At 60.6% G+C, this 56,039-nt stretch carries 54 protein-coding genes and 1 riboswitch (1 of these 55 running past the window's edge); of the genes, 32 read left to right on the top strand and 22 right to left on the bottom strand.

What is annotated here, in order from left to right:
- From ACPYOP_RS22335 to ACPYOP_RS22325, 3 genes are all read right to left on the bottom strand, one after another.
- Positions 1-395, bottom strand: the 5' portion of a protein-coding gene (locus ACPYOP_RS22335; RefSeq protein WP_149636427.1) for a methylenetetrahydrofolate reductase C-terminal domain-containing protein. 184 nt of this gene lie to the left of the window's left edge; 395 of the gene's 579 nt are visible here — the first part of the coding sequence; the start codon lies at positions 393-395; its stop codon lies off the left edge, out of view.
- Entirely contained in the window at positions 388-690 is a 303-nt protein-coding gene (locus ACPYOP_RS22330; RefSeq protein ID WP_481412475.1) for a virulence factor, read from the bottom strand. The genes ACPYOP_RS22335 and ACPYOP_RS22330 overlap by 8 nt, the downstream gene beginning before the upstream one ends.
- Before the next feature lie 234 nt (positions 691-924).
- Positions 925-1,563: a DUF1638 domain-containing protein gene (locus tag ACPYOP_RS22325; protein ID WP_481412474.1), complete on the bottom strand. Its 639-nt coding sequence runs from the start codon at positions 1,561-1,563 to the stop codon at positions 925-927.
- Positions 1,564-1,578: 15 nt separating this feature from the next.
- Here ACPYOP_RS22325 and ACPYOP_RS22320 point away from each other — a divergent pair, with 15 nt between their 5' ends.
- A complete protein-coding gene (locus ACPYOP_RS22320) occupies positions 1,579-1,740 on the top strand; it encodes an entericidin domain-containing protein (protein WP_015340221.1) in 162 nt (53 codons plus the stop codon).
- A 64-nt stretch (positions 1,741-1,804) separates the two neighbouring features.
- On the opposite strand, the gene ACPYOP_RS22315 is transcribed toward ACPYOP_RS22320, so the two are convergent.
- Entirely contained in the window at positions 1,805-2,506 is a 702-nt protein-coding gene (locus ACPYOP_RS22315) for a corrinoid protein (protein ID WP_481412473.1), read from the bottom strand.
- A gap of 261 nt (positions 2,507-2,767) precedes the next feature.
- Between ACPYOP_RS22315 and ACPYOP_RS22310 the strand changes: the two genes are divergently transcribed.
- From ACPYOP_RS22310 to glf, 6 genes are all read left to right on the top strand, one after another.
- Positions 2,768-4,348, top strand: a complete 1,581-nt coding sequence (locus ACPYOP_RS22310; protein ID WP_481412472.1) for a trimethylamine methyltransferase family protein — start codon at positions 2,768-2,770, stop codon at positions 4,346-4,348.
- A 101-nt stretch (positions 4,349-4,449) separates the two neighbouring features.
- Positions 4,450-5,142 (top strand): ferredoxin, encoded by a 693-nt coding sequence (locus tag ACPYOP_RS22305; RefSeq protein WP_481412471.1) that lies wholly within the window; start codon positions 4,450-4,452, stop codon positions 5,140-5,142.
- 66 nt (positions 5,143-5,208) lie between these two features.
- On the top strand, positions 5,209-5,955 hold the full coding sequence (locus tag ACPYOP_RS22300) for a phosphodiester glycosidase family protein (protein ID WP_481412470.1): 747 nt from the start codon (positions 5,209-5,211) through the stop codon (positions 5,953-5,955).
- Between the two features lie 131 nt (positions 5,956-6,086).
- Positions 6,087-7,019: a CgeB family protein gene (locus tag ACPYOP_RS22295; RefSeq protein ID WP_481412469.1), complete on the top strand. Its 933-nt coding sequence runs from the start codon at positions 6,087-6,089 to the stop codon at positions 7,017-7,019.
- A gap of 80 nt (positions 7,020-7,099) precedes the next feature.
- On the top strand, positions 7,100-8,074 hold the full coding sequence (locus ACPYOP_RS22290; protein ID WP_481412468.1) for a hypothetical protein: 975 nt from the start codon (positions 7,100-7,102) through the stop codon (positions 8,072-8,074).
- Positions 8,075-8,110: 36 nt separating this feature from the next.
- Positions 8,111-9,286, top strand: coding sequence for a UDP-galactopyranose mutase (glf, locus tag ACPYOP_RS22285; protein ID WP_481412467.1), 1,176 nt, complete (start codon positions 8,111-8,113; stop codon positions 9,284-9,286).
- Between the two features lie 122 nt (positions 9,287-9,408).
- Here the strand turns inward: glf and bmt are convergent, their stop codons facing one another.
- From bmt to ACPYOP_RS22260, 5 genes are all read right to left on the bottom strand, one after another.
- Positions 9,409-10,422 carry a betaine--homocysteine S-methyltransferase gene (gene bmt, locus ACPYOP_RS22280; RefSeq protein ID WP_481412466.1) on the bottom strand — a complete coding sequence of 338 codons (1,014 nt, stop codon included), beginning with the start codon at positions 10,420-10,422 and terminating at the stop codon, positions 9,409-9,411.
- Positions 10,423-10,580: 158 nt separating this feature from the next.
- On the bottom strand, positions 10,581-11,633 hold the full coding sequence (locus ACPYOP_RS22275; protein WP_481412465.1) for a quaternary amine ABC transporter ATP-binding protein: 1,053 nt from the start codon (positions 11,631-11,633) through the stop codon (positions 10,581-10,583).
- Entirely contained in the window at positions 11,626-12,537 is a 912-nt protein-coding gene (locus tag ACPYOP_RS22270; RefSeq protein ID WP_481412464.1) for an ABC transporter permease, read from the bottom strand. The genes ACPYOP_RS22275 and ACPYOP_RS22270 overlap by 8 nt, the downstream gene beginning before the upstream one ends.
- 248 nt (positions 12,538-12,785) lie before the next feature.
- Positions 12,786-13,784 carry a glycine betaine ABC transporter substrate-binding protein gene (locus ACPYOP_RS22265; protein WP_481412463.1) on the bottom strand — a complete coding sequence of 333 codons (999 nt, stop codon included), beginning with the start codon at positions 13,782-13,784 and terminating at the stop codon, positions 12,786-12,788.
- A 794-nt stretch (positions 13,785-14,578) separates the two neighbouring features.
- Positions 14,579-14,722 (bottom strand): hypothetical protein, encoded by a 144-nt coding sequence (locus ACPYOP_RS22260; protein ID WP_481412462.1) that lies wholly within the window; start codon positions 14,720-14,722, stop codon positions 14,579-14,581.
- 235 nt (positions 14,723-14,957) lie between these two features.
- On the opposite strand from ACPYOP_RS22260, the gene ACPYOP_RS22255 reads away from it, so the two are divergent.
- Complete coding sequence (locus tag ACPYOP_RS22255) at positions 14,958-16,412, top strand: cobyric acid synthase (protein ID WP_481412461.1); 1,455 nt, start codon at positions 14,958-14,960, stop codon at positions 16,410-16,412.
- 21 nt (positions 16,413-16,433) lie between these two features.
- On the opposite strand, the gene ACPYOP_RS22250 is transcribed toward ACPYOP_RS22255, so the two are convergent.
- Positions 16,434-18,230 carry a chloride channel protein gene (locus tag ACPYOP_RS22250; RefSeq protein WP_481412460.1) on the bottom strand — a complete coding sequence of 599 codons (1,797 nt, stop codon included), beginning with the start codon at positions 18,228-18,230 and terminating at the stop codon, positions 16,434-16,436.
- Positions 18,231-18,409: 179 nt separating this feature from the next.
- Positions 18,410-18,809: riboswitch (cobalamin riboswitch) on the top strand.
- 141 nt (positions 18,810-18,950) lie between these two features.
- Here ACPYOP_RS22250 and cobU point away from each other — a divergent pair.
- The 5 genes from cobU to cobO all read left to right on the top strand — a co-directional run bounded on the left by cobU (position 18,951) and on the right by cobO (position 25,984).
- Entirely contained in the window at positions 18,951-19,475 is a 525-nt protein-coding gene (gene cobU, locus ACPYOP_RS22245) for a bifunctional adenosylcobinamide kinase/adenosylcobinamide-phosphate guanylyltransferase (protein WP_481412459.1), read from the top strand.
- A gap of 5 nt (positions 19,476-19,480) precedes the next feature.
- Positions 19,481-20,530, top strand: coding sequence for a cobalamin biosynthesis protein CobW (gene cobW, locus ACPYOP_RS22240; RefSeq protein ID WP_481412458.1), 1,050 nt, complete (start codon positions 19,481-19,483; stop codon positions 20,528-20,530).
- A 236-nt stretch (positions 20,531-20,766) separates the two neighbouring features.
- Positions 20,767-24,747 (top strand): cobaltochelatase subunit CobN, encoded by a 3,981-nt coding sequence (cobN, locus tag ACPYOP_RS22235; RefSeq protein ID WP_481412457.1) that lies wholly within the window; start codon positions 20,767-20,769, stop codon positions 24,745-24,747.
- Positions 24,744-25,343 carry a dimethylsulfonioproprionate lyase family protein gene (locus ACPYOP_RS22230; protein ID WP_481412456.1) on the top strand — a complete coding sequence of 200 codons (600 nt, stop codon included), beginning with the start codon at positions 24,744-24,746 and terminating at the stop codon, positions 25,341-25,343. The genes cobN and ACPYOP_RS22230 overlap by 4 nt, the downstream gene beginning before the upstream one ends.
- On the top strand, positions 25,340-25,984 hold the full coding sequence (cobO, locus tag ACPYOP_RS22225; protein ID WP_481412455.1) for a cob(I)yrinic acid a,c-diamide adenosyltransferase: 645 nt from the start codon (positions 25,340-25,342) through the stop codon (positions 25,982-25,984). Before ACPYOP_RS22230 ends, cobO begins: the two co-directional genes overlap by 4 nt.
- Here the strand turns inward: cobO and ACPYOP_RS22220 are convergent, their stop codons facing one another.
- The 3 genes from ACPYOP_RS22220 to ACPYOP_RS22210 all read right to left on the bottom strand — a co-directional run bounded on the left by ACPYOP_RS22220 (position 25,985) and on the right by ACPYOP_RS22210 (position 28,035).
- Positions 25,985-26,788, bottom strand: a complete 804-nt coding sequence (locus tag ACPYOP_RS22220; protein ID WP_481412454.1) for a helix-turn-helix domain-containing protein — start codon at positions 26,786-26,788, stop codon at positions 25,985-25,987.
- A complete protein-coding gene (locus ACPYOP_RS22215; protein ID WP_183870620.1) occupies positions 26,785-27,150 on the bottom strand; it encodes a nuclear transport factor 2 family protein in 366 nt (121 codons plus the stop codon). The genes ACPYOP_RS22220 and ACPYOP_RS22215 overlap by 4 nt, the downstream gene beginning before the upstream one ends.
- A gap of 99 nt (positions 27,151-27,249) precedes the next feature.
- Positions 27,250-28,035 carry a TSUP family transporter gene (locus ACPYOP_RS22210; protein ID WP_481412453.1) on the bottom strand — a complete coding sequence of 262 codons (786 nt, stop codon included), beginning with the start codon at positions 28,033-28,035 and terminating at the stop codon, positions 27,250-27,252.
- Positions 28,036-28,197: 162 nt separating this feature from the next.
- Between ACPYOP_RS22210 and ACPYOP_RS22205 the strand changes: the two genes are divergently transcribed.
- From ACPYOP_RS22205 to ACPYOP_RS22140, 14 genes are all read left to right on the top strand, one after another.
- Complete coding sequence (locus ACPYOP_RS22205) at positions 28,198-28,602, top strand: cobalamin biosynthesis protein (RefSeq protein ID WP_481412452.1); 405 nt, start codon at positions 28,198-28,200, stop codon at positions 28,600-28,602.
- A gap of 160 nt (positions 28,603-28,762) precedes the next feature.
- Entirely contained in the window at positions 28,763-29,722 is a 960-nt protein-coding gene (locus tag ACPYOP_RS22200; protein WP_481412451.1) for a nucleoside hydrolase, read from the top strand.
- 289 nt (positions 29,723-30,011) lie between these two features.
- Positions 30,012-30,860, top strand: a complete 849-nt coding sequence (gene cobA, locus ACPYOP_RS22195) for a uroporphyrinogen-III C-methyltransferase (RefSeq protein WP_481412450.1) — start codon at positions 30,012-30,014, stop codon at positions 30,858-30,860.
- Positions 30,857-32,164, top strand: a complete 1,308-nt coding sequence (locus ACPYOP_RS22190) for a cobyrinic acid a,c-diamide synthase CobB (protein WP_481412449.1) — start codon at positions 30,857-30,859, stop codon at positions 32,162-32,164. Before cobA ends, ACPYOP_RS22190 begins: the two co-directional genes overlap by 4 nt.
- Positions 32,161-33,180: a threonine-phosphate decarboxylase CobD gene (cobD, locus tag ACPYOP_RS22185; protein WP_481412448.1), complete on the top strand. Its 1,020-nt coding sequence runs from the start codon at positions 32,161-32,163 to the stop codon at positions 33,178-33,180. Before ACPYOP_RS22190 ends, cobD begins: the two co-directional genes overlap by 4 nt.
- 90 nt (positions 33,181-33,270) lie before the next feature.
- Positions 33,271-34,251 (top strand): adenosylcobinamide-phosphate synthase CbiB, encoded by a 981-nt coding sequence (gene cbiB, locus ACPYOP_RS22180; RefSeq protein ID WP_481412447.1) that lies wholly within the window; start codon positions 33,271-33,273, stop codon positions 34,249-34,251.
- Positions 34,252-34,370: 119 nt separating this feature from the next.
- Complete coding sequence (locus ACPYOP_RS22175) at positions 34,371-34,799, top strand: L,D-transpeptidase (protein ID WP_481412446.1); 429 nt, start codon at positions 34,371-34,373, stop codon at positions 34,797-34,799.
- Positions 34,800-35,016: 217 nt separating this feature from the next.
- Positions 35,017-35,295 (top strand): acyl carrier protein, encoded by a 279-nt coding sequence (locus ACPYOP_RS22170; protein ID WP_481412445.1) that lies wholly within the window; start codon positions 35,017-35,019, stop codon positions 35,293-35,295.
- A 122-nt stretch (positions 35,296-35,417) separates the two neighbouring features.
- The gene (locus ACPYOP_RS22165; RefSeq protein ID WP_481412444.1) at positions 35,418-35,891 is read left to right on the top strand and encodes a 3-hydroxyacyl-ACP dehydratase FabZ family protein; all 474 of its coding nucleotides are present in this window, start codon (positions 35,418-35,420) and stop codon (positions 35,889-35,891) included.
- A 46-nt stretch (positions 35,892-35,937) separates the two neighbouring features.
- Entirely contained in the window at positions 35,938-37,140 is a 1,203-nt protein-coding gene (locus ACPYOP_RS22160) for a beta-ketoacyl-ACP synthase (RefSeq protein WP_481412443.1), read from the top strand.
- A gap of 10 nt (positions 37,141-37,150) precedes the next feature.
- Positions 37,151-38,431: a beta-ketoacyl-ACP synthase gene (locus ACPYOP_RS22155; RefSeq protein WP_481412442.1), complete on the top strand. Its 1,281-nt coding sequence runs from the start codon at positions 37,151-37,153 to the stop codon at positions 38,429-38,431.
- Positions 38,432-38,485: 54 nt separating this feature from the next.
- The gene (locus ACPYOP_RS22150) at positions 38,486-39,514 is read left to right on the top strand and encodes a zinc-binding dehydrogenase (RefSeq protein WP_481412441.1); all 1,029 of its coding nucleotides are present in this window, start codon (positions 38,486-38,488) and stop codon (positions 39,512-39,514) included.
- Positions 39,515-39,519: 5 nt separating this feature from the next.
- A complete protein-coding gene (locus ACPYOP_RS22145; protein WP_481412440.1) occupies positions 39,520-40,452 on the top strand; it encodes a lipid A biosynthesis lauroyl acyltransferase in 933 nt (310 codons plus the stop codon).
- Positions 40,453-40,826: 374 nt separating this feature from the next.
- Positions 40,827-41,549, top strand: a complete 723-nt coding sequence (locus ACPYOP_RS22140; RefSeq protein WP_481412439.1) for a PAS domain-containing protein — start codon at positions 40,827-40,829, stop codon at positions 41,547-41,549.
- Positions 41,550-41,557: 8 nt separating this feature from the next.
- Here the strand turns inward: ACPYOP_RS22140 and ACPYOP_RS22135 are convergent, their stop codons facing one another.
- The 3 genes from ACPYOP_RS22135 to znuA form a co-directional block, all read right to left on the bottom strand.
- Positions 41,558-41,740 carry a hypothetical protein gene (locus ACPYOP_RS22135; RefSeq protein ID WP_481412438.1) on the bottom strand — a complete coding sequence of 61 codons (183 nt, stop codon included), beginning with the start codon at positions 41,738-41,740 and terminating at the stop codon, positions 41,558-41,560.
- Positions 41,737-42,942, bottom strand: a complete 1,206-nt coding sequence (locus ACPYOP_RS22130; protein ID WP_481412437.1) for a GTP-binding protein — start codon at positions 42,940-42,942, stop codon at positions 41,737-41,739. Before ACPYOP_RS22130 ends, ACPYOP_RS22135 begins: the two co-directional genes overlap by 4 nt.
- 92 nt (positions 42,943-43,034) lie before the next feature.
- Positions 43,035-44,003: a zinc ABC transporter substrate-binding protein ZnuA gene (gene znuA / locus ACPYOP_RS22125; protein WP_481412436.1), complete on the bottom strand. Its 969-nt coding sequence runs from the start codon at positions 44,001-44,003 to the stop codon at positions 43,035-43,037.
- Between the two features lie 100 nt (positions 44,004-44,103).
- Here znuA and ACPYOP_RS22120 point away from each other — a divergent pair, with 100 nt between their 5' ends.
- Genes ACPYOP_RS22120 through ACPYOP_RS22110 form a run of 3 tightly spaced genes read left to right on the top strand, consistent with a single transcriptional unit; the run spans position 44,104 to position 46,221 of the window.
- A complete protein-coding gene (locus ACPYOP_RS22120; protein ID WP_481412435.1) occupies positions 44,104-45,006 on the top strand; it encodes an ATP-binding cassette domain-containing protein in 903 nt (300 codons plus the stop codon).
- Positions 44,999-45,826: a zinc ABC transporter permease subunit ZnuB gene (gene znuB, locus ACPYOP_RS22115; protein WP_481412434.1), complete on the top strand. Its 828-nt coding sequence runs from the start codon at positions 44,999-45,001 to the stop codon at positions 45,824-45,826. The genes ACPYOP_RS22120 and znuB overlap by 8 nt, the downstream gene beginning before the upstream one ends.
- Positions 45,823-46,221 (top strand): Fur family transcriptional regulator, encoded by a 399-nt coding sequence (locus ACPYOP_RS22110; RefSeq protein WP_037149480.1) that lies wholly within the window; start codon positions 45,823-45,825, stop codon positions 46,219-46,221. Before znuB ends, ACPYOP_RS22110 begins: the two co-directional genes overlap by 4 nt.
- Positions 46,222-46,270: 49 nt before the next feature.
- Here ACPYOP_RS22110 and ACPYOP_RS22105 read toward each other — a convergent pair whose 3' ends face one another.
- Together ACPYOP_RS22105 and ACPYOP_RS22100 are read right to left on the bottom strand one after the other, a co-directional pair.
- Positions 46,271-46,801: a gamma carbonic anhydrase family protein gene (locus ACPYOP_RS22105; RefSeq protein ID WP_481412433.1), complete on the bottom strand. Its 531-nt coding sequence runs from the start codon at positions 46,799-46,801 to the stop codon at positions 46,271-46,273.
- Between the two features lie 16 nt (positions 46,802-46,817).
- Complete coding sequence (locus tag ACPYOP_RS22100; protein WP_481412432.1) at positions 46,818-47,513, bottom strand: fumarylacetoacetate hydrolase family protein; 696 nt, start codon at positions 47,511-47,513, stop codon at positions 46,818-46,820.
- Between the two features lie 138 nt (positions 47,514-47,651).
- Here ACPYOP_RS22100 and dusA point away from each other — a divergent pair, with 138 nt between their 5' ends.
- Complete coding sequence (dusA, locus tag ACPYOP_RS22095; RefSeq protein WP_481412431.1) at positions 47,652-48,665, top strand: tRNA dihydrouridine(20/20a) synthase DusA; 1,014 nt, start codon at positions 47,652-47,654, stop codon at positions 48,663-48,665.
- Between the two features lie 380 nt (positions 48,666-49,045).
- On the opposite strand, the gene ACPYOP_RS22090 is transcribed toward dusA, so the two are convergent.
- From ACPYOP_RS22090 to uvrB, 4 genes are all read right to left on the bottom strand, one after another.
- On the bottom strand, positions 49,046-49,258 hold the full coding sequence (locus tag ACPYOP_RS22090) for a cold-shock protein (protein WP_004109325.1): 213 nt from the start codon (positions 49,256-49,258) through the stop codon (positions 49,046-49,048).
- 380 nt (positions 49,259-49,638) lie between these two features.
- Entirely contained in the window at positions 49,639-50,697 is a 1,059-nt protein-coding gene (locus ACPYOP_RS22085) for an adenylate/guanylate cyclase domain-containing protein (RefSeq protein ID WP_481412486.1), read from the bottom strand.
- Positions 50,698-50,860: 163 nt separating this feature from the next.
- Positions 50,861-51,319: an SRPBCC family protein gene (locus tag ACPYOP_RS22080; protein ID WP_481412430.1), complete on the bottom strand. Its 459-nt coding sequence runs from the start codon at positions 51,317-51,319 to the stop codon at positions 50,861-50,863.
- A gap of 187 nt (positions 51,320-51,506) precedes the next feature.
- Positions 51,507-54,371, bottom strand: a complete 2,865-nt coding sequence (uvrB, locus tag ACPYOP_RS22075) for an excinuclease ABC subunit UvrB (protein WP_481412429.1) — start codon at positions 54,369-54,371, stop codon at positions 51,507-51,509.
- A 284-nt stretch (positions 54,372-54,655) separates the two neighbouring features.
- On the opposite strand from uvrB, the gene ACPYOP_RS22070 reads away from it, so the two are divergent.
- Positions 54,656-55,906, top strand: coding sequence for an MFS transporter (locus tag ACPYOP_RS22070; RefSeq protein ID WP_481412428.1), 1,251 nt, complete (start codon positions 54,656-54,658; stop codon positions 55,904-55,906).
- The last annotated feature ends 133 nt before the right edge of the window (positions 55,907-56,039 follow it).

Genomic DNA, 56,039 nt, shown 5'->3' with positions numbered 1-56,039 from the left:
TCGCAATTGCCGTTGGCGCGGACGCCGCCGCAGGGGCCATTGCGCAGTTGCTTGGGACAGTTCATCGGACAGGACATGCCCGTCGACGACAGAGCGCACTGGCCGCACATGCGGCAATCGAACAGGAAGCCCTTCACATTGCGTTCGATGAAGGTGATCGGGCGCTCCACGCGGTCATAGCCGAATGCTTTCCACAGCGGGTGAAGCAGGAGGAAGGCGTCGGCGAAGCGACGATAGAACCATTCGAAGAAGCGCGAGTGACGGACGGCCCATAAGCGGACGGTATATTTGCGCCGGGCGCGGCGGTTGGGAGAGACGCCCGATGGCGTATAGGCGCCGCTCGCAGCCTTTGCTCCCGCTGCGGCATTGCCGGGCTTCTGAACGGCATCAGCCATTGTCTCGGCCTCCGGCCTTCACCAGCGCCACCAGCCGTTCGCGATCATAGGCAGCTTCGAGCTCGCTCGCCGCCTTATCCGCCTCGGCTTCGAGATCATCGGATACCGGCGTGGGATCCGCCTTGCGCCATTCGGCGAGATAGTCGTCGGTTTCGGCGGCGCCGGTGCGCATGGCGCACATGTCGATTGCTTCGGTAAAGCGCAGCGAAAGCTCACGTTTTGCCGTCTGCCTGCCCTTCTTGATAATCACCTGGGCTGGAATGTCCCGCCAGTAGACGACAATGCGATCTGCCATGCACAAATCTCCTCTTCACATAAGAATGCACGCCGGATGACCATCGGACTGCGCTCGCCACGACGCGGCACATGCCGAAAAGCGACGCCGCATGGAAAGCTTGTCCGCGAGCGTCCCCAACGGGCATTTTCCTTTGAAATTACCGGGTTCGAACTGTGATTGAATGTGCCTCACTCGTCCAGCATGTCGGTGACGGCAAAGAAGCAGCCAACAGGAAACGACAGAGCGTCGCAATCAGACGACCGACAATTCTCGGGCGAGGTCACCATAACCGGTGAAGCGATATTCATAGTCCAGGCCGAGATAGGCAGCCGCTTCCTTCGCCTTCGCCTGCAGCACGGGATCTTCCTCCTGTGAGAGGTAGACCACCTTGCGGTAGTTGCCGAAATACATGTCGCGCAGCTCAGGATGACGATCCAAGCCCAGTGGGACGATGACGAAGGATTCGAACTGACGAGCTAGGAAGTCGGTCAGGAAAAACGACGTGATATCATCGTCGCGCGCCGCGAAAGCCTCATTGCCCGTAAAGAAGGAGTAACAGTGCGGGCCGGACAGGCGCTCTATTCCTTCGCGCTCGCAAATCCTGTCGATATCCCCCCCGGTGCCGCAATCGGCATAGCCGATGAAGATCTTGTCGAACCCGCGCGAGCGAGCATCCACGATCGCCTGTTCCAGCGCCGGTGCGATCTTCTGCGGATAGGAATGGTAGATTGCGGGAAGACAGTGCAGGTCGATGTGGTCGAGCCCGTTTATTCTGACGATCGCCAGTATTTCGCGCGCGATTGCGCCGCACGCGATCACATGAACTTTTTGAGTTGCTGCGCGTTTATCGGGCGGAGGGTTTTTCTCCGAATCTTGCCGATCAACATCCATTCAAAGGGGCTCCTGATGATGACCGTATCGACAACAAGCAAAATTGCCGCTGCCTTCGCCGTGCTTATGGTGCTTGCTTCGTGCTCCAACACCATTCGTGGCATGGGCAGGGATACGGCAAACGCCGTCAATGCGACGGAAGATGCCGGTCATACCGTCAAGAAGGCTGCTCAGTAACTCATTTGGGATGCCCATGGGCCGGCGACAACCTTTTCGTCGCCGGCTTGGAGAAATAAAGCGGTCAGGCGCCGGCAGCCAGGCTGTTATGCTTGCGCTTCATGAATTCCTTGGCGGTTTCGACCGCCACGGCGGCGTCGCGGCAATAGGCGTCGGCACCAACGGCCTTGCCGAATTCCTCGTTCAGCGGCGCACCGCCGACCAGCACGACATAGTCGTCGCGCAGGCCCTTTTCCTTCAGCGTGTCGATAACGACCTTCATGTAGGGCATGGTGGTCGTCAGCAGCGCCGACATGCCGAGAATGTCAGGCTGTTCGCGCTCGATGGCGTCAAGATAGTTTTCGACGGGGTTGTTGATGCCGAGGTCGATGACATCGAAACCAGCGCCTTCCATCATCATGCCGACGAGGTTCTTGCCGATGTCGTGGATGTCGCCCTTGACCGTACCGATCACCATCTTGCCGAGCTTGGGTGCGCCGGTCTGCGCCAGCAGCGGACGCAGGATCGACATGCCGGCCTTCATGGCGTTGGCGGACAGCAGAACCTCCGGAACGAAGAGAATGCCATCGCGGAAGTCAATGCCGACGATGCGCATGCCTTCGACAAGCGCCTGCGTCAGGACGTCGTAAGGCGTCCAGCCGCGGTCGAGAAGGATCTGTGTCGCTTCCTCGATCTCTTCCTTCAAGCCATCATACAGGTCATCATGCATCTGCTGCACGAGTTCTTCATCAGAAAGTTCAGCGAGAATGATTTCGTCGTCAGACATGCGCTCCATCCCATTTTCGTGCAATGCATCAGAGGCTTGTATAAAACAGTGTCGTTATTACCGATAGACCCGAAGTCTGCCAAAACTCTTTTCGAATGCGACGTCGCGCGGATCAATCGCGACGAATGGAGAACAGTCGATATTGCCGCATCGATGTCTGTCCTATGCTAATTGCTGGCGCATTAAGGAACGTCCGCTTGGCGGAATCGGGTAGCATAGAGTTATGACAGACGCATTCATGCGCAGGAGTGAGGAAACATCATGGACGATATGACTGAACAATCGGCTGCAGGCGGCGAAGGCGGCGGGCGGCGTTCGCGTGGCGAAGGCAGGGGTGCCGCGGCAAGGCGCGCCTCGCGCAGCGGCGGCGGACCGGCCCCTTCGCTTCCCAATATCGTCCGGAAGATCGGCGTCTACGAGGTGCTCGATGAAGAGGGGCTTCAGCTCATCGAGCGCAATGCGGACAAGATTCTTGAGGAAATCGGCATTGAGTTTCGTGACGATGCGGAGGCTTTGGCGCTCTGGAAGGAAGCCGGCGCCGACGTGCGCGGCCAACGCGTGCATTTCCCGAAAGGGCTTTGCCGCGAGCTTCTGAAGACGGCGCCGAAGGAATTCACCTGGCATGCGCGCAACAGCGCCCGCAACGCCCACGTGGGCGGCAAGGCGACGATCTTCGCGCCGGTCTACGGTCCGCCCTTCGTGCGCGATCTTGAGGGCAACCGCCGTTATGCGACGATCGAGGATTTCCGCAATTTCGTGAAGCTTGCCTATATGGCGCCATCGATACATTCGTCCGGCGGCACGGTTTGCGAGCCGGTCGATGTCCCGGTCAACAAACGTCATCTCGATATGATCTACAGCCATATCAAATATTCCGACAAGCCGTTCATGGGCTCGGTCACGGCGCCGGAGCGTGCCGAAGACACCATCGCGATGGCGAAGATCGTCTTCGGCGACGATTTTGTCGAGAATAATTGCGTGACGCTGAACCTCATCAATGCCAACTCGCCGATGGTGTTCGACGAGACCATGCTCGGCGCCTTGAAGGTCTATGCGCGGCACAATCAGGCCTCTGTCGTTTCGCCCTTCATTCTCTCGGGCGCGATGAGCCCGGTGACGGTGGCGGGCACGCTGACTCAGATCCTCGCCGAAGTGCTGGCCGGCGCTTCCTTCACGCAGCTCATCCGCAAGGGTTCGCCGGTTCTTTTCGGAACCTTCGCCGCATCCATTTCGATGCAGTCAGGTGCACCGACCTTCGGCACGCCGGAGCCGTCGCTCGTCTCCTATGGCGCGGCACAGCTTGCCCGCCGTCTCGGTCTGCCGTTCCGTACCGGCGGTTCGCTCTGCGCTTCGAAGGTGCCGGATGCGCAGGCTGCGCATGAATCCGCCAACACCTTGAACATGACGCTGCTGGCAGGCACGAATTTCGTGCTGCATGCGGCCGGCTGGCTGGAGGGCGGTCTCGTCTCCTCCTACGAGAAGTTCATGATCGACCAGGACCAGCTCGGCATGATGCAGAAGATGGCCGAGGGCGTGGATCTTTCGGAGAATGGTCAGGCGCTCGATGCCATCCGCGAAGTCGGACCGGGAAGCCATTATCTCGGCTGCGGCCACACACAGGCCAACTTCCAGTCCGCCTTCTATCGCTCGGCGCTGGCCGACAACAACTCCTTCGAGCAGTGGGAAATCGAAGGCCAGAAGCGCGTCGAGGAACGTGCCAATGCGCTTTGCCGCTCCTGGCTCGATCACTATGAAGCGCCGCCGCTCGATCCGGCAATCGACGAAGCCTTGCTCGCTTATATCCAGACGCGCAAGGACTCCATGCCGGACGCTTTCACCTGAAGAGAGCCCGAGGCCGCCAGGGAGCAAGGCGGTGCGACGCGCGTTGCCGACCTGATCCAGAAGGAAGTCTGGCGGCCGCACTATCAATACAAGGGGCCACGATGAGCCGTGGCCCTGCCATCTTCGAACAGCTCCGTGCGGCGCTCGACGTCCACGGAGTTTTCGTTCGCGGCAGCCTGTCCTTCAGCGGCGGCGAGGGGCCGTTGCTGACGGATGGCGCGCCTGCGCGCAGCATCGTCCTGTTGGGCAATATCGGCGGCTCGATCTGGCCGGCATTTTCGGCTTGGCGAGATATGCCCGACAACAGGACACGCACGGATCCTCTCGAGGATTGGTCGAAAGAGATCATCCGGCCGATCGCAAACACATTAGGGGCAACGGCCTATTTCCCTTCGGATCCGCCCTGGCAGCCGTTCCAGCGATGGGCCATGCAGGCCGAGGGATTGCAGGCATCGCCGCTCGGCATATTGATCCATGCGGAATACGGCCTATGGCATGGATATCGCGGTGCCTTGGGCTTCGCCGATGATGTGAAGGAGGCCGAGACGCCAGCATGTTCACCGCATCCATGCGATCTATGCGTGGAGAAACCCTGTCTTACCGCCTGTCCCGCCGAAGCCGTGACAGCGGTGGGTTTCGATGTTCAGACCTGTCGCTCCCATTTGCATAGGCCGAAGGGGCAGGCCGGCTGCATGACCGGCGGCTGTCTTGCCCGCAATGCCTGTCCGGTCGGCGCCGACTATCGCTATCCCGCCGAGCAGCTTGCCTTCCATATGGCGGCGCTCCAGCTTTAATCCTGCGCGTTACTTGTTTCGCCGCATTGCGATGTGTTCTGAACTCTGTGCTATTCATGCGGAGCCATGCGCTTGATTCGATTGATTGTTATCCTTGCTGTTCTTGCCTGTGCTGCCACGGCATCCGCCGGCGAAGCCTGCCGTAAGGTCCGGCATCTCGGCGATGGCTACACGGTCTGCACCTTCGATCCCGCCCGCTACGATATCCAGATTTTCCAGAATGACCGCGGCAGCAAGCCTTACGGCTCGTTCCGGGCGCTTGAGATGGATCTGCGACAGGATCGCATTTACGTGCGCTTCGCCATGAACGGCGGCATGTATCTCGATGACCAATCTCCCGTCGGTCTTTTCATCGAGAACGGACGAGAGGTAAAGGCGATCAACACCAACAAGGGCTGGGGCAATTTTCATCTATTGCCGAACGGGATCTTCTATGTCGGTTTTGGCAAAGCCGGCATCATGGAAAGCAAGGCCTTTGCCGCTTCCGGCACCAAGCCATTCTACGCGACCCAGTCCGGCCCGATGCTGGTCATCGACGGCAGGCTTCATCCGTCGTTTCTGGCCGACAGCACCAGTCTCAAGATCCGAAACGGTGTCGGGGTCACTGTCGATGGGCTCGTCGTGTTCGCGATTTCCGATGGTCCGGTGCGCTTCCACGATTTTGCGACGTTGTTCCGCGACGATCTGAAATGTCCGAACGCACTGTTTCTCGACGGCAGCATTTCCAGCCTCGACATTCCGGAATGGCAAAGGCGCGACAGCCTGTTTCCGCTCGGCCCGATCATTGCGGTGACGCAAATGCTGCCGGGCTAGGCAGCTTCCATATACAGGCAGAATCGCCGTCCCGAAGCTCTCTACCGGCTCTCGGCCTCGCAAGGTTTGAGCAAGCCCCATCGCGCAGTTTTCAAGCGAGGGGTTCCAGCGAGTCTTTGAGAAGGATCAACATGCACGCGCAAGCGGAGAAACAGACTGTCGCATCGCATGGCGCGGAACTTGCCCTGCCAGCTTTTCCTTTCGGTTGGGAGCATCACAAGGATCGGCACTGCATTTGGATCGTCAGCCCGGAGGGCTATATTCACAGCCGTGCTTTCGAGGATGTTGCCCTCGGTCTTCACTATGCCTTTGCCGAACTTGGCGGCAGCGCGCCTCTGGTCACCGATCCGCGAGACTGGAACGGACGGGTGCCGATCGTCTACGGCGCAAATTTGCTGCCGTCGATCGCGGCGCAATGGCTGCCACCGGAAAGCATCATCGTGAACATGGAGCAGATCTCGGCTGAAAGCAGTTGGATCAATCGTCGGTATCTCGGCCTGCTCAAGAAATTTGCCGTGCTCGATTATAGCGAGCGCAATCGCCGGGGACTAGCCAAGCTGGGCGTTCCCGCCGAAATTCTTGATGTGGGATACAACAGGCATCTGACGCGTGTGCCCCAAGCGCCGGTGAAGGATATCGACGTTCTCTTTTATGGCTCGGTCAACGAGCGTCGCAAGAATGTGCTGGTGGCGTTGCAAGCAAGCGGGCTGAACCTGGTTCACCTATTCGGTACATACGGCGCCGAGCGCGATGCCTTCATAGGGCGTTCGAAAATCGTCCTCAACATGCATCATTTCGACGCCGCGATCTTCGAGATTTGCCGCGTTTCCTTCCTGCTTGCCAATGGCGCCTGCGTGGTCAGCGAAGGCAATATCCATGACCCGGAAGTGGCCGCTTTTGCCGAAGGCATGGCGTTTTGCGATTACGATCGGCTTGTCGAAACCTGCATCGAACTCGTGCGCGACGACGAGAGGCGGTCGGCAATCGCAAGCCGTGGCTTCGGCCTTATGGGCGAGCGCCAGCAAGCGGCCATCCTTTCCGCCTTGATGGCGAGAGGCGGCTAGTTTTTCAAAGCATTTTGGTAGCGAACCGGGTGCCGGCGGCGGCTGGATCGGCAAACGACATGTGAAGGCGGATTGCGACTATGACTGGAAATGAAACGATCTATATCCTCTGCCCACCCAATCATATGACGGGCGGCCCGGAAGCCCTTCACCAGCTTTGTGCGCGGCTGACCAAAATCGGGCGCAGCGCCAGAATGGTCTATACCAATGGCTCCGATCACTCCCTGATGCCGTCCCCTGCGGGGGAAACCACGATGGTGTTTCGGGAATACGAGAATGCCGTCCATCCGCAATATCGGGCCTATGCGACCGAAAGCTCGGACTACATCATCGACAACGAAAACGCGATCGTTGTGTTTCCTGAGATATGGCCGCACCTGATTCCACTCTTCAAGAGGGCGGCGAAGGCCTATTGGTGGCTGAGTTTCGATTACGGCATGCGGCATCTGATGCCGTTGGGCGGGGTGCCGTTCCTTTTGGACAACAACTGCAAGATGCTGTCGCAATCCTCCTATGCCACAGCACAGCTCAGCATTTTGGGCTTCAGTGACGTCTTACGCATCTCGGATTTCACCACGCTGGCAAACAACGTGGCACCGCAGCCGATTCAGCAACGGCGCGATCTGGTTCTGTTCAACAACAAGGCCGAGGCTTTCGGGCGCCAACTGGCGACCATGTCTCCGCAATATGAATTCAAGATCCTGAGCAACATGTCGCCGGCGGAAGTCCATCAAAACATGGCGCAAGCCAAGGTCTATGTCGACTTCGGCCCGCATGCCGGCAAGGACCGTATGCCGCGCGAAGCCGCGCTGCTCGGATGCTGCGTAATCACCGGCCGGAACGGCTCGGCCAACAATTTCGAGGATTTGCCCATCCCTGCCAAATACAAGTTCGGCAATCATCCCCAGCGAATGCACGAGATTTCAAGGGCGATCGATGACGTGATCCAGAATTTCTCGGAGAGGTTCGAGGATTTCGGCGTGTATCGGCGCTCTATTGCCATCGAAGAAACAAAGTTCGAATTGGAGGTCTTCAGTGTATTCGGGCAGGTCTGATCGAAGGTCGGCGGCAAGAGGATTGGCCTCGCGATCATGATCAATTTCGCCGATGTAGACTTGTTGATCGTCGGTGCGGGCTTCTATGGCGCCACGATCGCGGAGCGGGTGGCCAACGAGCTGCAGAAGAACGTGCTTCTGATCGACCGCCGGAACCATATTGGCGGCAATGCCTATAGCGAGTTCGACGGCGAGACCGGCATCGAGGTTCATCGCTACGGCGCGCATCTCTTTCACACGCCGAACGAACTGGTCTGGAATTATCTGAACCGGTTCACCGCATTCACCGACTACAAGCATCGTGTCTATTCGACCTATCGCGATCAGGTCTATTCGATGCCGATCAACCTTGGCACGATCTCGCAATTCTTCAACCGGCGCCTTTCTCCCGATCAGGCAAGAGCGCTGATTGCCGATCAGGCCGCGGAAATGGCCGGGCGCCATCCGGCTAACCTGGAAGAGAAGGCGATTTCGCTGATCGGCCGGCCATTGTATGAGGCTTTCATCCGCGGCTACACCGCGAAGCAGTGGCAGACGGACCCGCGCGACCTGCCCGAACATATTATTACGCGCCTGCCGGTGCGCTATACGTTCGACAACCGCTACTTCAACGACAGATATGAAGGTCTGCCTGTTGACGGCTACACGGCGATCTTCGAAAGGATGCTGAAGCATCCGAAGATCCAGATTGCCCTGGGCGTCGATTTCTTCTCGCTGAAATCAACGCTGCCGACCGGTCTCCCGATCGTCTATACCGGCCCCATCGACCGTTATTTCGATTATTCCGAGGGCGAGCTGGGCTGGCGCACCATCGACTTCGAGAAAGAGACCCTGAATACCGGCGACTTCCAGGGGATGGCGGTCATGAATTATGCCGATGAAGCAATCCCCTACACGCGTATCCTCGAGTTTCGTCATTTCAATCCCGAGCGAAGCTACCAGACCGAAAAGACGGTCGTTGTGCGGGAATATTCACGATCGGCGAAGCGCGTGGACGAGCCCTATTATCCAATCGACACGCGGCAGGACAAGGACGTCTTCCTGCGGTATCGCGAACGGGCCGAGACGGAGATGAATGTCCATTTCGGCGGGCGGCTTGGCACCTACCGATACCTCGATATGCATCAGGCTATCGGCGCAGCCTTGAAGGCCTTTGATAGCCGGATCGTTCCGCATTTCACCGAGGGGCGCGCTATCGGCGGTGAAAAATAGGCGATCGCCAGGTACGCATGGATATTAGGCACGCATCAGTTGGGCGAGCCGAGTAAGTTTCATGGCGAAAATGTCGGATTGCAGAGGAAGGAAGGCCCGTTGCCGGGCTTTCCTCAGATTGCTCAAGAGCGCCTGCGGCGTTCGCGAGCCGGCGCCGCGCCGCTTTCGCTGGCAGTCTTGTTGCGCAGGGGGCCGATCTTTTCGATGATCGTTTCCAATGTCGGGCGAGGGCCGGGGACGTAGCTGTCCAGCGCCTGCCGCATGGCGGCGAGATGGCCGCAAGAGGTGCCGCAGCAGCCGCCGATGATCTTGGCGCCGGCATCGCGGGCCAGGCGCGCATAATCGGCCATCAGCGGCGGCGTGCCTGAATAATGGATTTCGGCGCCGCGATATTCCGGGATGCCGCAATTGCCCTTGACGATAACGATCGCGGCGGAATCCGCTTCGGTCATGTCGAGAAGGCTCGACAGGATATCCGAGGCGCCGACGCCGCAATTCGCGCCGACGGCCAGCGGGCCTTCGCCGATATCTGTCGCGACAGCGTGAATGTCCTTCGGATGCAGGCCCATCATGGTCTTGCCGGCCGTGTCGAACGAGCCGGTATAGGTGTAGGGCAGGCCGACCTTGGCGGCAGCCTCGGCTGCGGCGCGGATTTCCTCGGGCGACGACATGGTTTCGATCCAGGCGACATCGGCGCCTCCGGCCTGCAGGCCTTCGATCTGCTCGACGAAAGCTGCGACGGCGTCCTCATAGGTCAACGCGCCGAGCGGCATCAGCAATTCTCCCGTCGGGCCGACCGAACCGGCGACGATGACCTTGCGGTCGGCCTTGTCAGCAACGGAACGGGCAATTTCGGCGGCCGTCTTGTTGAGGCTGTGCACGCGATCCTGGGCATGGTGCAGCTTCAGCCGATGACGGGTGCCGCCGAAGGTGTTGGTCAGGATGATGTCGGCGCCGGCATCGACGAAATCCTGATGTAGTTTCGTGATCCGCTCCGGATGCTGTTCGTTCCAGAGTTCGGGCGCTTCGCCGGCCTCGAGGCCCATGGCGAAAAGATTGGTGCCCGTCGCGCCATCGGCAAGCAGCACGCCCTTTTCAGCAAGAAGATTGGTCAAGGGATTGATGGCGACGGTCATGGTTTGTCCTCGGATGCGTCGAATACCTGGATGTCAAATGCAGATATAAACATTTCTTTATGTGAACACAATAACCAGATCGCCTGCTTGTCTCGATGTGGCGACCGGACAAGAAAAAAGCGCCCTGGAAAGGGCGCTCTCGTTGCCGTGCTCTGCGTTTAGGCCGCAGCCATCTCGGCCGTCTCATGGGTCGTGGGCGTGACCATGGCGGCGATGATGCTTTGTAGGTCTATGATGCCGATAGGTTTTCCGCCGGCGTCGGTGACGAGCGCTCCGGTCTGGCCTGCTTCGGTTATCTGCTTGGCGGCGAGCTCCAGCGTCATGTCGCCCGGCACGCGTGCGGTGACGGGCTCGCCCGCAAGCGGCTTCATGATCGTCTGGGTCTGGATGACGCGACCGCGGTTCACCTCCTTGACGAAAGCGGTGATGTAGTCGTCCGCCGGCTGCAGCACGATCTGCTGGCCGGTTCCCTGCTGCACGACCTTGCCGTCGCGCAGGATCGCGATCTTGTCGCCGAGGCGCAACGCCTCGTCGAGATCGTGGGTGATGAAGACGACGGTCTTCTTCAGCTCCTTCTGCAGGTCGAGCAGGACGGTCTGCATATCCACACGGATCAACGGATCGAGCGCCGAATAGGCTTCGTCCATCAGCAGGATATCGGCATCGTTGGTCAGCGCCCGGGCAAGCCCGACACGCTGCTGCATGCCGCCGGAAAGCTGGTTCGGATAGTGCCTCTCGAAGCCCCTGAGACCGACACGCTCGATCCAATATTGGCCCTTCTTCTCGCTTTCGGAACGCGGCACGCCCTGGATATCCAGGCCGTAGATCGTGTTCTCGATCACCGTGCGGTGCGGCAGCAGAGCGAATTTCTGGAACACCATCGCCGTCTTGTGGCGGCGGAATTCGCGCAGGGCGTTTTCGTTCATCTTGCAGACGTCGACGCCGTCATAGAGTACTTCGCCGGCGGTCGGCTCGATCAACCGGTTGATATGGCGGATCAACGTCGACTTGCCCGAGCCGGAGAGGCCCATGACGACGGTGATGGCGCCGGCCGGCATGTCGATGCTGATATCCTGCAGACCGAGCACGTGACCATGCGTCTCGTTGAGCTCGGCCTTGCCCAGGCCGTTCTTGACCTGGTCCACATAGTCGCGCCCGCGAGGGCCGAAGATCTTGTAGAGGCTTTTTATCTGGATCGCGTGACTAACCATGAATGACCTCCGAGTGCTTCTGGAGCCGTCTGCCATAGGCCTGGCTCGTCCGGTCGAAAATAATGGCGATGGCAACCAGGGCGAAGCCGTTGAGGAAGCCGACGGTGAAGAACTGGTTGTTGATTGCCTGCAGCGTGTTCTTGCCAAGCCCGCCGACGCCGACCATGGAGGCGACGACGACCATGGCGAGAGACATCATGATGGTCTGGTTGATGCCGGCCATGATGGTGGGCAGCGCGAGCGGGATCTGCACGTTGAACAGCTTCTGGCGGTGCGACGAGCCGAAGGCGTCGGCGGCTTCCAGAACTTCCTTGTCCACAAGGCGGATGCCGAGATTGGTCAGGCGGATCATCGGCGGGACGGCATAGATGACGACGGCGATAAGACCCGGAACCTTACCGATGCCGAAGATGACGACGACCGGGATGAGATAGACGAAGCTCGGCATCGTCTGCATCACGTCGAGGGTCGGGTTGATGATCGACTGCAGCCGGTCGGAGCGTGCCATCAAAATGCCGATCGGCAGGCCGATGATGATGGCGATGAGCGTACAGACCGTCACCATGGCAAGCGTGATCATCGTGTCGGTCCAAAGGCCGAAGACGCCTATGAGGACCATAGAGATCGCCGTTCCGGCGACAATCTTCAGATTGCGGCTGGCGGCATAGACGACGAGCATCATGACGACGAGCACGACGAACCAGGGCGTATTGGTGAAAGCCCATTCCAGGTAATTCAGAAACCATTGCAGAGGCTGCACGACGGCATCGATAAGATTGCCGTAGGCGCGCACGGATGCGCGAAACCCGTCATCGATATTCTTGCGCGCCAGACGTATGAGCGATTCATCTATTGCCGGAAAGTTGCAGAGCACATTCGGCAGGATCGTACACTGGATAGCCATGTATTTCCCCTTCTTGGTCCGGTTCTGTCCTGGTCCGGCGTGTGGCTTTCACGCGCGGATGGTATTGCAGCGCTGCGACCGGTTCTTCAGGCTGCCTTTCAATTCTTACTACATCCGCCTTCGCTGATCTGCACTCGTTGCGACCTTGCGGCGCGTCATCCCGTCAGCGATGAGCGCGGTTATTGTCGATTCCGGCGAATGAGAAATCGGCGGTGGGCGCTGGCCAGCCGCCGATTTCACGACAGGGATTAGAGCGAAGCCTTCACTTTGGTCGCGACATCAGCGGAAACCCATTTGGTCCACATGTCCGGGTAGGTCTTGAGGAAGTACTTGGCGCCATCCTCGTTGGTACCCTGGTTGTCGGTCATCCAGGCGAGAACCTTGCCGACGGTGGCGTTATCCCACTTGCGGGTCTTCATGTAGTCCATGGCGATGCCGGCCTTCTCGGCAAAGGCCTTGGTCACGACGGTATAGACGTCCGAAACAGGATAGGAGTTCACCTTCGGGTTGGCGCAATCCTGCTGCGACGTGCAGGCGTCCCAATCCTTCTTGTCGTGCGGCACGTTGAAGCTCAGGCGAACCATGTCGTACTTGCCGAGGATGGCTGTCGGAGCCCAGTAGTAGCCGAGCCAGCCGGTCTTCTTTTCGAAGGCATTGGCGATCGAGCCGTCGAGGCCCGCCGCTGAACCGGTGTCAACCAGCGTGAAGTTGAGTTTGTCGGCACCGAGAGCCTTGTAAAGATTGGCGGTCGAGATCTGGCAGTTCCAGCCAGCCGGGCAGTTGTATACTGCCCCCTTGGACGAATCTTCCGGGGCAGGGAACAATTCCGGATGCTTCAGCGCGTCCTGAACCGTCTTGATATCCGGATGGGCGTCGGCAAGGAATTTCGGAATCCACCAGCCTTCGACGCCGCCATCGCTCAAGAGCGGCGCTGCCTCGATCAGACGGCCTTCGGATACGGCCTTGTCGAGTGCTGTACGCACGGCGTTGACCCAAAGCTCGGGCGCGACATCAGGCTGACCTTTTTCGTTCATGGAAGTAAAGGTCGGCTGCGTGTCGCCGGTCACCAGAGTGACGTTGCAGCCGTAACCATTTTGCAGAATGAGCTTGTCGACCTGGGCGGCGACGCCGGCGGATGCCCAGTTCATTTCAGCGATGGATACGCTGCCACAGTCTGCGGCCTGCGCCGAGCTAGCCAAAGCATAGGCGCCGAATGCCAGGATGGCGGAAGCGAGAAGCTTCTTCATTTGATATTGTCTCCCAATTTTTCGTTACGTTGTGGAAATCGACTCCAAACGCTTTCGATTTCTGTCGATCCCCTGTCAGCGTGGTCCAACCACAACCGTTCATACGCCGCTGACGACGCGAGCACGGCCCCCTTGCTGCTGTCGTGCATCTGTCTTTTTGCGACCGCGCAACTCTGTGGCGGCCGGATGTTTCTTGCATCGACAGCAGGCAGCGTAAGGATTTGAATGAATAAATCAACAGCCTGCCGGCCATTCGCAGTTATCGCACCTCTTGGAGAAGCTGATATAAGCGTCTGAAATAGCCTGTTTTCTGCTATTCATGGCTGCAAAACAGGCAATGGGAGGCTTCGATGATGAGCTTCCATAGGCACGGAGTTAAATGCGGCTCAAATATCGCGTCCCTGAAAGACGTTTTGTGTTCAATCTGCGTCCTTTGCGATTTCTCAACGCAAAGGGAAAAAATTTCGAAAAATTTTCAGATTCACTCTAATTTAAGTACTTAATAACCCTCCGGTAACGATGTCTGTTTATCAATCGAGACGTGGCGGGGGACACCGCTGCTTCTTCGGATCAGGTATTGCGTCCCGGAGAAAGCGAACCTTGCGGTGTATGTGCAGGGAAGCCGGCGTTTTTTGGCAAGCCGCGTTGATCTTCGGATCGCGCGGTTTTCGCGTTTCAGGCGTGCCGTTTTGAGGCGCGCCGGCACTGCAATTTCACATTTCAAGTCAAAATTAAAGCCGCCGATGCGGTCGCATGGCGGCTTGATGCGCGCAGGCTTGCGGCTTGACCGGATATCAGCCGACGTTATAGGTGCGGATGAAGCCGACGGTGCCGAAGCGAGTGTCGAGCTGCTGCAGGCGGTTTTCCGGGCGGTTGGCCGGAAGCTTGCCATTCCAGGCGATCTGGATGGAATTCTGTCTGTTGAAGATGAAGAGCATTGGGGTATCCTCCGAGCCGGATCGGCCCATTTCGTTGTTTGTTTTCGCGATGGAGATAATCCTCTCCAGCGTAACTCACAACGGATGAAGTCGTCATCAAATGTCGCAAACAGAGCATATTTTAAAGTGATGCATTTTTGTATCTGGACGGTTGCTTTCAACCGTTGGAGATAGCGGCGAAATCAAGGCGAAACTCCGCGTCTTCAGTGGCTGCGGCATATCGAGGTGGTGGGGAATGACGAAGGCGATCATGCTGCAGGGAACCGGTTCCGATGTCGGAAAAACGGTATTGGTCGCGGGGCTATGCCGGCTGTTCGCCAACAGAGGCGTGAGGGTCCGTCCGTTCAAGCCGCAGAACATGTCCAACAATGCTGCCGTTGCCGAGGATGGCGGCGAGATCGGCCGCGCTCAATGGCTGCAGTCGCTGGCGGCGCGCGTGCCGTCATCCGTGCATATGAATCCGGTTCTGCTGAAGCCGCAATCGGAGACGGGTAGCCAGATCATCGTGCAGGGCAAGGTCTGGGGCCATGCCAAGGGACGGGACTATCAGGCACTGAAGCCGCAGCTGCTTGGCGCGGTGCTTGAAAGCTTTGCTGCGATGCGTGCCGGAACCGATCTCGTCATCGTCGAGGGGGCCGGTTCTCCCGCCGAAATCAATCTACGCCGGGGCGATATCGCCAATATGGGCTTTGCGACGCGTGCCAACGTTCCCGTCGTGCTGGTCGGTGACATAGACCGCGGCGGCGTGATCGCATCGCTCGTCGGCACCTACCATATTCTGCCGGAAGAAGACCGCCGGATGATCCGTGGCTACATCATCAATAAGTTTCGCGGCGATGTCTCGCTGTTCGGAGAAGGCATCGAGGCGATCGGCGGCTTCACTAGATGGCAATGCCATGGCGTGGTGCCGTGGCTCAAAGCGGCGGCGCGCCTGCCGGCCGAGGATTCCGTCGTATTGGAGCGGTTGGCACGCGGCTCGTCCGGCGCGCTGAAGGTCGCCGTGCCCGTGCTGTCGCGCATCGCCAATTTCGACGATCTCGATCCATTGCGGGCCGAGCCTGACGTCGATCTCGTCTTTGTCAGGGCGGGCGAGCATTTGCCAGCCGATGCGGGCCTTGTGGTGCTGCCTGGCTCCAAGTCCACGATCGGTGACCTGCTCGATTTGCGCGAGCAGGGCTGGGACCGCGATATTGCCGCGCATGTGCGCCGCGGCGGCCGCGTCATCGGCATTTGCGGCGGCTACCAGATGCTCGGTCATACCGTCTACGATCCGCTCGGAATCGAGGGATCGGTCACCGAGACGCCCGGGCTGGGCCTGCTTGAAATCGAGACGGAAATGGCGCCGGAAAAGACGGTGCGCAACAGCATGGCCGTCTCGAAGGAATATGACGTGCCACTGTCGGGCTATGAAATCCATCTCGGCGTGACGCGCGGCGCCGACTGCGAGCGGCCCTCGACTGTCATCGACGGCCGGCCCGATGGGGCGATATCGCCTGATGGCCGCGTCATGGGCACATATCTGCACGGTCTCTTCGGCAGCGACGCCTATCGGGCAAAGTTGCTCGCAAGCTTCGGCCTCGCCGGCGAGCGCATGGACTACCGCGCCGGTGTCGATGCGGCGCTGGACGACATCGCCGGGGAATTGGAGGGCGTGCTCGATCCAGCCTGGCTCGATAGCCTGGTTCGGTAAAAACCTGAGGTGGCGACCCGCTTAGAGTTCGCCGGAGACCTCGCGCCTGCGGCGGTCGAGTTCCTCGCTGTAGCGCCGTAGCGTATAGCTTTCCGTCAGCAGGCCGATCACCTTGCGTTCGATCAGATCGTTGACGACGACGAGCGCTTCACTCTTGGTCTGGTCGAACATGGCGGCCGCTTGCTTGGCGTTCATCTGCGGCTGCAGGAACTCGTTGCGCAGCTGGATGAAATCGGAAAGTCCGTGTTCCTCGTCGTCCTTCTCGACTGGGCTCGCATAGACGTCGGGGACCAGAACCATTCCCGAATATTTGTCATTCTTGTCGAGCAGGATGACCCGCTGCGCCGAGCCGATCGGAAAGCTCTTGCGGAACTCCTCGATGCTCATGTCGATGCTTCCCGTGTGCACGTCGGGGCGCATCATGCGGGCCACCGTGAGATTGCGGATCCAGCCAACGTCGTGGGCGCTGCGGATGCTCTCGCCGCGCAGGTGGAAGCGCCATGTGGCGAAGGAGTAGCCGAAGCTGGTGCGGACCACGAGCGACGACGTGATGACGGCAGCCAGCACCAGGGCGGTGATCGGGAAGTCGCCGGTGATCTCCAGCGCCAGGAACGTCATCGTCAGCGGGCCGCCGATGATCGCGACGGCCAGCGAACTCATGCCCACCACGGCGTAGACGGCCGGCGTCAGCGTGTTGTGATCGAAATAGGGGGCGCAATAGGCGAAGATTTTGCCGAGAAGCGCACCCATGAACAGGGATGCGAAGAAGAGGCCGCCTCTGAAGCCGGAGCCGATAGAGACCGCTGAGGCCAGCGATTTGAGGAGGAACAGCCCGACCAAGGCCCTGAGCGTCACGTCCGTCGATAGGTTGAGATGCAGCGCGCCATGCCCCGCCGACAGAACCTGCGGGGAGATCAGCGCCAGTATGCCGACAACAAGACCTCCGAGCGCCGGGCGGAAGGGCGGCGCGATGGAGCTCTTGCGCGCCAGCTCCTCGGTCCAGGCGACGCCCTGCATGATCAGGATGCCGACGCCGGCGCAGCAGGCGCCGAGCAGAAGCGCCGGCAGATAATCGGCTGGGGCGATTGATCCAATATGGCCGATATCGATGGCGAAGTCATCGCCGGCGAGCAATCTTGCGATCATCGTCGATATCAGGGCCGAAACGACGACGGGCGTCAGTGTCAGGATGGAATAGGTGCCGATAATCAGCTCGAAGGCGTAGAAGGCGCCGGTGAGCGGCGCATTGAAGGCGGCGGCAATCGCGCCGGCGGCGCCACAGCCGACGAGCATGCGCAGATCCGCGCGCCGCATTTGCATCTTGTAACCGAATTTTGAGGCGATGCCGGCGGCAAGCTGGGTGTAACCGGCCTCGAGCCCGACGGAGGCACCGAATCCATTCGAGATCAGGTTCTGCACGGCGACGAGGATGCTGTCCGTCAGCGACATGCGGCCGCCGTGCAGCGCATTGGCTTCGATCGGGTCGACCATCGGCTTCTTGCGCGTGCGCGACAATATGTAGAGCAGGATGCCGAGGATGATGCCTCCGGCGATCGGCGCGATAAACAACACTGATTTGTCGGGAATCGCCATTGCCGCCGAGCTCAAGCGCTCATAGTCGGTTATGCCGTAGATGAGGCTGTGAAGCTTACGCGAGATGAAGCTCATCGCCGTTACGGCGCAGCCGGAGGCTATTCCCGCCAGTGCGCCGGCGAAAACAAGTCCCAATTCGCCACGGCGCAGCAATGCTCTGAACCGACCGAGATCGAACAGGGCGGAGAAGACGCCGAGGCGTCGCGCTTGGAATTTCTGCAACATTGGAAACGAACGAATGGTTTACTCGGATGTGAGGGCTTACCCTCTATAAACTTCTAACATCAAAGAAATGCGGCAAAAAAGCCGCTGATTTGCTGGGAATATTGGGCGATTTCGCAATCGGGACGCTCAGCGTCGCATCCCATGCCCTTGATTGACTTGAACTCAGTGAAAGCCTAATCATTGCCGGCATAACGAATGGTTCCCGAGCGGCGATCTGTCGCATGGGATGAAAAGGGAATGTGAAGGGACGGACCCAATCCGGGCGTTCTCATCACAGCCGACCCCGCGACTGTAGAGCGGTCAGGGTCTTTCGTTCGGTTTGAAGCCCATTCCGTCGATGGTTCGCATGGGGCGAACGGGGCGGGGCAGGAACAAGTCGAAAAAGCCACTGGCGTGGCATCATGATCAACCCGGGCTGGACGCCTCTTAAGTCTACGAATCGTCCGCCTTTTCATGATGAATTGCCGGGAAGGCGAGGAAGACCCGCTGGCGCACGATCGGGGGCGACCGATTTCGGTCCGCCCCCGTCGCGGCGCCTTATCCGCGAGCCAGGAGACCTGCCATGCGTGCCGGGCACAGAGCCTGTTCTGGAACGTCAGTTCCGCTGCCAGCACGGAGGTTGTTATGGCGCAAGACGAGTTTTCGGCGTGTAGGCGCCTCTTTTCCGGTAACGGCTTCATGCCGCCGGCCCTCGCTGTTGCGCGGGAGCGGGAATAACGCATGTCGTCTTCTGCTTCCCGAGCTGTTTTCGTCCTCGGCGGCGCCCGCTCCGGCAAATCCAGTTTCGCCGAATCCCTGATTTCCAACACCGGTCTCGAACGTCACTATGTGGCGACAGGTCAGGCGTGGGACGATGAGATGCGCGAGAGGATCGCTCAGCACCGTGCCGGCCGCGGCGATCTATGGCAGACGCATGAGGAGCCGATCGATCTCGTCAAGCGGCTCGCCGCGATCGACGCCGAAGGGCGCGCCGTGCTTATCGACTGCCTCACGCTCTGGCTGACCAATTTGATGATGGCGGAGCGGGACATAGCGGCGGAGTTTGCCGCCCTGACTGCATTTCTGCCGACTGCACGATCGCGGCTCGTTCTCGTCTCCAACGAGGTCGGGCTTGGAATCGTGCCGGAAAATCGCATGGCGCGCGAATTTCGCGACCATGCCGGCCGCCTGCACCAGATGGTCGCGGCGGCGAGTGCCGAAGTTTATTTTATCGCAGCGGGATTGCCGCTGAAAATGAAGGGTTGATCCATATGAACCAGGAAAAGATTCCAGCCACCGTCATCACCGGCTTCCTGGGAGCCGGCAAGACGACGATGATCCGCAACCTCCTGCAGAATGCCGGCGGCAAGAAGATCGCGCTGATCATCAATGAATTCGGCGATCTCGGCGTCGATGGCGATGTGCTCAAGGGCTGCGGCGCGGAGAATTGCACCGAAGACGACATCATCGAGCTGACCAATGGCTGCATCTGCTGCACGGTCGCCGATGACTTCATCCCCACCATGACGAAACTGCTGGAGCGCGACGCGCGCCCGGATCACATCGTCATCGAGACCTCGGGCCTCGCGCTGCCGCAGCCGCTGGTCGCCGCCTTCAACTGGCCTGACATCCGTACCCACGTCACCGTTGACGGCGTCATCACCGTAGTCGATAGTGCCGCCGTCGCCGCCGGCCGTTTCGCCGACGACCACGACGCCGTCGAGGCTGCCCGTGTCGAGGATGATTCGCTCGACCACGAGAGCCCGATCGAAGAATTATTCGAGGATCAGCTGACCTGCGCCGATCTGATCGTGCTCAACAAGACCGATCTGATCGACGTCGACGGTCTCGGCCGTGTCCGCGCCGAGGTTGCCTCCCGCACCGTCCGCAAGCCGACGATCATCGAAGCGAAGAATGGCGATGTACCCGCCGCCATCCTGCTCGGCCTCGGCATCGGCACCGAAGACGACATCGTCAACCGCAAATCCCATCACGAACTCGAGCATGAAGACGGCACGCCGCACGATCACGATGAGTTCGACAGCTTCGTCGTCGAACTCGGCCCGATTGCCGATCCAGCCGCCTTTATCGATGCGCTGAAGGGCGTGATCGCAGAACATGACGTGCTGCGCCTCAAAGGCTTCGTCGATGTCCCCGGCAAGCCCATGCGTCTGCAAGTTCAGGCTGTCGGCAGCCGCATCGACACCTATTTCGATCGCGCCTGGACACCGGGCGAAGCGCGCGCAACCCGGCTCGTGGTGATCGGCCTGCATGAGATGGACGAGACGATCGTGCGCAAGGCGATTGAAGCGTTGGTCTGATCGATGCTGCGTCTTTGCCGTGCGATACCCCCCTCTGTCCCTCGCGGGACATCTCCCCCACAAGGGGGGAGATTGGAAACTCGTGGCTGCCACATCGTAAAACAACCGATGTTGGGAGTTGCTGGGGCTTTGGGAGGTAAGTTCAGCGAAGCATGGCTCCGAATGATCTCCCCCCTTGTGGGGGAGATGTCACAACGTGACAGAGGGGGGTATGCCGCCGCATACTCTAAGGTCTAATGCATCTCCTTCTAGCTCAAAAGGGAACGATCAGCGACGGCGAAGAGGCGATCGATCTCGGGCAATCGCCCGGCGATATCGTCTTTCTGTCGGCCGCCGATACCGAGCTTGCGGCCATTGCCGCAGCCAACGGTGAGGGTGGTCGGTCCCTTCGGCTTGCAAGCCTGATGAGCCTCAAGCATCCGATGTCCGTCGATACCTATGTCGACAGGACAGCCCGGCATGCGAAGCTCATCATCGTGCGGGCGCTGGGTGGAGCGAGCTACTTCCACTATGCGCTGGAAGCATTGCATGCCTGCGCGGCGCGTCAGGGGGCCTTGATTGCGGTACTGCCGGGGGATTCGAAGCCCGATCCGGGACTGACGCCTTTTTCCAACGTCGCGCTCGATGATCTCAATGCGCTCTGGTCCTATCTGATCGAGGGCGGGGAGACGAATTCCAGCGCATTTCTCGCCTATGCCGAGGCGATGCTATCAGGCGCCGATAAGCCAATGCCTGCCGTGCCCTTGATGAAAGCGGGTATCTGGTGGCCGGGCCGGGGTGTGATCGGGGTCGAGGAATGGTGGAGGGTTTCCAATTCGGAGATGGCGACCCCTGCAGGATTCGAACCTCCGACAGTCGCGCTTTCCTTCTATCGCGCCCTCGTACAGAGCGGCGAAACCAAACCCGTCGAAGCCATGATAGAGGCTCTCATCGCCGAGGGCATGCGACCGCTGCCGGTATTCGCCTATAGTCTCAAGGATACCGTGTCGGTCGGTATCCTCGAAAGTGTCTTTACCGAGTTGAAGCCGGGCGTCGTCATCAACTCCACAGGCTTTGCTGTTTCGGCACCGGGCGCCGATCGTCAGCCGACGGTTCTTGAGACCGGCGAGGCCGTCGTTCTTCAGGCCATATTTTCAGCTTCGTCGAGGGGAGCCTGGGAGGCATCCTCACAGGGGCTTTCGGCGCGTGATCTCGGCATGAACGTGGCTCTGCCCGAAGTCGATGGGCGTGTTCTTGCCCGCGCGGTGTCCTTCAAGGCTGCGGCCCGCTATGACGAACGGGTCGAGGCCAACATCGTTGCCAGCGAGCCGCTCGAGGATCGCATGCGCTATACGGCGCGGCTCGCCGCCAATTGGGCGCGGCTGCGCAATGCATCGCCCCGCGACCGCCGCGTCGCGCTGGTCATGGCGAATTATCCCAATCGGGATGGGCGCCTGGGCAATGGCGTTGGGCTCGATACGCCCGCCGGCACGATCGAGGTGCTGAAGGCAATGCGGGCGGCTGGCTATCGTGTTGCCGATCTGCCCGCCGACGGTGATGCGCTGATGGGGCATCTGGCGGAAGGCCCGACGAATTCGGGTCATGACGGCCGCGTGGTTCGTGAGAGGCTTTCCTTCAGCGATTACAGGCATTTCTTCTCGTCGCTTCCCAAACAGATTCAGGATGGGATTACAGCGCGTTGGGGCGGGCCGGAGGCAGACCCTTACGCACTCGATGACGGTTTTGCCTTGCCGTTCGCCCGTTTCGGCGAGGTGCTTGTCGGCATCCAGCCGGCGCGCGGCTACAATATCGATCCGAAGGAGAGCTACCACTCTCCCGATCTCGTGCCGCCGCACGGCTATCTCGCCTTCTACGCCTTCCTGCGCTGCTCCTTCGATGCGCATGCGGTCATCCACATGGGCAAGCACGGCAATCTCGAATGGCTGCCGGGCAAGGCGCTAGTCTTGTCGGAAACCTGTTACCCGGAAGCGATCCTCGGCCCGCTGCCGAACCTCTATCCTTTCATCGTCAATGATCCCGGCGAAGGCACACAGGCCAAACGGCGGACAAGCGCCGTCATCATCGATCACCTGACGCCGCCGCTGACGCGCGCCGAAAGCTATGGCCCACTGAAAGACCTTGAGGCGCTGGTCGACGAATATTACGAGGCATCGGGCGGCGATCCGCGTCGCATCCGTCTGCTGAGCAAGCAGATCCTCGATCTCGTCGCCGATATCGGGCTGGATCAGGATGCCGGCATTGCCAAGGGCGAGGGCGAAGACGAGGCACTGCGCAAACTCGACGCCTATCTCTGTGATCTCAAGGAAATGCAGATCCGTGATGGACTCCACATCTTCGGCGTTTCGCCCTCCGGACGGCTGCTGACGGATTTGACGGTGGCGCTGGCACGGGTGCCGCGCGGCTTGGGTGAGGGCGGCGATCAGAGTTTGCAGCGGGCGATTGCGCGGGATGCGTTCGTGGGCGTGGAGGGTGCAGTACCCCCCTCTGTCGCTTTCGCGACATCTCCCCCACAAGGGGGGAGATTGGCGGCCCGTGGCGCGCCCTCCCATCAAACCAAGATCGAATCCGTTGGCACTATCGATGAAGAGGCAGGAAAGCCAAGCGGCATACTCCCACCAATCTCCCCCCCTGTGGGGGAGATGTCAGCGAAGCTGACAGAGGGGGGTATTTCTCAGAGCAAACCATTCGATCCGCTGGACTGCGATATGGCCGCCAACTGGACCGGCCTACGCCCTTCTATCCTCCAAGACATGTCCGACGTCTCCTGGCGCACCCAGGGCGATACCGTCGAGCGCATCGAACTACTGGCCGCGAAACTCGTGGATGGCGAAATAGCCTGCCCCGAGAACTGGCCGAACACCCGCATGGTCCTTGGCGAGATCGTCTCGCAGCTCCGGCCGTCCATCCTCGCTTGTGGCGATGCCGAGATCGCGGCCTTGCTCAAAGGTCTGGACGGTCGCTTCGTTCCGCCCGGCCCCTCCGGCGCGCCGACGCGGGGCCGGCCGGATGTTCTGCCGACGGGGCGGAATTTCTACTCTGTCGACAGTCGTGCTGTGCCGACGCCGGCGGCTTACGAGCTTGGCAGCAAATCGGCTGAGTTGCTGATCCGCCGCTACGTGCAGGATCATGGCGAATGGCCCGTTTCCTTCGGCCTGACGGCCTGGGGCACGTCGAACATGCGCACGGGCGGCGACGACATCGCACAGGCGCTGGCGTTGATTGGCGTCAAGCCCGTCTGGGACATGACCTCGCGCCGCGTCACTGGCTATGAGATCATTCCGCCGGCCATGCTCCGGCGGCCGCGTGTCGATGTCACGTTGCGCATCTCCGGCTTTTTCCGCGACGCCTTTCCCGAGCAGATCGCCTTGTTCGACAAGGCAATACGAGCGGTCGGAATGCTCGACGAAGATGCGTCCGACAATCCGATTGCGGCGCGCATGCGCGGCGAAATCGCGCGGCTGGAAGTAGCTGGCCTCGATACGGCCTCCGCTAGCCGCAGAGCCGGCTATCGCGTCTTTGGCTCCAAGCCCGGGGCCTATGGCGCGGGTCTGCAGGCGCTCATCGATGAGAAGGGCTGGGAACGGCGCGCCGATCTGGCCGAGGCCTATCTCGTCTGGGGCAGCTATGCCTATGGCGCCGGCGAGGAAGGAAGAGCCGAGCGCGGCGTCTTCGAGGAGCGGTTGCGTTCGATCCAGGCAGTCGTGCAAAACCAGGACAATCGCGAGCACGATCTGCTCGACAGCGACGATTATTATCAGTTCGAGGGCGGGATGGCGGCGGCGGCCGAGCAGCTTGGCGGCGCGCGCCCCTCGATCTATCACAACGACCATTCGAGGCCGGAAAAGCCAGTCATCCGTTCGCTCGAAGAAGAGATCGGACGGGTCGTACGCGGGCGCGTCGTCAATCCCAAATGGATCGAGGGCATCATGCGCCACGGCTATAAGGGCGCCTTCGAGATCGCGGCAACGGTGGACTATCTGTTCGCCTTTGCGGCGACGACGAGTGCCGTCCGCAATCATCATTTCGAGGCCGTCTACCAGGCCTTCGTCGTCGATCAGCGCGTGCGCGATTTCATGGCGGAGAAAAACCCGGCCGCACTTCGGGACCTGCGGGAGCGTCTGTTGGAGGCAATCGATCGCAAGCTTTGGACGCCGAAAAGCAATTCGGCGCGCTTCGATCTGGAAAGCCTTGAGACGGACAATGAGGCGGTGGCATGAGTGCTGTCGATGAGCTTCTGGTCGCTTTTCGAGATTACCTGCTGTCGCGCAGCGACCCGACGCTAAGGCATTTTATCCAAGGCTTTGATTGGCCGGCTGAAGAGCGGACGCTCGCACCGCACGATTTGCCTGTCGTCACCTATCTTCACGAATTTGACGGGCCGGTCGACGGGGCGCAAGGCGCTCTTTTCGATAAGCTTTCGAATGCGGCGGATATTCTGCATTGGGCACAGACCTACAGCATCACCGATTTTGGCGCGGATTTCCTGCAGCGATATGGCTGGGTCGAGCTTTTCGGCACGCGAGGGCATTTCGCAAGCGACGAGATGGCCGGCGGTTTTCTGCTGCTTGGCCCCGGGGTGCATTATCCGGATCACCACCACGAAGCTGAGGAGATCTATATTCCTCTGACCGACGGCTCTTTATGGAGCAAGGATGCACAGCCGTTCCTGCCGCGCTGGTCCGGTGAGATCATTCATCACCCCTCGAACATCCGCCATGCCATGCGCACGGAAGATCAGCCGCTTCTCGCGCTCTACCTTTGGCGCGGCGGGCCGCTGGCACAAAAATCGATCATATCAGGGAGAATGCAATGAGCGACGAATTGGCCGAAACCGGCGCGGATGCCCCGAAGAACGACGATACCCGTCACGCCGACAAGATGGCCAAGAAGAAGGCCGCGCGCGACAAGATCATGGCGAGCAAGACCGACGAGAAGGGCCTGATCATCGTCCATACCGGCAAGGGCAAGGGCAAATCCTCTTCCGCCTTCGGCATGATCTTCCGCCACATCGCCCACGGGAAGCCGAGCGCCGTCGTTCAGTTCATCAAGGGCGCCATGTGGACGGGCGAGCGCGACCTGATCGAAAAGCATTTCTCCGACATCTGCCAGTTTCACACGATGGGCGAAGGCTTCACCTGGGAGACGCAGGACCGCGCACGCGACGTAGCGGCGGCGTCTGCTGCCTGGGAGAAAGCCAAGGAGCTGATCCGCGACGAGCGGAATTCCATGGTGCTGCTGGATGAGATCAATATCGCGCTGCGCTACGACTATCTCGACATCAACGAAGTGCTAGAATTCCTCAGGAACGAGAAGCCTTACATGACCCATGTCGTCTTGACGGGCCGCAACGCCAAGGAAGAGCTGATCGAGATCGCCGATCTCGTCACCGAGATGGAATTGATCAAGCATCCGTTCCGTTCGGGCATCAAGGGACAGCCGGGCGTCGAGTTCTGATCATTGGCCGGGCAGCATTGCCTTCAGCGCTTCCGCCGTCTGCGGGTTTGCCGGGAAGAAAGATTCGATCGCGAGTTCCGACAAGGTGACATCGACGGGCGTTCCGAAGACAGTCGTGGTGGACAGAAATGAGAGATGTCCCGCCTCGGTGACAAGCTCGAGCGGCACGGCAATGCCAGCGAAATCCCTCTCCGCAGCCGCCGATTTCGGCGCAGTCGGTGCGGGATAGGCTGACAGTTCTTTCAGCAGTTTGACCAGCACAGGATCGCCCGTTGCCGAGACTTGCTGACGCAGACGCTCCAACAGATGCGCCCGCCATTCGGAGAGATTGGCGATCCGGGGTGCGAGACCGTGGGGATGCAGGCTCAATCGCAGGACGTTGATCGGTCCCTTGGTCAGCGCGATATCGGTCACACCGGCAAGCAGCGGTGCGACGGCGGCATTGGCTGCAACCAGCGTCCAGTGCCGGTCGACCGCCAGGGCCGGGAAGGGCTCGTGGCCTCTCAGCAGCATGTCGATCGCGCGCCGTGCGGGGGCAAGTGCCGGGTCGTCCAGCTTGCGTTCGGGAAACACCGGGGCAAATCCGGCCGCCAGAAGCATGGGGTTGCGTTCGCGTAAGGGCACGTCGAGCCGTTCGGCGAGATGCATCAGCATCTCGCGGCTTGGAAGTGCCCGTCCGCTCTCGATGAAGCTCAGATGCCGTTGCGATATATCGGCTTCAAGGGCGAATTCGAGCTGGCTCAGGCGGCGGCGTTGCCGCCATTCGCGCAGATGGTCGCCGAGAGAGCGGGCCGGGTTCATCATGCGGCAGCCGGCAGCTGATCGATGAAGCCGTGAACGGACTTCAGGCGTTCACCTTCGAGGATGGCGAAATCCGTGCCCTTGACGAGCGGCTCGGCGTCGGCCGGACCGAAGCCCCAGGAGAAGCGGAGATTGTCGCCGTGGCGCTCGCCCTCGGTGATGAGCGTGAAACGGAAGCCGGGGAAGCGCTCATGGGCGGCCGTGACCAGCGCGTGGATCTGCTCGCGATTATCCGCGCGCATCATGGGATCGACGTAGCTGCAGTCTTCCGTCCAAGCCTCGGCGATGAGCGCACGGCGACGTTCGGTGTCTGCCTCGTTCCAGATGGCGATATAGCGGTCAGCAATGATGTTTGCGTCAGTCATCGGTCAACTCCTTTGGATCGCCTGAACCGTTCAGGCAGGGCGATCATCGGCGCGCACCGAAGCACTATCAATTACCTCGGAGGTAATCAAAAGCTCGTTTTACAGCCCGAGCCAGATCCTGACGGGATGGGTGGGATCCGCCAGCAGCTTGACCGCAAAGGCGATGCAGACGGCGACCAGCAGCGGCTTGATCAGTTTGGCGCCGATGCGCATCGCAAGCCGTGAGCCGATCTGGGCGCCGAGGAACTGGCCGAGCCCCATCGTCAGTCCGACTTTCCAAAGAATGGCGCCGGAGAAGATGAAGACGATCAGGCTGCCGAGATTCGAGCCGAAATTGAGCAGCTTCGTATGCGCCGTCGCCTTTAGAAGGCCGAAGCCGGCGAGCGTCACGAAGGCGAGCATCAGGAACGAGCCCGTGCCGGGACCGAATGCGCCATCATAAAAGCCGATGAGGGGTACGAGCGTCACGCCGAAGAGCCCTGCGGTCATGCGGCGATGCTTTTCGACATCGCCGAGATTGGGCTTGATGGCGAAATAGAGCGCGATGGCGATCAGCAGGAAGGGCAGGGCGATGCGCAGGACCTGGCTCGGCATGACGGTTGCCAGCAACGCGCCGAGCATGCCTCCGATGACAGCCATTGCGGCCATCGGAAGCTGCTCGCGAAGCTCCACATGCCCCTGCCTGGCATAGGCGATCGTGGCCGAGGCCGCGCCGCAGATCGACTGCACCTTGTTGGTGCCGAGCGTCTGCAGCGGCGGAATGCCTGCCAGCAGCATTGCCGGCACGGTGATCAACCCGCCGCCGCCCGCGATTGAATCAACGAAACCGGCAAAGAATGCCGCGGCAAACAGCAGGAGCAGGACCTGAAATGTGATCTCGTACAAGGATGGCACTCTGGAGCGGGAATTATGGGGGCGGGAAATCAGCGGCCTTCTGGCACTTCGCTCGCCACAAGGCAATTGCTATCGGGACACACCAAGCGAAATTGACGCGCCGAAAGGCGCTCGCTACAGCTGTGATATCGGTTGACGCCGTTGGGAGTGAATATGACGACCTTTGCCAATTCCACCCGCCGCTACCTTCTTGGGCTCGGTTGCGAGCGCGGCACCGACTGGAACGACGTGCGCATGCTTGCGGAAAGAGCCTTTCAGGAGGCTGGAATCGGGAGCGAGCAGGTTCTGGCCGTCGTCTCGATCGATACGCGCATGGATGAGCCGGCGATCCTTGAGATCGCCACGCATTTTCGTCTCCCGGTCCGCTTTTTCAAGGCGGCCGCATTGGAGCGGGAGACACCCAGGCTGAAGAACCCGTCCGAGCTCGTCTTCGCCCATGCCGGTTGTCATGGTGTCGCCGAGGCGGCAGCGCTTGCGGCGGCCGGACCGGATTCCGAGCTTGTGCTCCCGAAGATCAAATCCAGTTTTGCGACGGCGGCGATCGCCAGGATCGCCTGAGTATCGAATTCGCCACGCAAATCTCACAAATGGCTCCTAGGAGATCGTGGCGGCGTTTCGCCATCGGCGGTTCTCGTGTATGCCGGTAGTTCAAGCGCGGTCCGTAGTGAAGAAAATTTCCGAAAGATCAGCTTATTCAGTATGTTGGTAAGGATAAATCATGCATAAGGTCATTTATGATACCGATCCGGGCGTTGACGACGCCATGGCGCTTCTCTTCCTGCATCGTCACCCGGATATCGACCTTCTCGGCATAACCACGGTTTTCGGCAACGCCTCCGTGGATACGACGACCCGCAATGCGCTCTTCCTCAAGCGCGAATGGAATATTGACTGCCCGGTCGCGCGTGGCGCCAGCGTTACTTTCGATCCTTCGCGGCACGAGCGTCCGTGGCCGACGATGGTTCACGGCCATAACGGCCTCGGCGACATCGACGTGCCCGATACGATCGACCTGCCGGCCGATCCTCGGCCCGCCTATCAGTTCATCATCGACACTGTACGCGCCAGTCCGGGCGAGGTGACCCTGGTCGCCGTCGGCCGCATGACCAATCTGGCTTTGGCGCTGAAGCACGATCCCGAGATCGCATCGCTCGTGAAGGGCGTCGTGATCATGGGCGGCAATTTCTATGTGTCTGGCAACGTCTCGCCGGTCGCCGAGGCCAATATTCACGGTGATCCGGAAGCGGCCGATTTCGTCATGACGGCAGCTTGGAAGGTGGTCGTGGTCGGTCTCGACGTGACGGCCGTGACGACAATGAGCCGCGGCTATCTGGCCGATATGGCGAGGGACGGCGGGCCTTCAGTGCGGCTGCTGTCCGATCTGTCGCAGTCCTATATCGATTTCTACAAGCATGCGGTCGAAGACGGCATGATGGTCCACGACAGCTGCGCGTGCGTCTATGTCGTCGCGCCCGAGCTGTTCGACACGATCGAAGGCGCGGTCCGTGTCGTTTGCGGCGGCATTGCCGATGGCCAGACGATCGTCAAGCCGAACGGCCGTCACTTCCCGCCGGGCGATTGGGACAATCTGTCGAGCCAGATCGTCTGCACCGGCATTCGCTCGCAGCAGGTCATCGATCTGATCCGCGACGTGATCCTGGGCAAGGTCAAGCATTAAGCTTTCTGCGGAGGGGGCGTCGCGCCCCCTTCACATCTCGATGAAAGGCCATTTACTCGGCTTGTTATGCGCCTATTTGAGTTTCCGGACATATTGAGTCTGAAACGCCACGCGATCAATCAATACGTTTTCCATTTCCTGTCGCCGTTGGAAAAGCTCATAGCGTGCTATCGCTCACGCCGAACGGTCCTGTGGCGTAATGTCGGCAATGGGAACGGTGTCGAACCGAGGTCGTCTTATCCCGTTCTCAACATTGCAATTTCGCCCATCCGGGCATAGGACACATGGGATGAACGATACCGCTTTTTCCTCGCTGCCGGTCTTGGAGCCGGGCTCCGTCTGGCTCGTCGGTGCCGGGCCGGGCGATCCGGGGCTTTTGACCCTGCTGGCCGCTAAAGGCTTGGCCGAGGCTGATATCATCGTGCACGATGCCCTTGTGAATGAGGATTGCCTCAAGCTCGCCCGCCCGGGCGCAGTGTTGGAATATGCCGGCAAGCGCGGCGGCAAGCCGTCGGCCAAGCAGCGTGACATTTCTTTGCGGCTGGTAGAGCTGGCGCGTGCGGGCAAGCGCGTGCTGCGCCTGAAGGGCGGCGATCCCTTTGTTTTCGGGCGTGGAGGCGAAGAGGCCTTGACGCTTGTCGAGCATGGCATTCCCTTCCGCATCGTGCCCGGCATCACGGCTGGGATCGGCGGCTTGGCCTATGCCGGCATTCCCGTGACCCATCGCGACGTCAACCATGCCGTCACCTTTCTCACCGGCCATGATTCGTCCGGCGTTGTGCCAGACGCCATCAATTGGGATGCGGTTGGCAGGGGATCGCCCGTCATCGTCATGTATATGGCCATGAAGCATATCGCCCAGATCAGTGCCAATCTCATCGCGGCAGGCCGTTCGGTGGACGAGCCTGTCGCCTTCGTCTGCAATGCGGCCACATCCTCTCAGCAGGTGCTGGAAACGACGCTTGGGCGTGCACCTCAGGATGTCGAAGCGTCCGGCCTCGAACCGCCGGCCATCGTCGTCGTCGGCGAGGTGGTGAAATTGCGCCCGTCGCTCGATTGGCTTGGGGCACTTTCCGGCCGAGAGCTGCTGCCGGCTGCCGAAAGGCCCGGCGAGGGCGGACACAAGGTGTCGGCATGAGCGGCCTTCTGATCGCGGCACCCTCATCAGGCTCCGGCAAGACCACCTTCACGCTTGGTCTGCTGAGAGCACTGCGGAACAGGGGTGTCGCGGTCGCATCCGGCAAGGCCGGGCCGGATTACATCGATCCCGCCTTTCATGCCGCGGCCGTCGGGTCACCCTGCCTCAATTTCGACCCCTGGGCTATGCGCGCCGAACTGATTTCCGCCAATGCCGCGCTGCATCGGGCCGGCGGGCGGATGCTCGTCATCGAAGGAATGATGGGTCTGTTCGACGGCGCTGTCGACGGCACCGGGACGCCGGCCGATCTTGCCGCCTTGCTCGGCCTTTCCGTCGTGCTTGTCGTCGATGCCTCGCGCATGTCGCAATCGGTTGCCGCCGTCGTCAGCGGCTTTGCCAACTTTCGCGCCGATATCCGCATTGCCGGTGTGGTCCTCAATCGCGTCGCCAGCGACAGGCACGAGCGGATGCTGCGTCAGGCCTTGGATGCAATACGTATGCCTGTCGTCGCCGTTATCCGCAACGACAGCAGCCTCGCATTGCCGGAACGGCATCTCGGGCTGGTGCAGGCGGGAGAGCATGGCGCGCTGGAGCATTTCATCGAGGCGACCGCTGAGCTGGTGTCGAAGGTCTGCGATTTCGAACTGCTCCTGCGGGCGGCGCAGCGGCATGTCGTCCGCCCGTCCGTTGCAAACATTGCGCGTCTGATGCCGTTTGGTCAGCGCATTGCCGTGGCGCGGGATATCGCCTTTACCTTCTGTTACGAGCATATGCTGCTCGGCTGGAGGCGCCGAGGGGCGGAGATTTCCTTCTTTTCCCCGCTTGCGGACGAGGCGCCCTCAATCGATGCCGATGCCGTCTATTTGCCGGGCGGCTATCCGGAATTGCACGCCGGGAAGCTTGCCGCTGCCCGGCGGTTTCGGGATGGCGTGAAAGCTGCTGCTGCCCGTGGGGCGCGGATCTACGGCGAGTGCGGCGGCTATATGGTGCTGGGCGAGGGACTTGTGGATGCGGCGGGCACCCGTCACGGCATGCTTGGCCTCTTGCCTGTCGTCACCAGCTACGAAAAGCGGCAGCGTCATCTTGGCTATCGGCACGTCGTGCCGCTTGCTGGCTCCTTCTTCGACAAGCCGATGACGGCGCATGAGTTTCATTATTCAACCATCGTATCGGAAGGCAAGGCAGATCGCCTGTTTGCGGTCAGGGATGCGCTTGACGCCGATCTGGGCGATGCGGGTCTGCAGCGCGGCAATGTCGCGGGTTCCTATATGCATCTGATCGATCTTGCCGGTGATGCAGCATGACAAGCAGGATCATCCATGGCGGCGGCATTACCGCGGCGGCGCGGCAATATGGTGGACTTCCGGAGGATTGGCTGGATCTGTCGACCGGTATCAATCCCAATCCCGTGCCGCTGCCTGAAATTTCCGTCGCGGCATGGCATCGGCTGCCGGATCAGTACTTGCAGGAGCGGGCGCGAGCGGCGGCGAGGGGGTATTATCGCAGCGGTGAAATTCTGCCCCTGCCGGTTCCGGGCACGCAGTCGGTCATTCAATTGCTTCCCAGGCTCGTGACTGGTGGTAGGGTCGCGATCCTCTCCCCGACCTATGGCGAATACGCGAGGGCCTTCACGCTCGCGGGCCTGCAGGTTCGGCAGGTATCGACGATTGCCGAGCTCACCGCCGATGACAGGCTGGTCGTTGCCGTCAATCCTAACAATCCGGATGGACGGACGCTGTCTATCGAGCAACTGTCGAATCTGCATGAAAGGCAGCGCCAGCACGGCGGCATCCTTTTGGTCGACGAGGCTTTCGGCGATATCGAGCCGGCGGTAAGCCTGGCGCCTTTTGCCGCCACGATGCCGAATCTCATCATCTTCCGCTCCTTCGGAAAGTTTTTCGGCCTGGCCGGCCTGCGGCTCGGTTTCGTGATCGCCGAACCCTCGATCATGACCCGCTACGAGGATTGGCTTGGCCCCTGGGCAGTGTCCGGGCCTGCGCTTTCGATCGCGGCGTCCCTCATGGAAAGCGATACAAGTTACATCCGCAATCGCATTATTGAGCGTCACGCCGCTCTCGAAGCGGTTCTGCGTCGGTCGCATCTCAATGTCGTGGGAGGCGCGACCCTGTTTGCGCTTGTTGCAGACGACCGCGCCGAGGGCATATATACCCATCTCTGCCGCCACCATATTCTGGTTCGCAAGTTCGATTATGCGCGCAATTGGCTGCGCTTCGGGCTTCCGCCGGATGAGGAAGCGGATCACAGACTCGCCGGGGCACTAGAGTCGGATGATTTTAGGTCTGTTCGACCTAAAATCTGAATCCGCTCTAGAATCAAAGAAATAGAGCATGATGTCGTCCGAAAGCCGCTCAAACATTTTTCGGCATCATGCTCTAGAGGATTATTCGACATGACCGCCGACGAACATCTGCTCATTCTGGTCCTTGCCTTGTTGCTCGACCGCATCGTCGGCGATCCCCACTGGTTATGGGAGCGTTTTCCGCATCCGGTCGTGCTGTTCGGCAAGGCGATTTCGTATTTCGACGGCCGGTTCAATGCAAAGCATCTGTCCGGAGTGCTTCGCCGCCGCAACGGGATCATGTCGATCATCGCGCTGCTCATGGGAGCTGCCATCGCCGGCTGGGCCATTCACGGATTTCTCGCCTTCTTCGGCTGGCTCGGCATATTGGTCGAAGCGATGCTCGTGGCGGTTTTCCTGGCACAGAAAAGCCTTGGCGATCATGTCGGCGAGGTCTCGCGGGCGCTGCGCACCGACGGTCTGGAAGGCGGGCGGCTTGCCGTATCGCGTATCGTCGGCCGTGATCCCGAGACGCTGGACGAGCCAGGAATTTGCCGCGCGGCTATCGAAAGCCTCGCCGAAAACTTTTCCGACGGCGTCGTTGCCCCGGCCCTTTGGTATGGCGTTTTCGGCCTGCCGGGCCTGTTCTTCTACAAGATGCTCAATACCGCCGATTCGATGATCGGTCACAAGTCCGAGACCTATATAGATTTCGGTCGTGCCGCCGCGCGCCTGGACGATATTGCCAACTGGCCGGCTGCGCGGCTCTCAATCCTGCTGATTGCCACCGGTGCCCTCGCCAAGCGCGGAATCTCCGCGCTTGGAAACGCGATCCGCATCGCGGTCCGGGATGGCGGGCTGCATCGCTCGCCTAATTCCGGCAGGCCGGAAGCGGCCATGGCAGGCGCGCTTGATATTCAGCTCGCCGGTCCGCGAATCTATGGCGGGGAACTCGTGCGTGAACCGATGATCAACGGTTCCGGCCGCGACACCGCTACCGTCAGCGATATCGAGGCGGGTATTTCCATCTTCTATTCCGCATGCTCGATGCTGACGCTTCTCGCCTTTTTGGGATTTCTGCTGCTGCTGTGAGCGTCCCTAAATTAAGCAATCGCTCACTATATGTATTAATTTGGTATAATTAGCATAGCGATACACTTTCCCATCGTCTGAATTGCTTCGGAAGGAAGCAAACAGTCGGAGGGGACAAGATGAAGCGTGTCGCATTCATAGCAACGGCATGTCTGTTCATGCAGTTTCATGCCATTTCGGCTCATGCCGGAACTGTTCTTGCGGTGGTCGACCTTCGATCGCAAACAATGACCGTTTCCGAGGACGGGGCTTTCAAATATCGCTGGCGCGTATCGACGGCTCGCAGGGGCTATGTGACGCCTCTCGGCTCCTATACCGCCAAATGGCTGTCCAGGGATCACCGCTCGAAGAAATATGACGATGCGCCGATGCCCTACGCCGTGTTCTTCAACGGCGGCTATGCGATTCACGGTACTTACGAGGTGAGGCGGCTCGGTCGGCCGGCATCGCACGGTTGCGTGCGGCTCGATACGCGCAACGCCGCCACCTTCTTCGCGATGACATCGGATGCGGGGCTTCACAATACCCGTATCGTGATCAGCGACTAGACCCTGGCAAACCAGCAAGGCTTTCGCTTCGGTGTGGTCGCAATGCTGCCGCATCTTGTGGTATGTCGCCCGTGACCGGCAACTGTGACACGACCGTCACTTTGCTGTTTGCGCAACAGTGCTTAGCCAAATTGCCGGAGTTTCTGGTGGAAACCATTGGCTTTTGATATGGATTTCCCTATGAGGGGGTGAATTATTATTTCAAGAGGTATGGGCAGTGACTGCTACATTTGACAAAGTTGCCGACATCATCGCTGAAACCAGCGAAATCGATCGTGACACGATCACCCCGGAAAGCCACACGATCGACGACCTCGGCATCGACAGTCTGGACTTCCTGGATATCGTCTTCGCTATCGACAAGGAGTTCGGCATCAAGATCCCGCTCGAGAAGTGGACGCAGGAAGTCAACGAAGGCAAGGTCTCGACCGAAGAGTATTTCGTGCTGAAGAATCTCTGTGCCAAGATCGATGAATTGCGCGCCGTCAAGGGCTGAGCAACATCCTTGCTTTTTTTGACGCCCAGCCGCCCCTGAATATGGCGGCCGGGCGGTTTCATTCTTAAATAGCGTATCCCGCCCGGCGCATCCTGCGCTATCGGGTTGGAGCGGAGGCGTTGATGCTGCTGGAATATTTCCAGATGATCGACAGGATCGAATCCGTCGATCTGTCCAAGGGCCTGTTGAAGGCGCATTCCGTCGTTCCGGCGAAGAGCCCGGTTTTCGAAGGCCATTTCCCAGGCATGCCGCTCGTCCCGGGTGTTCTGCTGATCGAGACAATGGCGCAGGCCTCGGGCATGCTCGTGCTTGCCGCGACGAAATTCGCCTATATGCCATTCTTGATGTCCGTGGACGGCGCCAAGATGCGGACCTTCGTGGAGCCGGAAGCGAAACTTGATATCGAGGCCGAGCTGGAGCATGACGGTTCGGGCTTCGCCGTCACCAAGGCGCGCATCACCATCGCCGGAAAGAAGGTCTGCGATGCGCAGTTGAAGCTGCGGACCGTGCCGTTTAATGAGTTGCCGCTCGGCGATATCGTGCGCAAGCGGGCGGGCGAGGTCGGGCTTCTCGATGCCATCGCCGCCAACGGTTGATGCTGCCGGCTTGTTCGGCGCCGCCGCATTCGAAGAGGATTGATGAATGAGCAAGGCTCAGAATGACGTGGTGATCACAGGTATCGGCGTCGTTACCTGTCAGGGCGTTGGCAAGGATACTCATGTCGCCCTTTTGAAGGCCGACAAGGCGCCGGCGACCATCGTCGAAACCGAGAAGTTCAAGCCCTATCCCGTGCATCCGCTGCCTGAGATCGATTGGTCGCAGCAGATTCCAAAGCGGGGCGATCAGCGTCAGATGGAAAACTGGCAGCGCATCGGCGTCTTCACCGCGGGTCTCGCTCTCGACGATGCCGGTTTCAAGGATGATCTGGAAGCCTGCGGCACCATGGACATGATCGTTGCAGCCGGCGGCGGCGAGCGCGACACCAATGTCGATACGCTGATCGTCAATGAAGGCCTGAAGCGCAACGACCGCGAATTGCTTTTGAACGAGAAGCTGACGACCGAACTGCGGCCGACTTTGTTCCTGGCGCAGCTTTCCAATCTGCTTGCCGGCAATATTTCGATCGTCCACAAGGTCACGGGCTCGTCGCGCACCTTCATGGGTGAGGAAGCCGCCGGCATTTCCGCCGTCGAGACGGCTTTCCATCGCATCAAGTCCGGCGAATCGAGCCACGCTCTGGTGGGTGGCGCCTTTTCCGCTGAGCGCCTGGACATGATCCTGCTGATCGAGGCGATCAATGCCCACGCTCGGGGTGACTGGCATCCCGTCTGGTCGCGCAAGCCGGAAGACGGCGGCATGATCATGGGATCGCTGAGCGCCTTCCTCGTTCTTGAATCGCGTGCCCATGCCGAGGGTCGTGGCGCGCATATCTATGCAACCATCGATGCCGTCGAGGGCGATCGCGGTCGTCGCGACAAGGGCAAGTTCGAAGCGCGGCTGGAGCGCCTGCTCGCTCCCGTCAAGCAGGCATCTGGTGACGCGACGGTCGTCTTTTCTGGCACGACGGCAATCCCCGATTTGGCCCAGCGCGAAAAAACCGTACTCGAGGCGCAGCTTCCGGGCTCGGCCATCCGCGCTTACTCCGGTATTTCCGGACACGGGTTGGAAAGCCAGTTCCCGCTCGGGCTCGCCTTCGCGGCACTTGCCGTTGCCAACCAGGCCAAGGTTCCGCCTTTCGATGCCGGCCACGAAAAGCCGATGGCGACGGGCGCGCGCAAGGCCGTGGTGACGACCGTCGGGCATTCGCGCGGTGAAGGCATCGCCGTACTTTCCGCTGAAGCGTGAGGAGCAGGATATGACCGCTTACAAGGATCATCTCGGACGTCCGATCGTCGCCGTCACCGGCATGGGGATCATCACGTCACTGGGGCAGGGCCTGCAGGATAACTGGAACGCGCTTTCGTCCGGCACATCAGGCATTCACGGCATCACTCGCTTCCCGACGGACGGACTTTCGACGCGGATCGCCGGCACGGTGGATTTCATCGATATTCCGGTGCCGAACGCCGTCGAGCGCTCCTATGCCTTTGCCCGCGAAACGACCATCGAAGCTCTGGCGCAGGCTGGCATTTCGGGCGATTTCGACGCGCCGCTCTTCCTGGCCGCGCCGCCGATCGAGCCGGAATGGAGTGCGCGTTTCGAGCTCGCCGACCGCTCGCCGCCGGCCGATCATCAGGGTGACGCCTATGAGCGCTTCCTCGCCGCCATGCGCCAGCGTCCGGATCCGGCCTTCCATGAAGCAGCGCTTTTCGGCGCCATTTCCGAAAGGCTTGCTGATCGCTTCGGCACGCGCGGGCTGCCGGTGACACTGTCGACAGCCTGTGCATCGGGCGTGACGGCGATCCAACTCGGCATCGAGGCGATCCGTCAGGGCCGGACCTCGCGGGCGCTTACGGTCGCGACCGACGGTTCGCTCAGCGCCGAGGCGCTGATCCGCTTCTCGTTGCTGTCGGCCTTGTCGACCCAGAACGATCCGCCGACCAAGGCCTCCAAGCCCTTCAGCAAGGATCGCGACGGTTTCGTCATCGCCGAAGGGGCGGCGACGCTGGTGCTGGAATCGCTGGAAGCCGCGGTTGCACGCGGCGCGAAGATCCTTGGCATCATGAAGGGCGCCGGCGACAAGGCCGACTCCTTCCATCGCACCCGCTCTTCGCCCGATGGCGGCCCGGCGATCGCGACGATCCGCGCCGCACTTGCCGATGCCGGCATGGCGGAGGCCGATATCGGCTATATCAACGCTCACGGCACCTCGACGCCGGAGAACGACAAAATGGAATATGGCGCCATGTCCGCCGTCTTCGGTGACCGGCTTCCAACTATTCCCGTCTCGTCGAACAAGTCGATGATCGGCCATACGCTGACGGCGGCGGGTGCGGTCGAAGCGGTGTTCTCGCTGCAGACCATGCTCACCGGCACGTTGCCGCCGACCATCAACTACAACAATCCTGATCCGTCGATCATTCTCGATGTGGTGCCGAACAAGAAGCGTGAGAAGCAGGTGAACGCCGTCCTTTCGAACTCTTTCGGATTCGGCGGTCAGAATGCCAGCCTTGTCATGGCGCTTGAACCGGCTTAATCGGACGTCTGAAAAACAGAATACAACTGCGCCCGAGAGGCGAGGGACTTTGCCATGCGTGCTTTGCAACTGATCGACGACCGCAAACTTGAGATCACCGATCTGCCGGAGCCGGATGCTCCGGGCGCGGGTGAGGTGACGCTGCGCGTCAAGGCCGTCGCGCTCAATCATATCGACGTCTGGGGCTGGCGCGGCATGGCATTCGCCAAGCGCAAGATGCCGCTGGTCATCGGCGCCGAGGCTGCGGGCGTCGTCGAAGCGATCGGGCCGGGCGTCGCCAATGTCCTTCCGGGGCAGCTCGTGTCGATCTACGGTGCGCAGACCTGCGGTCTGTGCCGCCATTGCCGCGAAGGCCGCGACAATCTCTGCGAACATGTCAGCGGTGTGCACGGCTTCCATCTCGACGGCTTCGCCCAGGAAAAGGTCAATCTCCCGGCTCGCCTGCTTGTTCCGGCGCCCCCCGGCGTCGATGCGATCGGCGCGGCTCTTGCTCCCGTAACCTTCGGCACCGTCGAGCATATGCTGTTCGACAATGCCAAGTTGGAGCCGGGCGAGACGATCCTCGTTCATGCAGGTGGCTCCGGCATCGGCACCGCCGCCATCCAGCTTGCCAAGAAGATCGGCTGCACCGTGATCACCACGGTCGGTTCTGACGACAAGATCGAAAAGGCGAAGGCGCTGGGCGCCGATCACGTCATCAACTACCGCACCGACCGCTTCGAGGGCGTGGTGCGCAAGCTGACGAAGAAGAAGGGTGTCGACGTGGTCTTCGAACATGTCGGCAAGGATACCTGGGCTGGCTCCATGCTCTGTATGAAGCGCGGCGGACGCCTCGTTACCTGCGGTTCGACCTCGGGCGTTTCGACTGAAATCAATCTGATGATGCTGTTCCAGCAGCAATTGAAGCTGCTCGGCTCCTTCGGCTGCCGTATGGAGAACATGGCCAATGCCATGCAGAAGATGGCGCGGGGGCTTGTCCATCCGGTCATCGACACCGAGGTGAGCTTCAGTGATATCGACCGGGCGCTGGAGCGAATGGAATCGCGGCAGATCTTCGGCAAGATCATCCTGAAGATGGATTGAGCCGCGTGAAGCTCTTCATCACCCGGATCGTCCTTGCGCTCAGAAATTTCCAGCAGTGGTTGGTGGCGCAGGTCATTTTCGGATTCCTCAATTTCCTGAAGCTGTTTCCGGCGGATGGGGGCATCAATTTTGCCGATCGGCTGACGCGTAGGATCGGCCCGCGCATGCGCCGGCATCAGCTGATGCTGACCAATCTGCGCAATGCCTTTCCGGAAAAGAGCGAGGCGGAAATCGAGGAGATCGCACGCGCAAGCTGGGGGAATATGGGCCGGCTTGCCGCCGAATATGTCTTTCTCGACCGGTTGTTCGACTTCGATCCCGATAGCGACAAGCCCGGGCGAATTGAAGTTTCGGGCATTCCGATCTTCCTCGATCTCAGGGACAATCCGCGGCCGTTCATCGTCTTTACCGGTCATACCGGCAATTTCGAGTTGCTGCCGGTCGCCGGCGCCGCCTTCGGTCTCACGGTGACCGTCTTGTTCCGTCCGCCGAACAATCCCTATGTCGCGAAGAAAGTCTTCGACTTCCGTGCCAAGCGCATGGGCAACCTCGTGCCGTCTCACGCCGGGTCATCCTTCAGCCTTGCAAGGGAATTGGAGGCGGGTCGCGGTGTCGGCGTGCTGGTCGATCAGAAATTTCGCAAGGGCCTGAAGACCCGGTTCTTTGGTCGGGACGTGAAGACGAATCCGCTTTTGCCGAAACTCGTGCGCCAATTCAATTGCGAGGTCTACCCGGCCCGCTGCATCCGGCTGCCCGGCAATCGCTACCGGTTGGAAATCGAGCCGAAGCTGGAGATGCCGCGCAACGAGGCAGGCGGCCTCGACCTGGCGGCGACGGCGCAGATGCTGAACGACAAGGTGGAGAGCTGGGTAAGGGAAAATCCCGAACAATGGCTCTGGTATCACGATCGCTGGAACATCAAGAAAACCGTTTTCTAGAGCAATTCCAGGAAAAGCGGGCAGCGGTTTTCCGTCCGGAATTGCATAAAAACAAAGGGATAGAGCGTTTCGCGATTCGAAGAAAAGCGGAAAAGCTCTAGGCCTGTATTCCGGCGCGTGCGCGAAGGGTCTATGCGCAGATTTTCGTCCCGTCTTTCATGCGGTCATTGCTCTCGGTAAGCCTTGCTTTTCAGAAAGTTCGCCTTTCCCGAGAACTTCCGTTCATCCGGATTGAAAGTGGGGGTAAGTCATGTTAATTCAGAATGTAGAAAGTTTGGTGAGAATGCGGACACCAAACTGAATATCCTTGGGCATGGCAACGCCGGGAAACGAGGCCCCTGCGTCCTGTTGTGTTCAGGGACAGGAGGGCAATTTTGCTGGCACTCTTTCATGCCTTCTCCACGAAATGTAATCAGATTCAGCGTGCGATAAAACTTGGCGATGATGAGCTTGTAGCGTCACTTGATCGCGAATTGGAGCCACTTATCGCAGCGATTTTGGCATATAAGGCCACGAGTCTGCTCGAAATCTACATGCAGCTCCAATTCATAAACAATCTCATCCGGGAAGAAGCGGATGATCGGTCGCGAGTGATGCACAATTCCGCTTCGCTTTCGGTGCTGATCGACCGTTATTTCGGCGGCGCAAACCAAGCGGCCGGTGAGGTGCTACGGGCGGTTTCGAGCGAGAAAACCAGTCTCGACAATGAGCTGGGATTCGAGGAAGGCAGCGTTTTGAACGATGTCATTCTGGACAGCTTGCCGGATCGCGTTGCCGTCGTCACGCGGGACTATCGTTATCTCTACAGCAACGCGGCCAATTCGGAATTTCTGAAATCGAAACCGATGGAGCTCGTCGGGCGCCATATCTCGGAATTCGTCGGCTCCGACTATTTCGAAAGCAGCGTGAAGGCGAAGCTCGATGCGTGCTTTGCCGGCGAAAAGGTCGAGTGCCTCTATCCGTCCTATCGGCAGTTGGAGCCCGGCAAGGTGCTTCACTGCACGATGACGCCGTTGCGTACCAAGACGGAAGTGATCGGCGCATTGCTCGTCATGCATGAGATCATCGCAGTTCCCATGGGCATGCTGGTGGCCTGAACTCGCGCTCAGGCCCCGAACAGCAGTTTTCCGACTGCATCCGTCATCACGCGGGAATCCGTTTCACCTGATTTTTCGTCGCGCTGGTCCGGTTCGGCCGCGGCGGATCGCACTCTGTCGTCCACCGGGCCGTCATCACTCCCGCACTCGAAGCATTGACAGCGAAACCGGATCACTTTCGGCTTGTTCATGCCGTCAACCTGTTCCAGCTTGCAAAGGGATCGGGCAGGTCCCGCCAGCGCTCCGGCGCGAAACGATCCGCCTTGACGAGGCAAGCGTTCAGCTCGGCCGTGATCTGCTTCTCGTTCATCGGATCGGCGCCGATGAACACCAGTTCCTGGCGGCGGTCGCCCCAAATCGGATCGAGATAAGGTGTTAGCGCCCGTTTGAAGGAGGGATCGCGCGGCCACTGATCCTGCGGCACGGCAGCCCACCAGAGGCCCATCTTGCTCGTGCGGACCAGTGCGCCGGCCTGGCTCATCTCGCCGACATAATAGGGCCGGGTCGCAAGCCAGAAGAAGCCCCTGGCCCGGACGACGCCCGGCCATGACCGATTGAGAAAAGCTTGGAATTTAGTAGGATCGAACGGCTTCTTCGCGCGGTAGACGAAGGAGTGGATGCCGTATTCCTCCGTTTCCGGAACGTGGTCCTTGAAGCCGTGCAGCTCCTTATACCAGAGCGGATGGGTTTCGGCGCGATCGATGTCGAAGCGGCCGGTACCGAGAACCTCCGATGGTTCCACCACACCGAAATCGGCTTCGATCAGACGTGCATCGGGGTTGAGGCCGACGATGATCTTGCGGGCGGCGTCGCGTTGCTCTGCCGTTGCCGCTCCGACTTTGTTGAGAACGACAACATCGGCAAATTCGATCTGCTCGACCAGGAGGTCGACGATCGTCCGGTTGTCGCCGTCGCCGGCGGTCTCGCCACGATCGGCAAGGAAATCCGTCGATCCATAGTCGGAGAGAAGATTGGCGGCGTCGACGACGGTGACCATCGTATCGAGTCGGGAGACGTCGGATAGGCTGCTGCCATCCTCGTCGCGAAACTCGAAAGTGGTGGCGACGGGCAGGGGTTCGGCGATACCTGTGGATTCGATCAGCAGGTAATCGAAGCGATCCTGCTCGGCGAGCTGGCGGACCTCCTTCAGCAGGTCGTCGCGCAGCGTGCAACAGATGCAGCCATTGGTCATCTCGACGAGCTGCTCTTCCGTGTGCGAGAGATTGGCGCCGCCATCGCGCACCAGTGCGGCATCGATATTCACCTCGCTCATGTCGTTGACGATGACGGCGATGCGCAGACCCTCACGATTGTTGAGGATATGGTTGAGCAACGTCGTCTTGCCGGCGCCGAGGAAACCGGAGAGGACGGTGACCGGGAGCTTCTTGTTCATAGCAACCTCTTTTGTAATGTAATATCATTACAGTTATTATGATGAAAAAAGCGAGCATCGGGCTCGCTTTTTTCGGCGTTACATCGCCTCATTCAGGAGAGGCACCCTTTGAGGGAACTCGCGATACCGCGCATCAGGTCGAAATAGAGATCCGGCCCCTGCGGCAGCGTTGCGGCTTCGGGATCAAGGACGCCGGATTTTGCCGACGTCCCTTCCAGCACCACATTGACCAGTTTCGGCTCGAATTGCGGTTCGGCGAAGACGCAGGTTGCGCCGAGATCGGCGACCTTGCTGTGAATTTCGGCGACGCGCTGTGCGCCCGGAATGGTTTCGGGGCTGACCGTGATGGAGCCGGAGACGCGCACGCCGTAGCGATGCTCGAAATATTGGTAGGCGTCGTGGAGGACGATGAAAGGCTTATCCTTCACCGGCGCGACGGCCGTGGCGATCTCGCTGTCCAAGGCGTCGAGCTTGTCGTTCAAGGCCTTCTGATTTGCTTCATAGGTCAACGCATTGGCGGGGTCGGCCGCGACCAGCGACGTGGTGATCTCGGCGACCATCGCCTTGGCATTGTGCGGATCGAGCCAGAGATGCGTATCGAACTCGCCGTGATCATGGTCGTGGTCATCATGATCTTGGTTTTCTCCGGCGTCATGTTCGTCGCCGTCGTCATGCGGCTCGAAGGCGCCGCCTTCGCGGAATTTGAGCTTGGTGATGCCGGGCGCATCGTCGAGTTCGACGACGGTGGCTTTGGCGCCAAGAGATGCGAGCGGCTTCTGCAGGAAGGCTTCCATGCCTGGCCCGACCCAGAAAACCACCTGTGCCTGCTGGAGGCTGCGGGCATTCGAAGGTTTCAGCGCATAGGTATGCGGCGAGGCGGCACCGTCAACGATCAGATCCGGCGTAGCGACCCCTTGCATGATCGCGGCGACGAGCGAATGGATTGGCTTGATGGAGACGACGACCTTTGGCGCATCGGCTGCTGTCGCGGTGGTGCCGGCAAGCAGGCCGGAAAGCAGGAGAGTGGCGGCAAGGGGAATAAAAGCTTTTGCTGCGTTCATGCGATAAATGCCCTTGAATGGGTCTGTTATGTTATTACATCAATTGCGTAATGCTATAACGTGTGCGATAGCATGGCGCAATAGTGCAATTGGAAATTTCATGCTTTCTTCCATCGACAGCAAGAGCCGGCCGTTGGTGTCGCTCCATGATGTCGGCGTCCGTCGCGGCGGTCGCTGGCTGGTGCGCGGCGTCGATTTTTCGGTGAGCCGCGGCGAGATCGTTACCCTGATCGGCCCGAACGGCTCCGGCAAGTCCACCAGCGCCAAGACGGCGATCGGCGTTCTGAAGCCGGATGAGGGGCATGTCGACCGCATTGCCAATCTGAGAGTCGGCTATGTCCCGCAGAAGCTTGCCATCGATTGGACCTTGCCGCTCAGCGTGCAGCGATTGATGACGTTGACGGGCCCCTTGCCCGAGTATGAGCTGATTGCATCGCTGGAAGCTGTCGGCATTGCCCATCTCGCCAAGGCGGAAGTGCAGCATCTTTCCGGCGGCGAATTCCAGCGGGCGCTGCTGGCGCGCGCCATTGCCCGCAAGCCCGATCTGCTTGTCCTGGACGAGCCGGTGCAGGGTGTGGATTTCAGCGGCGAGATCGCGCTTTACGACCTCATCAAGTCGATCCGTAATTCCCAAGGCTGCGGCATCCTGCTGATCTCGCACGATCTGCATGTCGTCATGGCCGCCACGGATACGGTGGTTTGCCTGAACGGCCATGTCTGCTGCCGCGGCACGCCGCAGAGCGTCAGCCAGAGCCCCGAATATGTCAGGCTGTTCGGCACGCGCGCTGCGCAATCCCTGGCGATCTACAGCCATCATCACGACCATACGCATCTGCCCGATGGCCGCGTGCAGCACGCTGATGGATCGATAACCGACAATTGCCAGGCCGACGATGGCCACCACCATCACGAGCATGGCGATCATCACGATGATCACGATGATCACGATGATCATGACCACCATCATGGCCACGACCATGCCGAGGGAGAGCGCCATGTTTGACGATTTCTTCCTGCGCGCCGTCGTCGCCGGTGTCGGGCTGGCGCTGACGACCGGGCCGCTCGGCTGCTTCATCATCTGGCGCCGCATGGCCTATTTCGGCGATACGATCTCGCATTCGGCACTGCTCGGCGTGGCGCTGTCGCTGCTGTTCCAGCTGAACCTCACGCTGTCAGTCTTTGCGGTCGCTGCACTCGTCTCTATCCTGCTCCTGTTCCTGCAGCGGCGGCAGGCGCTGTCGGCGGATGCGCTGCTCGGCATCCTCTCGCATGCGACGCTGGCGATCGGTCTCGTCATCGTCGCCTTCATGAGCTGGGTGCGGATCGATCTTATCGCCTTCCTCTTCGGTGACATTCTGGCCGTCAGCCAGTCCGATATCGCGGTGATCTGGGGCGGCGGTATTCTCGTTCTGGCGGCGATTGTCTGGCTCTGGCGGCCGCTGCTGGCCTCGACGGTCAATCCCGAGCTTGCCGAGGCCGAGGGGTTGCGGCCGGAGCGCGCGAGGCTGCTTTTCATGCTGCTGATGGCCGTGGTGATCGCGATCGCCATGAAGATCGTCGGCATACTCCTCATCACCGCGCTGCTGATCATTCCCGCCGCCACTGCGCGTCGCTTTGCCGCGACACCGGAGACGATGGCGATTTTTGCCTCGCTGCTCGGCGCCATCGCCGTTGTCGGCGGGCTTTTCGGATCGCTGCGCTACGATACGCCGTCCGGACCTTCCATCGTGGTTGCGGCGCTCGTCCTGTTTATCATCAGTCTGCTGCCCCTCGTTCGCAGGGGCGGCACGCCAGCGACGCAACAGAGAGAACAGTCATCATGACGACTCCGATGCTCACCAAGAACCAGTCCCTTGTTTTCGACGTCCTGACCAAGGCGGAAGCGCCGCTCAGCGCCTATACCATTCTCGACAAGCTGCGTGATCAGGGTTTTCGCGCGCCGCTGCAGGTCTATCGCGCGCTGGACAAGCTGCTCGAATATGGCGTGGTGCACCGTCTCGAGAGCATCAACTCCTTCGTTGCCTGCGCCCATCCGAACGAGGATTGCCACAGCCACGGCCTTGTCGCCTTCGCCATCTGCGAAAGCTGCGGCCAGGTGATCGAATTCCACGACCACGAGGTGGATCACCGGCTGATGGATTGGCTGAAATCGCAGAAGTTCAAGGCGGAAAAGTCGACCATCGAAATCCGGGGCCATTGCGCCAACTGCGCCGCGTGAGCCTCGGCCAGAGGTTTATTCCGCTGTTTCAGGCTGTTATTAGTGTTTCCTAATCTAGTCTTTTAAGATCGCGGGCAAAGCGCTGCCAGTTGGCGACATAGTTGCTGGCCGAGCGGCGCAGGCCTTCGATCGCGGCCTCATCCAGCGTGCGGATTGCTTTTGCCGGCGCGCCGACGATCAGCGAGCCATCCGGAAATTCCTTGCCTTCAGTGACGAGCGCATTGGCGCCGACGAGGCAATTGTTGCCGATCTTCGCGCCGTTGAGTACGGTGGCGCCCATGCCGATCAGCGAATTGTTGCCGATCGTGCAGCCGTGGATGATGGCGTGATGGCCGATGGTGCAGCCTTCGCCGATCATGACGGGGAAGGCCGGGTCGGTATGAACCATCGTGCCTTCCTGGATATTCGTACCCTTGCCGATGACGATCGGTTCATTGTCGCCGCGCAGCACCGCGCCGAACCAGATGCCGACATCCTCGCCGATCTCGACCTTGCCGATTACGCTTGCATCCGGCGCGATCCAATATCGGCCCGGACCGGGCGTTTTCGGCGTCAGGCCGGCGAGGGCATAAAGCGGCATGGTCGATCCTCCTCGATCAGACGACGTTCAATACAAGGTTTGCAACGCCATCGACGGCACAGCTGATCCGGTCGCCGCGCGAAACGGGGCCGACGCCGGCGGGCGTGCCGGTCATGATGATATCGCCGGGCGCGAGCGTGAAGAGCTTGGAGAGTTCGGCAATGATTTCCGGCACCTTCCAGATCATGTGTGAGAGGTCGCCTCTTTGGGCAGCCTCGCCATTGCGCATCAGCCAGATGCCGCCCTTGTCGGGATGGCCGACATGGGTGGCGGGCACGAGCGCGGAGACGGGCGCGGAATGATCGAAGGCCTTGCCGATTTCCCAGGGACGGCCGAGCTTCTTGGCTTCGCCCTGCAGGTCGCGGCGGGTGAAATCAATGCCGACGCCATAGCCGTAGACGCAATCCAGCGCCTGTTCGACCGGGATATTTGCGCCGCCGTTGCGCAGCGCCACCACAAGCTCCACCTCGTGATGCACGTCCGACGACAGCTCGGGATAGGGGAAGTCGCTCGACACAAGCAGATTGTCCGGATTCTTCTGGAAGAAGAAGGGCGGTTCGCGGCTCGGGTCATGCCCCATCTCGATGGCGTGGTCGGCATAGTTGCGGCCGACGCAATAGACGCGGCGCACGGGGAAAAGCTGGGTCTCGCCCTCGATCGGCAGAAGAACGGGGGCGGGTAGGGGAATGACTGTCGTCAGTGGGGCGTTCATATGGGCTTTCGAAACTTTCATTTTTTCGGAGGACTGCTGCCATCCGACTCCATCAGGCAAAGTAGCATCATTGTTACAGCCACGAAAACTGGCCTTTTTGAGGGATTTGGTGTAGAGCGCGGATCAGAAAGGTTTCCCATGTATAGCGACGCACTGAAAAACGGCCGCAAAATTTTCGCGGTTGCACCTATGATCGACTGGACGGATCGCCATTGCAGGTATCTGCACCGGCAGATCAGCCGGCATGCGCTGCTCTATACGGAGATGGTGGTGGCCGATGCGATCATTCATGGGCCGCGCGACCGGCTGCTGGGGCACGATGCCACCGAGCATCCCGTGGCGCTGCAGCTTGGCGGCTCCGATCCGGCCAAGCTCGCCGAGGCGCTGCGCATCGCGGAAGCCTATCATTATGACGAGATCAACCTGAATGTCGGCTGTCCATCCGATCGCGTGCAGTCCGGCACTTTCGGTGCCTGCCTGATGCTGACGCCGGAAACGGTGGCATCCTGCGTCGCTGCGATGAAAGCGGTTTCGAAGGCGCCCGTTACCGTGAAATGCCGGATCGGCGTCGATGAGCAGGAGCCGGAACAGGCTTTGCCTGAGCTGATGACACGCGTGCTCGATGCCGGTGCCGACGCAATCTGGATCCATGCGCGCAAGGCCTGGCTGAAAGGCCTGTCGCCGAAGGAGAACCGCGAGATCCCACCGCTGGACTACGACATCGTCTACCGCATGAAGCAGCGCTGGCCCGAGGTCTTCATCGGCATTAATGGCGGCATCCAGACGCTGGATCAGGCCGAGGCGCATCTAGCCCATGTCGACGGCGTCATGCTCGGCCGCGCCGCCTATCAGAATGCCGCAGTCCTCGCCGATGTCGATCATCGCTTCTATGGCGAACCTGCCGTCGAGGCTGACTGGAACGGGCTGCGCGACCGGATGATGCTCTATGTAGAGCGCCATATCGCCAGCGGCGGCCGACTGCAGCATGTTGCGCGCCACATGGTCGGTCTCTTCAGCGGCCTGCCGGGCTCGCGCCGCTATCGCCAGATCCTTTCCACCGATGCCAACAAGCCGGGTGCGGGCCTGGAGGTGATCGCGGCCGCTTTTGCAGCGGTGGATTTTGGCGGCGAGGGCGAACGCGTCAGCGCTTGAGTTGACGGCTCCAACCCGCCCTCGTGGTTCGTGACGGCCGCCCGAGCCTCCTCCCCATGAGGACCACCTTACACCCGTCATCCTCGGGCTCGACCCGAGGATCCACGCCCAAGTACATTGGTGTGCCTAATCGACGAGAGTGCCGGTTTCGCTTTGGGAGCGTATCCCTCTTCGCCAGAGAGGCGGTGAGGCTCGTGCCTGGATCCTCGGGTCAGGCCCAAGGATGACGGAATGTCGGGATGTTCGGGGGCAGACAAGGGGCTTGCGGTAAGGGACAGAGCCAAGCTTGCTTCAGGACGAGGGTGCCCATTCTCAAAAACGAAAAACGGCGCGGTTTGCGCCGCGCCGTTCGAAACCTTGATCAGGCAGTCACCAGAGGCTTAGTTAGCCTGGATGTTGACAGCCTTCGGGCCCTTGCCCATGCGATCCGGCTCGGTGTCGAAGGTGACCTGCTGGCCTTCGCGCAGCGACTGGATGCCGGAAGCCTGAAGAGCGGAGATGTGGACGAAAACGTCCTTAGCGCCGCCGTCAGGAGTGATGAAACCAAAACCCTTGTCCTGGTTGAAAAATTTTACGGTGCCCTTGGTGGCCATGGGGGATAGTCCTTTACCCATCAGTCTTAGTTTATCCGGATAAACCGGACGGCTTTGCTTCCGCGACATGCGAAAGCCAGTCGAGAAGTCACGTACGGGGAAAGAACGTCTGCGCGGGTCAAAAGACCCAACCGCTGCCTGCCGCAAGCGGATCACCAAATCAGTCCAGTCACCGGCATGAAAATGCCCGAGCATCTCTATGCGTGACAGGGTTTGTGAAAAAAGGCAAGGGGTAATATTAGGGCAGGGTGGGAAACGGGTAGGATAGGGTGGGAATTTCAAGGAGTTGGGAAATGCTCGTGCTTGCCGTGAGAGCCGAGCTTGATGAAGATGTACTGTAATGCCGATAATGCAGACCCTGCCTTAAGCCATCTTCGGTGCTAGCGCTCCGCCAGCGTAAACACCGCGCAAGGCTCGGCAATCCCGCGCAGTTCATGGTCCCCCAGTGACACCAGCGGCATGGTCGTCTCCGCCGCAAGCGCGCCCGAGATCAGCACAGTGCGGCCGAGTGGTCTGCAAAGGCCTTCCAGCCGGCTGACGAGGTTGACGGCGGGGCCGATGGCGGTGAAGTCCAGGCGGTCGGCGGCGCCGATATTGCCCCAGAGCATGTCGCCGAAATGCAGGGCGGCGCCGAAGGGGAGCGGCGGCAGGCCCTGGTTTGCCCGCGTCGCGTCGAGATGCGCCATGCCGGCGCGGATGGCGGTGACGGTGCGCAGCGCGGCTTCGCAGGCTTGCGCCGGCGTCTCGGTGACCGGGAAGATCGCCAGCACACCGTCGCCGATGAATTTCAGCACTTCGCCGCCGAAGGCATGCACGGCGCCGGCGACGCGATCGAACCAGGCGTCGAGGGCTGATATGACGATGGTCGGCTCCGTTGCTTCGGAGAGAGCCGTGAAATCCCGGAGGTCGGCGCAGAGCAGCGCTGCGCGGATGGTTTCGCCGCTGTTGCGGCTGAGCGCACCGGCCTGCACGCGCGCCGCACTTCTGCGCCCGAGATAGGCTTCAAGCAGGGTCGATAGGGTTGCGCGAGCGGCCAGACCCGCCAAAGGGGCGGCAGCAAAGCGCGCGACCTGACGCAGCCTGTCGGTTTCGGAGGTGGTGAAGGGCCGGCTTGCGGCCCAGGCGAGCACTGAGTTGCCGGGCGATGTCCCAATGGTTTCCTCGCATGTCGGGCCGAGTTCGCCGAGCCAGTCGCGTCCGGCCTGTCCGAGCGAGGTGCCGGCAAAGCCGAGGGCTTCGATCACCGCGCCCGTCTCAGATCGCCAGAGCCAGGTGCGTTGCGTGATAATCGGATGCGGTGCCGCAAGCGTCAGTGCGCCACCGGTAAGCGGCAATCCGGCGGACAGTAGACGATCGCCCAGATCGGCCAGGAAGCGTTCGGGGCTAGGGGCGGTGCCGGCTTCGTCAACCAGCCAGGCAAGGGGGGCGGGCAAATCCATGCCGCGATCATGCCACGGCGCTCGCCGGCTGTCATCCTCGCCGGCGCAACCTTCGTGAGAGCGCATGGGCCGCCGCGTTCCAGCGAGCGGAATTTGCCGTCGCTAGTCGGTGACATTCTTTGCTTTTCAGGCCATCGAGCTTCGCGGCCCGGCACTCAAAGCATCATCCGCTTTGGCCGTCGTGACCGCGCATGACATCCGGACCAGGATCGCGTCCCGCTGCCACTTCGGCCATGCGGTCGAGGTAATGCGCCCAGCCCTTTGCATGGGCGTCACATTGCTCTTGTGTCGGCAGGCCCGAATGGGTGAGGCGCACCAGCGTCCCGTCGGGTTGCTCGATCAGATCGATCTCCACCAGGGTCGATTCCGGCGGCACTTCCTCGCTGCCTTCCCAGCCGAAGCTGTAGGCGAGGCGGTGCACCGGCACGACTTCGCGAAACGAGCCGCGCGCGAAGCGGCTTCCGGTGACGTTGACGAGATAGATGCCGCCCGGCTGCGGCTCTGTCCGGGCTTCCGTGCCCATCCAGCGCAGGATCTTTTCGGGATCGGTCAGCAGCGCGAAGACGGCTGCGGGCGGTGCCGAGACATGGGTCTCGCGACGGACGATTAAAGCTTCTGGCATCGGTCTCTCTCCCCTGATTGCTGTCGCTTCCCACCGGGACGAATACCTACGTCCCTCCGTGGGCCTCCTTATGCGATGGCATGTAGGAGCCATTGCCCCGGCAGCAAGACATCATTCGATGCTTGCCGGGTGTCGCTCCTCATAACCGGCAGATCCGGGTGGCGGACTTTTGACGACTGCCGTCGCCTTATTGCCCGGGCCGTCCCGTCTTGCCTTTCGTCCGTCCCTTGCGCTGCTTCTCGTCCACCGGATCCTCATAGGAACCGACGCCGGGCCTCGCGCGGGTGATCGGCTTGTCCGGTACCTTCCCCGTCACCGGCTTCTCGGTACGGCCGACGGTCATCTCGTCCAACGTGTTCTTGCGGAAAAGCGGTGTGCCTGCCTCGCTGCCCGGTTTCATTTCGTCGAGGCTCGGCTTGGCGAAGTAGCTCTTCGAGGGTTGCTGCGCTCCCTCTTCAGGATGAGGGCTACTGCTTGCCGCGATGCTCGCTCCGCCCTCATCCTGAGGTGCGGAGGTTGAAGACCGGAGCCTCGAAGGATTGGGGCGGCCACTTTTGCCGCCCTCGAGGCTCTTGGCTTCCTCGCGGGCCAGCGGGTCGTCCATGGCAGCGAGTTCGACGGCCTTGAGGCGCTTGATCTCGTCGCGGAGCCGGGCGGCCTTTTCGAAATCCAGGTCAGCGGCAGCATCGCGCATGGATTTTTCCAGCGCGTTGAGATGGGTCTGCAGGTTGTTGCCGACAAGGTGGCCGCCATCGGCAAAGCCCTTGCCGGAGGCGCCGCCGATATCGGCGCGAACGTGGTCCTTCTCATAGACACTGTCGAGAATGTCGGAAATCTTCGCCTTGACCGATTCCGGCGTGATGCCATGCTCGATATTGTAGGCCATCTGCTTTTCGCGGCGGCGGCTGGTCTCGTCCATCGCCCGCTGCATCGAGCCGGTGATGGTGTCGGCATAGAGGATGACCTTGCCGTCGACGTTACGCGCGGCGCGGCCGATGGTCTGGATGAGCGAGGTTTCCGAGCGCAGGAAGCCTTCCTTGTCGGCATCGAGGATGGCGACGAAGCCGCATTCGGGAATGTCGAGGCCTTCGCGCAACAGGTTGATGCCGACGAGCACGTCGAAAGCGCCGAGGCGCAGGTCGCGGATGATCTCGATGCGCTCCAGCGTGTCGATGTCGGAGTGCATGTAGCGCACGCGCACGCCCTGTTCGTGCAGATATTCCGTCAGGTCCTCGGCCATGCGCTTGGTCAACACGGTGCAGAGGGTGCGGTAGCCCTTGGCAGCGGTCTCGCGGATTTCGCCGACGACGTCGTCGACCTGTGTGCGGGCCGAGCGCACTTCCACGGGCGGATCGATCAGGCCTGTGGGGCGGATGACCTGTTCGGCAAAGACGCCGCCGGATTGTTCCATTTCCCAGCTGCCCGGCGTTGCCGAAACCGCGATCGTGTCCGGGCGCATCGCATCCCATTCCTCGAAGCGCAAGGGACGGTTGTCCATGCAGGAGGGCAGGCGGAAGCCGTATTCGGCCAGCGTCGCCTTGCGGCGGAAGTCGCCGCGGTACATGCCACCGATCTGACTCACCGAAACGTGGCTTTCGTCGATGAACAGCAATGCGTTGTCGGGAATATATTCGAACAGCGTCGGCGGCGGCTCGCCGGGATTGCGGCCGGTCAGGTAGCGCGAATAGTTCTCGATGCCGGCGCAGGAGCCCGTGGCTTCAAGCATTTCGACGTCATAGCGGGTGCGCTGCTCCAGGCGCTGCGCCTCCAGCAGGCGTCCTGCCTTTTCGAGCTCGGCAAGCCGGATTTTCAGCTCTTCCTTGATCGCCTTGATGGCGCCGTTCAGCGTCGGGCGCGGCGTGACATAGTGCGAATTGGCGTAGATCTTCACCGACTTCAGATCGCCAGTCTTCTGGCCGGTCAGGGGGTCGAATTCGGTGATGGAGTCGATCTCGTCGCCGAACATGGAGATGCGCCAGGCGGCATCCTCCAAGTGGGCCGGAAAAATCTCGATCGTATCGCCGCGAACGCGGAAGGAGCCGCGGATGAAATCCATGTCGCGGCGCTTGTATTGCTGCGCCACGAGGTCGGCCAGAAGCTGGCGCTGGTCCAGCCGGTCGCCGACATTCATCTGGAAGGTCATGGCCGTATAGGTTTCGACCGAACCGATACCGTAGATGCAGGAGACCGAGGCGACGATGATGCAGTCGTCCCGCTCCAGCAGCGAACGCGTCGCGGAGTGGCGCATGCGGTCGATTTGTTCGTTGATCGAGCTTTCCTTCTCGATGAAGGTGTCCGAGCGCGGAACATAGGCTTCCGGCTGGTAATAGTCGTAGTAGGAAACGAAATACTCGACCGCATTGTCCGGGAAGAAGTTCTTGAACTCGGAATAAAGCTGGGCGGCCAGCGTCTTGTTCGGCGCGAGGATGACGGCGGGGCGCTGCGTCGCCTCGATGACCTTTGCCATGGTGAAGGTCTTGCCGGAACCGGTGACGCCGAGCAGCACCTGGCTACGGTCGCCGTTTTCAAGGCCTTCGACGAGGTCGCGGATCGCCGTCGGCTGGTCGCCGGCGGGCTGGTATTCAGAGTCCATGCGGATCTGAATGCCGCCCTCTGATTTGGCCGGCCGGGCAGGGCGGTGCGGCGTCCATAGCTTACCGTCCTTGAACAGCGGATTGCCGCTTTCGATGAGTTTCGATAGCGCCTCCACCGTTGCGGTAACGGCCGTACCGGCGTTGGCGGCCTCTTCCAGCGTCGTATCCATGCCCGACACCGGGTTGAGACCGGCGGCAGCTCGCGTCTTCGGGTCGGTCGAGCCACCCATCGAGGTGCCGCGCGCCGATTTCGAAGCGGCGATTTCCACCTTTCTGCGGTGCTTGCCAGCCTTCGAGGCAATCTCGCGCTGGGTCTCGACAGCCGAGGATTCGGCATCCGCTTCGAGCTGCTTCACCCAGTCCGCGACGCTGCCGCTGAGCGGCGCGCCCTCAAACGATGCCTGCGGCGCCTCTTCGAAACCGGACGGGGCGGATGGTTTTTTCGGTGATTTGGCCATGCGCCGAATATGGCGACAGATCGCACTGTTGTGAAGGGGCAAAGAGTACAAAAGGGAAACGGAATGGCGGAATTTTCAATTCGCCGGAGATGTCAAATATGTTACAACCCAGGGGCGGCCGATGCGTTATCGCTGATCCGAAAGTCCGCATAGCGCGATCCTCGCAGGCGCCAAGGGAGGAACCAGCCGCAACGTCGACATGCCCGGCCAGTGCCGGGTTCCCCCAGCTTCGACGGCATCCGGTATTGCCCGCCTCGCCGCCGCCATCCGGTCGGAGGATCATGATGACCGCATTGGATAGCTTACGTTCCTTGTCCCCCCAGCAACGAAACACCGTCATCGCAGCCTATCTGGGCTGGACGCTGGATGCTTTCGATTTCTTCATTTTGGTTTTCGTTCTCAAGCATATAGCCGAGGAATTTCACACGGATGTTCCGGCGGTTGCCGTGGCGATCTTTCTCACGCTTGCCATGCGCCCGCTCGGGGCGCTGATCTTCGGCCTTGCAGCGGATCGCTACGGTCGGCGCGCCACGCTCATGGTGGATGTGCTGCTTTATTCCATCTTCGAGTTTCTGACCGGTTTTTCGACCGGATTGACGATGTTCCTGGTTTTGCGCGCGCTTTTCGGCGTGGCCATGGGCGGCGAATGGGGTGTTGGCGCGTCGCTGACGATGGAGACCATACCGGAGGATTCGCGCGGCCTCGTGTCGGGCATCCTGCAGGCCGGTTATCCCTCGGGCTATCTGATCGCCTCGATCGTGTTCTTTTTGCTGTTTCCGATCATCGGCTGGCGCGGCATGTTCATCGTCGGCGCGCTGCCGGCGCTGCTGGTGCTCTACATCAGGCGCAACGTGCAGGAATCGCCGGCTTTCCTGCAGCGGCAATCCAAACCGCAGCGGCCATTCCTTACCGTGCTGCGAGAGAATATTCCGCTGTTCATCTGGGCCGTGCTTTTGATGACGGCGTTCAACTTCTTCAGTCACGGCACGCAGGATCTCTATCCGACTTTCCTGGAAACCCAGCGGCAATATGATTCCTACACCGTCGGCGCCATCGCCATCGTCTATAATATCGGCGCCATCGTCGGCGGTTTGTCGTTTGGCGTGTTGTCGCAGCGCATCGGCCGTCGTCGCGCCATCGTCATCGCCGCGCTCCTGGCCATCCCGGTCGCGCCGCTCTGGGTCTACGGGCAGGGACCGGTGATGCTCGCGATCGGCGCCTTCCTGATGCAGCTTTTCGTACAGGGCGCCTGGGGCATCGTCCCCGTACATCTCAACGAATTGTCGCCCGACGAGGTGCGCGGCACCTTCCCGGGATTTGCCTATCAGCTCGGCAATCTGCTGGCGTCGGGCAATGCCTCGATCCAGGCGGGCTTGGCGAAGCAGTGGAACGGCGACTATGCCCTGGCGCTGCTGATCGTCGCCTGCATCGTCGCCGTCGTCGTGGCGCTGTTTGCGGGCTTCGGCTTCGAGAAAAAGGGAGTTCGGTTTGGCGACAAGGACGCCGGGCAAGCCGATAGCGTCATGCAAACCTGACCCGGCTTGTCATTATATTGTTTTAAGGGCCGGCGGCTTTTACCGGCCCTTCTGTCACTTTCCGCAGATTTCCGAGATCTTGGCCTGGGCAAAGCCGCGCGCCAGATCCTGCAGGCCGCCGACGGAGGATATC

It is taken from the genome of Rhizobium sp. KNZ2-6A, from assembly GCF_056755475.1.
This window is presented reverse-complemented; position numbering and strand designations above follow the sequence as displayed.

What these genes read in the sequence shown, in the direction of transcription:
- ACPYOP_RS22330 (WP_481412475.1), bottom strand. Translation starts at nt 690, where the DNA reads ATGGCAGATCGCATTGTCGTCTACTGGCGGGACATTCCAGCCCAGGTG.
- ACPYOP_RS22325 (WP_481412474.1), bottom strand. Translation starts at nt 1,563, where the DNA reads ATGGATGTTGATCGGCAAGATTCGGAGAAAAACCCTCCGCCCGATAAA.
- ACPYOP_RS22320 (WP_015340221.1), top strand. Translation starts at nt 1,579, where the DNA reads ATGATGACCGTATCGACAACAAGCAAAATTGCCGCTGCCTTCGCCGTG.
- ACPYOP_RS22315 (WP_481412473.1), bottom strand. Translation starts at nt 2,506, where the DNA reads ATGTCTGACGACGAAATCATTCTCGCTGAACTTTCTGATGAAGAACTC.
- ACPYOP_RS22310 (WP_481412472.1), top strand. Translation starts at nt 2,768, where the DNA reads ATGGACGATATGACTGAACAATCGGCTGCAGGCGGCGAAGGCGGCGGG.
- ACPYOP_RS22305 (WP_481412471.1), top strand. Translation starts at nt 4,450, where the DNA reads ATGAGCCGTGGCCCTGCCATCTTCGAACAGCTCCGTGCGGCGCTCGAC.
- ACPYOP_RS22300 (WP_481412470.1), top strand. Translation starts at nt 5,209, where the DNA reads ATGCGCTTGATTCGATTGATTGTTATCCTTGCTGTTCTTGCCTGTGCT.
- ACPYOP_RS22295 (WP_481412469.1), top strand. Translation starts at nt 6,087, where the DNA reads ATGCACGCGCAAGCGGAGAAACAGACTGTCGCATCGCATGGCGCGGAA.
- ACPYOP_RS22290 (WP_481412468.1), top strand. Translation starts at nt 7,100, where the DNA reads ATGACTGGAAATGAAACGATCTATATCCTCTGCCCACCCAATCATATG.
- glf (WP_481412467.1), top strand. Translation starts at nt 8,111, where the DNA reads ATGATCAATTTCGCCGATGTAGACTTGTTGATCGTCGGTGCGGGCTTC.
- bmt (WP_481412466.1), bottom strand. Translation starts at nt 10,422, where the DNA reads ATGACCGTCGCCATCAATCCCTTGACCAATCTTCTTGCTGAAAAGGGC.
- ACPYOP_RS22275 (WP_481412465.1), bottom strand. Translation starts at nt 11,633, where the DNA reads ATGGTTAGTCACGCGATCCAGATAAAAAGCCTCTACAAGATCTTCGGC.
- ACPYOP_RS22270 (WP_481412464.1), bottom strand. Translation starts at nt 12,537, where the DNA reads ATGGCTATCCAGTGTACGATCCTGCCGAATGTGCTCTGCAACTTTCCG.
- ACPYOP_RS22265 (WP_481412463.1), bottom strand. Translation starts at nt 13,784, where the DNA reads ATGAAGAAGCTTCTCGCTTCCGCCATCCTGGCATTCGGCGCCTATGCT.
- ACPYOP_RS22260 (WP_481412462.1), bottom strand. Translation starts at nt 14,722, where the DNA reads ATGCTCTTCATCTTCAACAGACAGAATTCCATCCAGATCGCCTGGAAT.
- ACPYOP_RS22255 (WP_481412461.1), top strand. Translation starts at nt 14,958, where the DNA reads ATGACGAAGGCGATCATGCTGCAGGGAACCGGTTCCGATGTCGGAAAA.
- ACPYOP_RS22250 (WP_481412460.1), bottom strand. Translation starts at nt 18,230, where the DNA reads ATGTTGCAGAAATTCCAAGCGCGACGCCTCGGCGTCTTCTCCGCCCTG.
- cobU (WP_481412459.1), top strand. Translation starts at nt 18,951, where the DNA reads ATGTCGTCTTCTGCTTCCCGAGCTGTTTTCGTCCTCGGCGGCGCCCGC.
- cobW (WP_481412458.1), top strand. Translation starts at nt 19,481, where the DNA reads ATGAACCAGGAAAAGATTCCAGCCACCGTCATCACCGGCTTCCTGGGA.
- cobN (WP_481412457.1), top strand. Translation starts at nt 20,767, where the DNA reads ATGCATCTCCTTCTAGCTCAAAAGGGAACGATCAGCGACGGCGAAGAG.
- ACPYOP_RS22230 (WP_481412456.1), top strand. Translation starts at nt 24,744, where the DNA reads ATGAGTGCTGTCGATGAGCTTCTGGTCGCTTTTCGAGATTACCTGCTG.
- cobO (WP_481412455.1), top strand. Translation starts at nt 25,340, where the DNA reads ATGAGCGACGAATTGGCCGAAACCGGCGCGGATGCCCCGAAGAACGAC.
- ACPYOP_RS22220 (WP_481412454.1), bottom strand. Translation starts at nt 26,788, where the DNA reads ATGATGAACCCGGCCCGCTCTCTCGGCGACCATCTGCGCGAATGGCGG.
- ACPYOP_RS22215 (WP_183870620.1), bottom strand. Translation starts at nt 27,150, where the DNA reads ATGACTGACGCAAACATCATTGCTGACCGCTATATCGCCATCTGGAAC.
- ACPYOP_RS22205 (WP_481412452.1), top strand. Translation starts at nt 28,198, where the DNA reads ATGACGACCTTTGCCAATTCCACCCGCCGCTACCTTCTTGGGCTCGGT.
- ACPYOP_RS22200 (WP_481412451.1), top strand. Translation starts at nt 28,763, where the DNA reads ATGCATAAGGTCATTTATGATACCGATCCGGGCGTTGACGACGCCATG.
- cobA (WP_481412450.1), top strand. Translation starts at nt 30,012, where the DNA reads ATGAACGATACCGCTTTTTCCTCGCTGCCGGTCTTGGAGCCGGGCTCC.
- ACPYOP_RS22190 (WP_481412449.1), top strand. Translation starts at nt 30,857, where the DNA reads ATGAGCGGCCTTCTGATCGCGGCACCCTCATCAGGCTCCGGCAAGACC.
- cobD (WP_481412448.1), top strand. Translation starts at nt 32,161, where the DNA reads ATGACAAGCAGGATCATCCATGGCGGCGGCATTACCGCGGCGGCGCGG.
- cbiB (WP_481412447.1), top strand. Translation starts at nt 33,271, where the DNA reads ATGACCGCCGACGAACATCTGCTCATTCTGGTCCTTGCCTTGTTGCTC.
- ACPYOP_RS22175 (WP_481412446.1), top strand. Translation starts at nt 34,371, where the DNA reads ATGAAGCGTGTCGCATTCATAGCAACGGCATGTCTGTTCATGCAGTTT.
- ACPYOP_RS22165 (WP_481412444.1), top strand. Translation starts at nt 35,418, where the DNA reads ATGCTGCTGGAATATTTCCAGATGATCGACAGGATCGAATCCGTCGAT.
- ACPYOP_RS22160 (WP_481412443.1), top strand. Translation starts at nt 35,938, where the DNA reads ATGAGCAAGGCTCAGAATGACGTGGTGATCACAGGTATCGGCGTCGTT.
- ACPYOP_RS22155 (WP_481412442.1), top strand. Translation starts at nt 37,151, where the DNA reads ATGACCGCTTACAAGGATCATCTCGGACGTCCGATCGTCGCCGTCACC.
- ACPYOP_RS22150 (WP_481412441.1), top strand. Translation starts at nt 38,486, where the DNA reads ATGCGTGCTTTGCAACTGATCGACGACCGCAAACTTGAGATCACCGAT.
- ACPYOP_RS22135 (WP_481412438.1), bottom strand. Translation starts at nt 41,740, where the DNA reads ATGAACAAGCCGAAAGTGATCCGGTTTCGCTGTCAATGCTTCGAGTGC.
- ACPYOP_RS22130 (WP_481412437.1), bottom strand. Translation starts at nt 42,942, where the DNA reads ATGAACAAGAAGCTCCCGGTCACCGTCCTCTCCGGTTTCCTCGGCGCC.
- znuA (WP_481412436.1), bottom strand. Translation starts at nt 44,003, where the DNA reads ATGAACGCAGCAAAAGCTTTTATTCCCCTTGCCGCCACTCTCCTGCTT.
- ACPYOP_RS22120 (WP_481412435.1), top strand. Translation starts at nt 44,104, where the DNA reads ATGCTTTCTTCCATCGACAGCAAGAGCCGGCCGTTGGTGTCGCTCCAT.
- znuB (WP_481412434.1), top strand. Translation starts at nt 44,999, where the DNA reads ATGTTTGACGATTTCTTCCTGCGCGCCGTCGTCGCCGGTGTCGGGCTG.
- ACPYOP_RS22110 (WP_037149480.1), top strand. Translation starts at nt 45,823, where the DNA reads ATGACGACTCCGATGCTCACCAAGAACCAGTCCCTTGTTTTCGACGTC.
- ACPYOP_RS22105 (WP_481412433.1), bottom strand. Translation starts at nt 46,801, where the DNA reads ATGCCGCTTTATGCCCTCGCCGGCCTGACGCCGAAAACGCCCGGTCCG.
- ACPYOP_RS22100 (WP_481412432.1), bottom strand. Translation starts at nt 47,513, where the DNA reads ATGAACGCCCCACTGACGACAGTCATTCCCCTACCCGCCCCCGTTCTT.
- dusA (WP_481412431.1), top strand. Translation starts at nt 47,652, where the DNA reads ATGTATAGCGACGCACTGAAAAACGGCCGCAAAATTTTCGCGGTTGCA.
- ACPYOP_RS22090 (WP_004109325.1), bottom strand. Translation starts at nt 49,258, where the DNA reads ATGGCCACCAAGGGCACCGTAAAATTTTTCAACCAGGACAAGGGTTTT.
- ACPYOP_RS22085 (WP_481412486.1), bottom strand. Translation starts at nt 50,697, where the DNA reads ATGGATTTGCCCGCCCCCCTTGCCTGGCTGGTTGACGAAGCCGGCACC.
- ACPYOP_RS22080 (WP_481412430.1), bottom strand. Translation starts at nt 51,319, where the DNA reads ATGCCAGAAGCTTTAATCGTCCGTCGCGAGACCCATGTCTCGGCACCG.
- uvrB (WP_481412429.1), bottom strand. Translation starts at nt 54,371, where the DNA reads ATGGCCAAATCACCGAAAAAACCATCCGCCCCGTCCGGTTTCGAAGAG.
- ACPYOP_RS22070 (WP_481412428.1), top strand. Translation starts at nt 54,656, where the DNA reads ATGACCGCATTGGATAGCTTACGTTCCTTGTCCCCCCAGCAACGAAAC.